This window comes from Streptomyces mirabilis, assembly GCF_018310535.1.
Taxonomy (GTDB): Bacteria; Actinomycetota; Actinomycetes; order Streptomycetales; family Streptomycetaceae; genus Streptomyces.
This window is the reverse complement of the sequence record NZ_CP074102.1, coordinates 3,671,525-3,728,920: the sequence shown is the minus strand read 5'-3', so window position 1 is coordinate 3,728,920 and position 57,396 is coordinate 3,671,525. Positions and strand designations below refer to the sequence as shown.

Genomic DNA, 57,396 nt, shown 5'->3' with positions numbered 1-57,396 from the left:
GTCGAAGGCGCGGACGACCCGAACGCCGAGCTCGACGACCGTGAGCGTCGTCTCCCGCAGGTCAACGAGGGCGACCCGCTGTCCGCCGAGGAGATCACGGTCGACGGGCACGCCACCAAGCCCCCGGCCCGCTACACCGAGGCGTCGCTGGTCAAGGAGCTCGAAGAGCGCGAGATCGGCCGCCCGTCGACGTACGCGTCGATCATCGGCACGATCCTCGACCGCGGATACGTGTTCAAGAAGGGCACGGCACTCGTGCCGTCCTTCCTGTCCTTCGCCGTGGTCAACCTCCTGGAGAAGCACTTCGGGCGGCTCGTCGACTACGACTTCACGGCCAAGATGGAGGACGACCTCGACCGCATCGCGCGGGGCGAGGCGCAGGCCGTGCCGTGGCTCAAGCGGTTCTACTTCGGCGAGGGCGATGCCGCGGGCGCAGCCGAGGCCGGCAACGGCGACGGGGACCACCTGGGCGGCCTCAAGGAGCTCGTCACCGACCTGGGCGCCATCGACGCCCGCGAGGTGTCGTCCTTCCCGGTCGGCGAGGGCATCGTGCTGCGTGTGGGCCGCTACGGCCCGTACATCGAGCGCGGCGAGAAGGACTCCGAGAACCACCAGCGCGCGGACGTGCCCGAGGACCTGGCCCCGGACGAGCTGAGCATCGAGCTCGCGGAGGAGCTGCTCGCCAAGCCGAGCGGAGACTTCGAGCTCGGTACGGATCCGGAGTCGGGCCACCAGATCATCGCCAGGGACGGCCGCTACGGCCCGTACGTCACCGAGGTGCTCCCCGAGGGCACCCCGAAGACGGGCAAGAACGCCGTCAAGCCGCGTACCGCCTCACTCTTCAAGTCGATGTCGCTGGACACGGTGACGCTCGGCGACGCCCTCAAACTGATGTCCCTGCCGCGCGTCGTCGGCAAGGATGCCGAGGGCGTGGAGATCACCGCGCAGAACGGGCGCTACGGGCCGTACCTGAAGAAGGGCACGGACTCGCGCTCCCTGCAGTCCGAGGACCAGCTCTTCACCATCACCCTCGAAGAGGCGCTGGAGATCTACTCCCAGCCCAAGCAGCGCGGGCGCGCGGCCGCCAAGCCGCCGCTCAAGGAGCTGGGCGAGGACCCGGTCAGCGGGAAGCCCGTCGTGGTCAAGGACGGCCGTTTCGGGCCGTACGTGACCGACGGCGAGACCAACGCGACCCTGCGCTCCGCCGACAGCGTCGAGGAGATCACTCCGGAGCGCGGCTACGAGCTGCTGGCGGAGAAGCGCGCCAAGGCTCCCGCCAAGAAGACCGCGAAGAAGGCCGCCGCCAAGAAGACGGCGACCAAGAAGGCCCCCGCCAAGAAGACCGCCGCGAAGAAGACGACGACTTCGAAGACGGCTGCCAAGAAGGCTCCGGCCAAGAAGACCGTCGCCAAGAAGACGGCGGCTTCGGAGAACTGAGGTCCGGGCTCACGGCCGCTGTCAGGTCTCGTGGCCTCTGCCAGATTCAGATGTGGACGCCCCTACACCTTTCGGTGTGGGGGCGTCCACATGTTCGGGCACCCCTACGGGCAGTCAGTGGGGCCGGATAGGCTTGCAGGATGACGCGAGCCGAGCACCCAACGGCCCCCACTCCGGCCCCCGACGACGCCCTGGTCGCAGATTCCCGCGAGCGCGCCGTCCGCGCGTTGCTGCGCCGACCTCAGCTGAAACGGTTGTGGAGCGCCCACCTGGTGGGCGGTGTCGGCGACACCCTGGCCCTGCTCGTGCTGGTCATCCTCGTCCTTCAGGCGGCGATCGCGGAGGGTTCCTTCGGCGGTGGCTACCGCGGGGTCGCCCTGGCCGTGGCGGCCGTCTTCGGGGCACGCATTCTGGCCACGCTGCTCTTCGGAGCCGTACTCCTTGGGCCGCTCACCTCGCTGACGTCCCAGGAGGGGCCGCTCGACCGGCGCTGGACCATGGTCGGAGCCGACGGACTGCGCGCCGTGCTCATGCTCCTCGCGCCCCTGTGGATCGACTGGACCCCGGACAACGCACTCGCCGCCCTCCTCGTCCTCGCCTTCGTGACCGGCGTCGCCGAGCGCTTCTGGACGGTGTGCCGGGAGAGCGCGGCGCCCGCGCTGCTGCCCGCGCCGCCGCTGGAGGGCGCCACCGTACGCCCGCTGCCGGACCACCTGGACGCGCTGCGGCGCCTGTCACTGCGTACGGCCTTCGTGGCGGTGCCGATCGCGGCCGCCACGCTCGTCGTGGTGTCGCTCGTCAGCAACCTGCTGGGTGCCGGGATCGCCTGGTTCGACCAGCACCAGGGTGCGCTCGCCTCGTACGTCGCCGCCGGACTGTTCGCCGCCTCGCTCTCGGTGCTCACATTCCTCGAACTGCCCGACACCCGCACCCCGCGTGCGCGCTCGCCCCTGGAGGGCCTGCGCCGCCCCAAGACGGGCACGGGCGTCGACAAGGGCCGTACCGGCGCGATCCCGCTCCTGGTGCTCGCCTGCGCGGCCGTCGCCGCGGCGGTCGCGGCCGCCGTCGCCGTCTCCGTGCTGCAGGCCAAGGACCTGGGCGGCGGACCGGTCACGTACGGCCTGCTGGTGCTGGCGCTGACCGGGGCTGTCGTCATCGGCATCCGGACGGCCCCCTCCGTGCTGCCGTCGTTGTCGCGGCGCAGGCTGCTCTCGCTGGCGATCGCCTTCACCGGGATCGCGCTGCTGGCCGCCGGTCTGGTCCCGGACGTCACCACGGTGTTGCTGATCGCCGCCCTCGCGGGCGTCGGCGCGGGCGTCGCCGCGAACACCGGGCACGCGCTGCTCGACCAGGAGACCGAGGAGTACCGGCGGGCGCGTACGACGGAACACCTGCACGCGGTCGTACGGGTCTCCGTGGCGCTCGGCGCCCTGCTGGCGCCGGTGGTGGCCGCGGCGATCGGCCCACACCGCCTCGAGAACGGCAAGTTCGTGTTCGCGCACGGAGGCGCCGCCTTCACGCTGATGCTGGTGGGTGCCCTGCTGCTGCCGGTCGCCGCCCTGGTGCTCGCCAAGGTCGACGACCGCTCCGGAGTGCCGCTGCGGCACGACCTGCTGGACGCGCTGCGCGGCGGCGACGACCCGGTGCAGAATCCCACCGCGAACGGGTTCTTCATCGCCCTGGAGGGCGGCGACGGGGCCGGGAAGTCGACGCAGGCGGAAGCGCTCGCGGAGTGGATCCGCGCGAAGGGCCACGAGGTCGTGGTGACCCGCGAGCCGGGCGCCACGCCGGTCGGCAAGCGGCTGCGGTCGATCCTGCTGGACGTGTCGTCGGCGGGCCTGTCGCACCGCGCGGAGGCACTGCTGTACGCCGCCGACCGCGCCGAGCACGTGGACACGGTGGTGCGGCCCGCGCTGGAGCGGGGCGCCGTCGTCATCTCCGACCGCTACATCGACTCGTCGGTGGCCTACCAGGGAGCCGGCCGGGACCTGTCCCCGACCGAGATCGCCCGCATCAACCGATGGGCGACCAACGGACTGGTGCCGCATCTGACGGTGCTCCTCGACGTCTCCCCGGAGGCGGCGCGTGAGCGCTTCACGGAGGCGCCCGACCGGCTGGAGTCGGAGCCGGTCGAGTTCCACACGCGCGTGCGGTCCGGTTTCCTGACGCTGGCCGCCGCCGACCCGGGCCGGTACCTGGTCGTCGACGCCGCCCAGGAGCCCGAGGCGGTCACCACCGTCGTCCGGCACCGGCTCGACGTGATGCTGCCCCTCTCCGAGGCCGAGGTGAAGGCCCAGGAGGAGGCACGCAAGGCGGCCGAGGAGGAGGCCCGGCGCAAGGCCGAGGAAGAGGCCGCCCGCAAGGCCGAGGAAGAGCGACTGGAGCGCGAGCGCCAGGAACAGCTCGCCCGGCTGCGTGCGGAGGAAGAGGAGCGCAAGCAGCGCGAGCTGGAGGAGGCTCAGCGGCGCGAGGCCGAGCGCCAGGCGGAGGAGGCCCGACAGCGCGCCGAGGAGGCCCGCCGCCGGGCCGAGGAGGAGCGGGCGCGGCTGCTGGCCGAGGAGCAGGCCCAGGCCGCCGAGCAGGACCGGCTGCGCAGGCTGGCCGAGGAGCAGGCACGGCTGCGGGCCGAGGCCGAGGAGCGCCGTCTGGAGAAGCAGCGCAAGGCCGAGGAGGCGCTGCTGCGGGCCGAGGAGGCGCGACGGGCCGCGACGGAGACGGCGGCAGCGGCAGCGGCGGCGGCCGCGGCCACGGCGGCTTCGACGTCCGCTTCTGCTTCTGCTTCGGCTGCGGCTTCTGCTTCAGCTCCTGCGTCGGCTTCTCCTTCCGCTTCGGCACCTGTGGGTTCTGGCGAGTCGACGGCCGCGGGTCCCGTGGCCGACAACGAGACGACGGTTCCCACGCCGGTCGTGACGCCACCGAGCACCTCGGGCGGCTCGGTGGACGAGACGACGGTGCTGCGGCCCGTGCGCTCCGGAGAGAGCCGCGAGGGTTCCCGTTCCGACTCGGAGGAGACGGCCAAGCTGCCGAAGCCGCCCGTGCCCGAGGAAGCGGCCGAGAAGACGGCCGTGCTCCCGCCGGTGGTTCCGGGGGCCGCGGACGAGACGACCGTGCTGCCGCCGGTGGTTCCGGGCGCGGCCGACGAGACGGCGGTGCTTCCTCCGGTACGCGACGGGGGCGCGGGTGCCGCCCCGGACGCCGGTGCGGATGCCGGTGCGGGTGATCCCGCGGACCGAGTGCCTCCGGGGTTCTTCCGGGACGAGCGGCCCGAGCCCCGGCCCGAGAGGGCCGGTGACCGTACGCGCGAGCTGCCCCAGGTCAATGCCGAGGGCGCACCGCGCCGCCGCCCCCGTTCCGACTGGGCGGAGGAAACCCCGCTCGACGATCTCCCGACCCTGGCGGACGAACTGCTGGGCCCGCGTGACGACGACGAGCAGGGCGACGGGAGCGAGGGACGGGGCGGTCGCCGCCGTCGCTGAGCCGCTGTCGGGAGCCGCTCTTGAGAGCGGCCGCTGAGAGCGGCGGCACCGCTGTCTGGCCGTGGTTCGAGGTTCGTGGTTCGTGGTTCGTGGAGCGGTGCCGGGGACCTGTTGTCAGTGGTGCCCCGCACAATGGACGCGGCAAGGCAAAGTGCGACGAAAGGGCGGTGCCCCGTGCCTGTATGGGACGACCTGGTGGGCCAGGACAAGGTGAGCGAGCAGCTCGCCGCCGCCGCTCGTGACGCCGACGCCCTCGTTTCGGCGGTCGCCGCGGACACCCCGCTCCCCGAGGCGTCCAAGATGACGCACGCCTGGCTGTTCACCGGCCCGCCCGGCTCCGGGCGTTCCACCGCGGCGCGGGCCTTCGCGGCGGCGCTCCAGTGCGTGAGCCCCGACCGCGCGCTGGGCGGAGTCCCCGGCTGCGGCTTCTGCGACGGCTGCCACACCAGCCTGATCGGGACGCACGCCGATGTGCAGATCGTCCGCACCGACCTCCTCTCCATCGGTGTGAAGGAGACCCGCGACCTGGTCCGCCGCGCCCAGATGTCCCCGGCGACCGGCCGCTGGCAGGTCATCGTCCTGGAGGACGCGGACCGCCTCACGGAGGGCGCGGGCAACGTCCTTCTGAAGGCCGTCGAGGAACCGGCCCCCCGTACGGTCTGGCTGCTCTGCGCGCCCTCCATCGAGGACGTCCTGCCCACCATCCGCTCCCGCTGCCGCCTGCTCACCCTGCGCACCCCGCCGGTGGACGCGGTAGCCGACATCCTCGTCCGCCGTGATGGCATCGAGCTCGCTGTCGCGGCGGCCGCCGCCCGCGCGACACAGGGGCACATCGGGCGCGCCCGCCGTCTCGCCACGGACCAGCGTGCCCGTGAGCGCCGGGCCGCCGTCCTCAAGCTCCCGCTTCGGGTCGACGACATCGGCGGCTGTCTCAAGGCGGCCCAGGAGCTGATCGACACGGCCTCGGAGGACGCCAAGCAGCTCGCCGAGGAAGTTGACGTCAAGGAGACCGAAGACCTGAAGACGGCCCTCGGCGCGTCGCAGGGCGGCCGTATGCCGCGTGGCACCGCGGGCGTCATGAAGGAGCTGGAGGACCGGCAGAAGCGCCGGAGAACGCGTACGCAGCGCGACAGCCTGGACCTGGCCCTCATCGACCTCACCGGCTTCTACCGCGACGTCCTCGCCCTCCAGCTCGGCTCCCGGGTGGCCCTCGCCAACACGGAGGCCGAGGATGTACTCGAGCGCCTCGCCCGTGGCAGCTCGCCGGAGGCGACCCTTCGCCGGATCGACGCGATCGCCGCGTGCCGCGAGGCACTGGACCGCAATGTGGCCCCGCTGCTGGCGGTGGAGGCGATGACGATGGCGCTGCGGGCGGGCTGAGCCGAGAGTCTCGGCGGCACGCTCGAGCCGAGGAACTGGAGCCGACAGCGACCAGCCGAGAGCTAACAGCCGACAGCCGGGCCGGGCCGTGGCGAGGGGCCGGAGTGAGGAGCTGAGGCGAGGTGTGGGGACCAGGAGTTGAGTCGCCGTGTTGACGGAATCACTCGTACGAGGCACATCCGCGACTGTTGGTGATCATTGCATCGCTCAGGGTTACGCTCGCGAGATGTACTCCAGGTACTTCAGGCGCACCCCCCGGCCGCCCCGGTCCCGTCGGCCGAACCGACCCCGCGGTGCGATCCGCGCGATGCGTACCGTCCGTGCGGGCGGCGTGCTGCTCGCCGCCACCGCGCTGCTCGTCTCTGCCTGCTCCACGGGGAGTTCGACCAGGACGGCCACGACGTCGGCGGACGCGGTGCTGGCCGCACTGCCCCGCGCCACACCCTCCACGCTGTCGTCGTACTACAACCAGAAGCTGGCCTGGCGCAGCTGCGGCGCCTCCGGCTTCGAGTGCGCCACGATGAAGGCGCCTCTCGACTACGCGAAACCGGCCTCGGGCGACGTCAAGCTGGCCGTGGCCCGCAAGAAGGCGACAGGTCCCGGCAAGCGCATCGGCTCGCTGCTGGTCAACCCGGGCGGCCCGGGCGGCTCGGCGGTGGGCTACCTCCAGTCGTACGCGGGGATCGGCTACCCGGCTGAGGTCCGTGCCCGCTACGACATGGTCGCGGTCGACCCGCGCGGGGTGGCTCGCAGCGAGCCCGTCGAGTGCCTCACCGGCCATCAGATGGACACGTACACGGAGACGGACGTCACCCCCGACGACAAGAAGGAGACGGGTGAACTGGTCGACGCGTACAAGAAGTTCGCCGAGGGCTGCGGCCGGCGCTCGCCGAACCTGCTGCGGCACGTGTCCACGGTCGAAGCGGCCCGGGACATGGACATCCTGCGCGCGGTCCTGGGCGACCAGAAGCTGAACTACGTGGGGGCGTCGTACGGGACGTTCCTCGGGGCGACGTACGCGGGCCTGTTCCCGGACCGGGTGGGCCGCATGGTCCTGGACGGCGCGATGGACCCGTCCCTGTCCGCACGCAAACTCAACCAGGACCAGACGGCGGGCTTCGAGACGGCGTTCCAGTCCTTCGCGAAGGACTGCGTGCGCCACAGCGACTGCCCGCTGGGTGGTCCGGGCACGAGCCCGGACCAGGTCGGCAAGAACCTCAGCGCCTTCTTCAAGAAGCTCGACGCGAAGCCGATCCCGACCGGCGACGCGGGCGGCCGAAAGCTCGGCGAGGCGCTCGCGACGACGGGCGTGATCGCGGCGATGTACGACCAGGCGGCGTGGCCGCAGCTGCGCGAGGCGCTCACCGCGGCGATGAAGGACAAGGACGGCGCGGGCCTGCTCGCCCTCTCCGACAGCTATTACGAGCGCGACGCCGACGGCAAGTACGCGAACCTGATGTTCGCCAACGCGGCCGTGAACTGCCTCGACCTCCCGGCCGCCTTCTCCACACCCGACCAGGTGGAGAAGGGTCTTCCCGTCTTCGAGAAGGCGTCCCCCGTCTTCGGTGACGGCCTGGCCTGGGCCTCCCTCAACTGCGCGTACTGGCCCGTGAAGCCCACCGGCGAGCCGCACCGCATCGAGGCGAAGGGCGCGGGCCCGATCCTCGTGGTCGGCACCACCCGGGACCCGGCCACCCCCTACGCCTGGGCCAAGTCCCTCGCCTCCCAGCTCTCCTCCGGAGTCCTCCTCACCTACGTCGGCGACGGCCACACCGCGTACGGCCGCGGCAGCGTCTGCATCGACTCCACGATCGACCGCTACCTCCTCCAGGGCACCCCTCCCGCGAAGGGAAAGCGCTGCTCATAGCCCTCCCACACGCCCCGGAGCCGGCCCTCCCGGGGCGTGTACGGAGCACCCCCGGAAACTGTGTAGACTTACCGACGTTGCTGATCGCACCATAGTGCGGACAGCGCGCCGCCTTAGCTCAGATGGCCAGAGCAACGCACTCGTAATGCGTAGGTCTCGGGTTCGAATCCCGAAGGCGGCTCTGTGGAAGCCCCAGGATTCTCACTCGCCGTGACCTGGGGCTTTTGCTTTTTCGGACGCGATGACGGCGCCGTGCACGTGCCGCCTTGCCGCCCGTGGTCTCGATTGTGGTCTCCATCGCGGGTTCACGCTGCGGCACGAAGACGTTTCCCACGCGGCCGGCGCACCGCGTCCTTCGATAGGCGAGATCTTCCCTTCACGTACCGGCGGGTCCGACTGATCTGGGTGTGCCGAAGGATCTCCATGATCGTCGGCATGTCCACGCCCGGCTCATTCAGGATGGTGCCCGCGGGCATGACCGGAGTGCAGCGGCAAGCAGTTTGCTGTCCATGGACTCGGTTTGTCCGAGGTCGTGGAGCTACGGCATCGGTTCATGGAGTGGCAACGTGAGCTGCGGCGGATCGAAGGGAAACGGGGCGGGGAGTTCCGCACGCCGAGGAGCGTGGCAAGGAACCTGGTCGAGATCCTGGAGCCGCGCGAAGGACGGGTGTACGACCCGCGCTGTGGTGCGGGTGGACTGCTGGTCCAGGCCCGTTGGTTCGTAGAGGCACACGGGGGGCGGGAACACGCCCAAGGGCCCCAGGTATACGGACAGGAGGTCAATCAGCGCACCTGGCAGCTGGCGAAGATGAATCTGGATCTCCACGGGACGGCCTCGATCGGTATCGGCCGTCGGTGGGCCGACACTTTCGCCGAGGACCGATTGCCCGGGCTCAAGGCGGACTTCGTGGTGGCGGTCCCGCCCTTCAACATCGGCGATTGGGCGCGCGACAAGTTCGATCCGTGTGGGCGGTACGGGGTCCCACCGGCGAAGAACGCCAACTTCGCCTGGCTGCAGCACGCCGCTTCCAAGCTGAACGACCATGGCAGTGCCAGTGTGGTACTGGCGAACAGCTCCCTGTCGTCAAGGCAGTTGGGGGAGGACCGGATTCGTGCCTCCATGGTGGAGGACGATCTGGTCGTCTGCATGATCGCGCTGCCCGACCGCCTCTTTCGGAGTACTTCGATTCCCACATGTGTCTGGTTCCTGGCGACGGACACGTCGTCACAGGGCGTACGAGGTCCGGCCGACCGTCGTGGAGAAGTGCTGTTCATCGATGCTCGCGCCATGGGGGAAATGGTCGGCCGCGCGGAACGCGTGGGGACGTCCCAAGGCCCTGACCTGGGGAAACGAAAAACCGCAGGTCAGGAATCTGACGCGTAAATAGATCCTGGTCACGATGGGTGTGGGCAGGGCTGAGTGCCCGGTGGTCGCGGTGGGCCGCCGGGTGTCTGGGGCTGCCGGTCAGGCGGGGTTCTCCCTCGGGTTGAGGGTGACGGTGTAGCCGAGCTGGTTGAGCTGGTTGACCGCGCGGCGGGTGGCGCGTTCGGGGTCGCGTTGGGTGAAGTAGGTGCCGCCGAGTTCCTGGTAGGGCACGTTGTCGGTGAGCATGTGCCAGAGCGCGGTGATGATCGAGTGCTCGACGGCGACCAGCGCCCTGAGGGGGCCGCGCCGGGCGGTCAGGCGCTTGTAACGGGCCTGCAGATAGGTGTCTTTGGTTCTGACCGCGCCGAACGCGGCGAGGCCGAGGGCGCCCTTCAGGTAGGGGTTGCCGGGCCGGACTTTGGTGCTTTTGGTGCGGCCGGCGGACTCGTGGTGGCCGGGGCAGACCCCGGCCCAGGACGCGAGGTGTTTGGCGGTGGCGAAGCGGTTCATGTCGCCGCCGGTCTCCGCGATGATCACTTCGGCGACGGCCCGGTTGATCCCGGGGATGGTGTCGAGCAGGTCGAGGGCGCCACGAAAGGGTGCCATCGCCTCCTCGATGCGTCCGGTGAGCTGGTCGATCATCGTGGTGAGCTGGTCGTAGTGGTCCAGATGCAGGCGGGCCAGGAACGCGTGGTGTTCGCGGAAGCGTCCGGTCAGGGCCTCGGTGAGTTCGGGGATTTTGTTGCGGAGCTTGCGTTTTGCCAGGTCCGCGAGGACCTGCGGGTCGCCTTCGCCGCGGATGAGGGCTTCGAGCATGGCCCGGCCGGAGACGCCCATGATGTCGGAGGCGACCGCGGAGAGTTTGATGCCGGTGTCCTCCAGCAGCTTTTCCAGCCGCTGGACCACGCGGCTGCGTTCACGGGTGGCGGTGGTCCGGGCGCGGGTGAGGTCCCGTAGTTCGCGGACCGGCTCGGGCGGCACGAAGGAGGGCCTCACCAGGCCGTGGGCGCCGAGCTGGGCGAGCCACGCCGCGTCCGAGACGTCCGTCTTGCGGCCGGGCAGGTTCTTGACCTGCCGCGCGTTGACGAGGATCACGTTCAACTCGCAGGCCAGCACGTAGTAGAACGGCTTCCAGTAGTCCGAGGTCGCCTCGATCACCACCAGCGTCACCCGTGCGGCGAGCAGATGATCCCGCAGGGCGAGGACCGCGTTCGTCGTCGATCCCCACGTCGTGGTCTCGGTCGTGAAGGACCCCCGCCGCTTCGTACTCGGGGTGCGGACGCACGCCTTGACGTCTTTCTTGCTGATGTCGAGGCCCACGCAGCGTTCGTGCAGCACGTCCATGGCCTTGCTCCCTCCCTGGCGGACGGACCTGTCGTATGCCGTTCCGGGAGGGCCAGGGTGAATCAGGAATTCTGACGCACGTGCTTTGCAGCAACACTCCACGGTTCCCGTGGACGGCCCCCAGCACCACGCTGACCTGCGAGCTCACCGGCATCACAGAAGTATCGGTTTCGGCCGGAACGAACCCCTCCAGCGTCTCGGACCGGCATCAGCCCACGTCAGGGCAGACAGAAGCACCTCCAGCGCGCGCCACGGCATTTACCACGCCCCCGGCGCGCACCGAAGGTGCGCTGGATCGCTGACCTGCGGTTTCTCTGGTTCCGTGAGGGTGACTGCCGCCCGGGGGCGCGGGTGTGCGGGTGCCCAGGTACGTGGGTGCGTGGGCGCGGTGCGTGGGGTCCGGTCGGGTCAGGCCTTTGCCTCGACCGTCTCGGGGGCCGTGTCCTGGGTGGGTTCGGCCTGCGGGCGGGCGGCCGCGGGGCGGACCGGGATGAGGAAGGCGACGATCGCGGCGGCGATGCCGACGCAGGAGCCGATCAGCATGGCGACACGGAAGCCGCTCTCGGACGGCAGGGAGACCGGGCCGAACTTCGTGGTCATCTGGGCCAGGACCACGGCCATCACGGCGGCCGAGACGGAGCTGCCGATCGAACGCATCAGCGTGTTGAAGCTGTTGGCCGAGGCGGTCTCCGACTGGGGCACCGCGCCCATGATGAGCGCGGGCATCGCACCGTAGGCGAAACCGACGCCCGTGTTGCAGACGATGGTCACCGCGAGCAGGCCCCAGGGGGAGCCGTTGCCGATGAGCGGCAGCGACAGGCCGTAGCCGAGGGCGATGATCAGGGCGCCGACGGACAGGGTGATGCGTGGGCCCTTCGCGGCGGAGAGCTTGGCACCGATCGGGGACATGATCATCATCATGAGGCCGGCCGGGGCCATCCACAGACCCATGGCCAGCATCGACTCGCCGAGGCCGTAGCCGGTCTCCTCGGGCAGCTGCAACAGCTGGGGGATCACGAGGGACTGGGAGTACATCGCGAAGCCGACCAGGATCGAGGCGGCGTTCGTCATCAGCACCTGCGGACGGGCGGTCACCCGCAGGTCGACCAGCGGCTCGGCGCTGCGCAGCTCCCACCAGCCCCAGGCCAGCAGCAGGACGATCGCGGCGGCGAGCAGGCCGAGCGTGGTGCCGCTGCCCCAACCCCAGTCCGCACCCTTGGAGACGCCGAGAAGCAGGCAGACCAGCGCGATGCCCAGGCCGATCGCGCCGAGCAGGTCGAAGCTGCCCGAGGCGGTGCTCTCGCGGCCCGCGGGCACGAAGAACCAGATCAGCGTGGCGACCGCGAGGGTCAGCGCGGCGACGACCCAGAACAGCACGCGCCAGCTGGCGTTCTCGGCGATCGCCGCGGAGAACGGCAGGCCGAGCGCCCCGCCCACACCCATGGACGCGCTCATCATCGCGATGGACGAGCCGAGCTTCTCCGCCGGTACGACGTCACGCAGCAGGCTGATGCCGAGGGGCACCACGCCCATGCCGAGGCCCTGCAGACCGCGTCCGGCGATCATCGGGACGACCGAGGAGGACAGGGCGCAGACCACGGAGCCCAGGATGAGCGGGACCAGGGAGGCCAGAAGCATGCGCTTCTTGCCGTACATGTCACCGAGGCGGCCGGCGACGGGGGTGATCACGGCCGCCGCGAGCAGCGTGGCGGTGACGACCCAGGAGGCGTTCGAGGCGGTGGTGTCGAAGAGGGTCGGGAGTTCCCCGATCAGTGGCACCACCAGTGTCTGGGTGATCGCGGCCACGATGCCGCCGAAGGCGAGGATGCCGACAACACCGCCGGAGCGGGCTGCGGGCTGGGAACTGTCCACGGGTACTCCCTGTTGCTCTTCCGGGCTTGTTGCTGTGCTGCGCATTCGGGCCTGCTGCATCGCCGGGCCTGCTGCGTCTCCAGGCCTGCTGTGTCTCCGGATCACGGTGAGTCGCGGGCACGGCGCACGCGAGTTGCATGCTGCATGCGATGTGTATCATACATGTCTAGTGCATCATGCACATCGCAGTGGTATACCTGGCGGGAGGTAGCTTTCCTGTAGGGGAAGCGAGCCGGGAGCCGAAGGATGCCTCGCGTGGACAAGCCACTTGACCTGCTGGAATTCGAGACCATGCTGCTCGGGCGCCACATGCACATGATCAACCCGCGGGGGCGCGGGGTGAGTGAGGAGCGGCTGGACCGCAGCGCGTACGTCCTGCTCAGCCGGATTCAGGTGCAAGGCCCGATGTCCATCGGTGAGCTCAGAGAGGCCTTCGGCCTGGACGCGTCCACCCTCAACCGGCAGACCGCCGCGATGCTGCGGGCCGGGGTCGTCGAGCGCATGCCCGACCCCGAGGGGGGCATCGCCCGCAAGTTCGCCATCACCGCGGAGGGCAGACGCCGACTGGACGCCCACCGCGCCGAGAACCTGGACGGTCTGGAGAAGATCATGACCGACTGGGATCCCGAGGAGGTGGCCGAGTTCGCCGCCTATCTCAGCCGCTTCAACCGTGACATCGAGCGTCTCGACGGGCGTCCCTGGCCGCGCGGTTGAGCAGGTGAAGGAGAGGGCGGGGGAGTCGGGCGGGCCGGTTCTCCGGCCCACTCCGGTGTGGTTCAGAACAGCGCGATGACGGCCGCGGCGCCGCCGGGGGGATCACCCCTGGTCCGCGACGCCTGGCGGGGCACCTCGCCGCGTTGTCGCATCACCCGAGTACGGCCAGTACGCGGGTAATGCTCCGCCTTGCGGCGCGCGCCGCACCATGCGCCGCACCATGCGTCGCGGCCTGATCCGAGGCGATCCGAACGACTCCCCCTAGACGTCGGTTGAGGCGTCGACTCAGGCGGTGTGCGCGTTGCTGGTAGCGCGTCAGTCGCTTTGCCAGTCGTGTTGTCAGTCGCGTTGTCAGTCGCTTCGCCGGTTCTCGCGTTCCCTTGCGGAAGGAGACCCCGCCTTCCGCTCGGCGTCAACTCCCCCATCTCCTTTGTTGGTTGATCTTTCACCCCCGGGACACCCGGCACCGCTTGAGCGCTCAACGAGTCACGTGAGGGTGATCGGGGCATGCCGATGAAACCGCTTGCCCCACCCCCCTCGCGGTCCCTCAGGAGGACGCAGTGCAGAAGAGCTCGCGCGTACGCAGGGCCTCTCTCATCCTCGGCAGCGCCGTCGCGCTGGTCGTCGCCTTCCCCAGCAGCGCGCTCGCCGCCCCGCCCAAGGCCCTGCCCGCCAACGCGGACGACTTGGAGAAGACCTGGCAACCGGCGTACGACTACGACACGGACGGCTGCTACCCCACGCCCGCCATCGGCCCCGACGGGACGATCAACGGCGGCCTCAAGCCGTCGGGTTCACCCAGCGGCGAGTGCCACGACATCTCGGATCTCGACAACACCAACGGCTACTCACGCGAGAAGTGCAACAACGGCTGGTGCGTGATCCTCTACGGCCTCTACTTCGAGAAGGACCAGGCCACGATCGGCGGGCACCGCAACGACTGGGAGCACGTGGCGGTCTGGGTGCAGAACAACCAGGCCAAGTACGTCTCCACGTCCGCGCACGGCGACTTCAACGTCTACAGCGCCGACCAGGTCCTGTGGGACGGCACCCACCCCAAGATCGTCTATCACAAGGACGGTCTGAGCACCCATGACTTCCGGCTCGCGAACTCGGGCGACGAGCCGCCGGAGAACGGCTACCACACCTGGCAGTACCCGGCCCTGGTCGGCTGGAACGGCTATCCGGCGGGTCTGCGCGACAAGCTGAGCGCCTACGACTTCGGCAGCGCCAACTTCGGCCTCAAGGACGCCAACTTCGCCGCCCACCTCACGAAGGCCATGCCGGCGGGCATCTCGTTCGACCCCAACGCCTGACCGGTCGGGGATTCCTTCTTCGTCCCCGTCACACCTCCGCCCCCGGGCGCGTCAGGGAGATGGCGCCACCCACGTGGCCCGGTAGCGGTGTGACAGATGTGGCAGGTGTGACAGGGACGAGAAGGAGATGACGACATGGCTGTTCTGATGGTGCGTGCCACGGTGAGGCCCGAGTGTGTCGACGAGCTCGAAGCGGCGCTGCGGAAGATGTTCACCGCGATCGAGGCCGCGCGGCCCAGGGCGTGCGCCACGCCTCGTAACGGCTCCCCGACGGAGTCACCTACCTCGCGGAACTGGAGATCGCGGACGGGATCGAGAATCCGCTTTCCGCGATCCAGGAGTTCCGTGAGTTCCAGGCGGGCCTGAAGGACTGGCTGGCCGCCCCGCCGTCCGCCGAGCGTTTCGAGGTGCGGGGCGCGTACGCCGCCTGAGGCCGCGCGGGTGTGCGGGTGTGCGTCCGGTAAGAGCCGACATGAGTCGGTAAGAGTCGGTGAGAGTTGACGAGACTCCGGGCGCGCACCCCGTGCCGTGGCCCCCGCGCCGAGTAGGTTCCCGAGCAGGTTCGCCCCTGACCGCGCGGAAGGCAGGGGTGGGAAGGGGGCCGGGTGTGAGTACGTCCCGTACGGCCGGCGGCGGGTACTCCGGTACGCCGCTCGCCAAGAAGATCGGCGTCAAGGCCGGGCAGCGGGTACGGCTGGTGCACCGGCCCGAGGGGTGGGAGATCCCCGGACTGCCGGATGGGTGTGTCGTGTCCGGGGGCGATGGGGGCGATGGGGGCGACGGAGCCGCGGGTGCCGATGTCGCCGTCGTCTTCCATCGGTCGTTGGGGGAACTGGTCGCCGAGGCTCCGGCGCTGGTGGACGGCCTCGCCGATCACGCGATGCTCTGGATCGCCTGGCCCCGCAAGGCGGCCGGGCACCGCAGCGACATCACCGAGAACGCCCTGCGTGAGCTCTTCCTGCCGCTCGGGGTGGTCGACGTGAAGGTGGCCGCGCTGGGGGAGGACTGGTCGGGACTGAAGTTCGTACGGCGCAAAGAGCTTCGTACGGCGCAAAAGGCCTCGTACGACGTGAGTAAATGCGGAGAGCGCGAGGAAACGCAGCGTACCTGAGGGAGCCCCAGGGTTAACAGCTAGCATCGCGGGCAGAGTTGTCGGCCTGGGATGGAGTGGTGTCGTGTCGGAAGGGCCTCGGATCGCCGTTGCCGTCGTGACCATGGGGAACCGGCCCGACGAGGTCGACGCGCTGCTCACCTCGGTGGCCAAGCAGGACGTCGCGCCCGCGCGGATCGTGATCGTGGGGAACGGGTGTCCCCTGCCCGAGTTCGCCGAGCGGCTGGGACTGCCCGGTGAGGTGACCGGCATCGAGGTCGACGAGAACCTCGGCTGCCCGGGCGGGCGCAACGTGGGCCTCGCCCGGCTCAGGGAGTTCGCGGACGTGGACGTCGTCGTCGAACTGGACGACGACGGACTCCTGGTCGACGCGGATGTGCTGCGCAAGGTGCGGGACCTGTACGCCGCCGATCCGCACCTGGGCATCGTCGGCTTCCGCATCGCCGACGAGAACGGGGAGACCCAACGCCGGCATGTGCCCCGGGTCGGGGCCAAGGACCCGATGCGGGGCGGTCCGGTCACCGGGTTCCTCGGCGGCGGACACGCGCTGTCCATGCCGATGCTCGCCCGGATCGGGGACTGGCCCGCCGAGTTCTTCTTCGCTCACGAGGAGACGGACATGGCCTGGCGGGCCATCGACGACGGGTGGACCGTGCTCTACGAACCCGAACTGCTGCTCCAGCACCCCAAGACCTCGCCCGCCCGGCACGCCATCTACTACCGTGTCACCGCCCGCAACCGGGTCTGGCTCACCCGTCGCAGGCTGCCTCTCCCGCTCATCCCCGTGCACCTGGGAATCTGGATGCTGCTGACGCTCGCACGGACGCGGTCGCTCGGCGGGCTGCGGGCCTGGTTCGGCGGCTTCGCGGAAGGGCTGCGGCAGTCGGGAGGCGAGCGGCGGCCGATGCGGTGGCGGACGGTGTGGCGGCTCACGCGGCTGGGACGCCCGCCCGTCATCTGATGAACGCGGGCCGGTCGCACGCCTCTGCCCGTGTACGGGTCGCACGCCTCCGCCCGTGTGCGGGGAAGGCAAAAGCGGACGAGGGCCCCGGTCGCTCACCTCCGACGACCGGGGCCCTCTCTGTCCCCGGATCCGGCCACGGCGGCGACACTCCCCCGAGTTACGCGTTGTACGCGCGCACCGTCGGGCCAGATCCGATGCACTGATCCCATCAGCCCGCGCCAACGGATCGCTAACATGTCGCCAACGGGTTTCCATCCGGAAACCCGGAAACCGGAAGTCGGTCGGCGTGAAGTCGTCGCAAGAAGGCGCGAAGTCGCCATGGGTGTGGTCGGTACCGGTCTGAACCGGTCGGGTCGGTCGCACGGGAAGGCAGTGGGGCGGGCTATGCGGTACGGGCTGCGGTTCGGGCTGCTGGGGCCGCCGGTGTTGTACGACGCCGACGGCGAGGTCCGTTCGATCGGCGGCGGCAAGATGCGCGCCCTGCTGGTCGCGCTGCTCCTGGAGCCGGGCCGGGTCGTCTCGGTGGACGCGCTCAAGGACGCGCTGTGGGGCGGGGCGCCGCCCGCGTCGGCGCAGGCCTCGTTGCAGAACCACGTCACCCGGCTGCGGCGGCTCCTCGACGATCCGGAGCGGCTGCGGGCCATGCCGCCCGGATATCTGCTGCGGGTCGGCGAGGGCGAGTTGGACGTGCGCGTCTTCGAGTCCCACGTCACGGCCGCTCGCGCCGCGTACGCCGGGCGCGACTGGGAGCGGGCGCTGCGCGAGGCCCTGGCGGCGCTCGCGCTGTGGCGCGGCACACCGCTCGGCGGGGTCCCGCCCGAACTCGGCGGACACGCGCTCGTCCAGCGTCTGGAGGAGGCGCGACTGCTCGTCCTGGAGTGGCGGTACGAGGCCGAGCTGCGGCTTGCGGGGCCGGGTACCGGGGGTGCCGGTACCGGCGGTGCGGGCGAGGGTACCGGTGGTGTCGGGCGAGCCGAGGGTGCCGGGGTCGGCTGGGTCTTCGGGGACATCGGGGACGCCGGGGTCTCCGTCGACGCAAAGGCAACGGAAGCCACCGGTGCCCCCAACACCTCCAACACCTCCAGCGCCCCCGGCACCACCCGACTCGCCGCCCTCGCACCTGAGTTGTCCGCACTTGTCGCCGAGTACCCCCTGCGCGAGGCCTTCCACCGGCTGCTGATGCTCGTACTGCACCGCACCGGACGTCAGGCCGAGGCCCTGGCCGTCCACCGCGATCTACGGACCCGCCTCGTCGAGGAACTCGGTGTCGAGCCCGGGCCCGCGGTGCGCGCGGCGCATCTGGAGATCCTGCGTGAGCGGGCGGGGGAGAGCGACGAGTCCGCGCGCGACCGGAACGGGAACGCGGGCGAGGACGGAGACCGTACGGAGCGGGCCGCCCCGGCCCCGCCCCGGCCCGCCCAACTCCCGCCCCCGCCCGGACACTTCACCGGCCGCACCGATGTACGCCGGGAACTGAACGTGGCCCTCGACACGGCCCGGCATCCCAGGCCTCCCGCTCCGGCCGTCGCCGTCATCAGCGGGATGGCCGGAGTCGGTAAGAGCGCCCTGGCGCTGCATGTGGCACACGGCCTGCGGGAACGTTTCCCCGACGGCCAGCTGTACGTCAACCTGCACGGGGCCACGCCCGGAATGACCCCCCTCACCCCCGGCCAGGCGCTCGCCGCGCTGCTGCGCGACCTCGGTGCCGAGCCGCGCCGTATCCCCGAACACCCGGACGCCGCCGCCGCGTTGCTCCGCTCGATGCTGGCTCCGACGCGCACCCTGATGGTGCTCGACGACGCCGCGCACGCCGCGCAGGTACGTCCGCTGCTGCCCGCGGGCGCGGGGTGCGCGGTGATCGTGACGAGCCGTTCGCCGCTCACCGCGCTGGACGGCGTGCGGCGCTTCCCGCTCGCGCCGCTCTCGGTCGAGGACAGCGCGGCGCTGCTGCGCGCGGTGTCCGGACGGGTGGACGGCCTCGACGGCGCGCACCCCCTCGTCGAACTCACCGGCCGGCTCCCGCTCGCCCTGCGCGTGGTCGCGGCCCGTCTCGCCGCGCGCCGCGCGCTCACCCCGGACGTCCTCGCCGGTCAACTGACCGCCACCGAAGGACGGTTGCATCATCTGGAGTACGACGACCTGAGCGTCCGCAGATCCCTGGCCGTCGCGCTCGACGCGCTGCGTGCCTCGGAGCGGGAGGCCGACCAGGACGCGGCGCTCGTGCTGAGCGGCATCGGCGCACTCGACCTCCCCGTGTACGGGGCGCCCCTGCTCGCCCGGCTCTCCGGCATCGCCGAGTTCCGTGCCGAGGCCGCCCTCGACCGCCTCGTCGACGTCGCGCTCCTGGAGGAGACGGCGTACGGCCGCTATGCACCCCACGACCTCGTCCGCGACTTCGCCCGGGAGATCGCGGGCGCGACGGAAGGGGAACCCGGAGACGGGGGCGCGGGCATCTGCGTGTCCGAGCGGGCGTTGCGCTGGTACGCCGGTGTCGCCGCCCGCTCCCTCGAAGCGATCGTCGAGCCGGGCCTCGACCGCGAGGACCGCAGCCGGCCGACCGTCGCGCAGCCGGCCGCGCACACGGTGGACGCCGCGGCCACGCCGCCGTTCTGCACCGCCAGGGACGCCTTCGCCTGGGGCGACCTGGAACTGGAGAACGTGGTGGCGCTGGTGGAGCGGTACGCGGACACATCCGCGTACGTTCCCGTGCTGGTGCGGCTGCTCAACCCCTACCTCCAGCGCAGCGGCCGGGTCCCGGAGTCGGAGGTGCTCCTGCGGGCCGCGCTGGGCGCGGCCCGGCGGCTCGGGGACGAGGCCGCGCAGGCGTACGCGCTCGGCGACCTCGCGGGGCTGCACTTCATGACCGGCCGCGCGGGCGAGGCGCTCACGTTGAACGACGAGGCGCTGGCGATCTGGCGGCGGCTCGGGGTGCTGTCGTGGATCCGGCGCGGTCTGAACAACCGCGGCATGCTCCTCGAGGGGCTGGGCCGCCACGCCGAGTCCAGCGAGGCGCTGCTGCAGAGCCTCGAACTCTCCCGGGAGCTGGGCGACCCGCACACCGAGGCCATCACCTACAGCCATCTCGGCAATCTGTACGAGCACACGGACGCCCGTGCCGCCATCGAGCACCACAAGCGCAGCCTGGCGATCGGCGACGCGATGGACGACGTGATCATCCGGCACTCCGCGCACTGCAACATCGGCTATGCCCACCTGACGCTCGGCGAACCGGCCGCCGCCGTACCGCACTTCGAGGAGAGCCTGCGCATCCTCGGCGGTCACGGCGACTGGCACGGGGAGTCGCAGACGCGGCTCGGGCTGGTGCGCGCGCTGCGCGGGGTGGGGCATGTCGAGCGGGCCGCGCGCGAGTGCGATCTGCTGCTGTGCCGCGCCGACCAGCGCGCCGACCGGTACACCGGCGGGCTCGCCCGGCATCAGCTGGGGCTGCTGCTGCACGCGCAGGGGGATGCCGGAGGGGCGTACGAGCTGTGGAAGTCGGCGCTCGCGGCGCTGGACGGGACGGACAGCTCGGTGGTGGGAGCGCTGAAGGAACTCCTGGAGGAGGAGTAGGGCGGCCGGAGGAGCCGGTCGCCCGGCCGAGGAGGTCACCTGTCGCAGGAGTTGGGTCGCCTGGCCGAGGAGGTCACCTGTCGCAGGAGTTGGGTCGCCTGGCCGAGGAGGTCACCTGGCGCAGGAGTTGGGTCGCCTGGCCGAGGAGCGGGCCACCGTCCTGGTCACTTCGCGTCCGCGTAGCACTCCACCACCGCCGTCGTGAACGGGAAGCGGACCGGGGTCTCGCCGAACGTCAGCCGTCCCGCCAGCTCCGCGGCCTCCCGGATCGCGGCCACGACCGCGTCCGCCTCCTCGGCCGGACAGTGCACGATCACCTCGTCGTGCTGGAAGAAGACCAGTTCGGCGGCGAGGTCCGCGCAGGTGCGCCGCAGGGCGGCGAGCAGCAGCAGTGCCCAGTCGGCGGCGCTGCCCTGGACGACGAAGTTGCGTGCGAAGCGGCCGCGGGCGCGGGAGTTGGAGGAGGCGTAGCCCGGAACCCAGCCCTGGTCTCCGAGGGCCTCGGCGGGTTCGTCCTGGGGGAGGCCCGCCTCCTCCGACGCGGCGTCGGACGCGCCGGCCGCCGGGGGACTTGTCCGCCCCAGCCACGTCCGTACGAGTCGGCCCTCCTCGCCGGCCTGCGCCGCGTCGTCCACGTAGGCGACGGCCCGGGGGAAGCGTCTTCTCAGCGCGGCCAGGTTCTTCAGGCCGTCGCCGGACGTCTGCCCGTACACCGCGCCGAGCACGGCGAGTTTGGCCTGTGCCCGGTCGCCGGCGAACGCCCGGTCCGACACCGACTGGTACAGGTCGCTCTCCCGGCCCGCGACTTCCATCAGGCCGGGGTCGCGCGAGATCGCGGCCAGCACCCGCGGCTCCATCTGGTCGGCGTCGGCCACCACGAGCCGCCAGCCCGGGTCGGCGACGACGGCACGCCGGATCACCTTGGGGATCTGCAGGGCGCCTCCGCCGTTGGTCACCCAGCGGCCGGTGACGGTCCCGCCGGGCAGGTACTCGGGCCGGAAGCGTCCGTCGCGCACCCAGTCCTGGAGCCAGGACCAGCCGTGCGCCACCCAGATCCGGTACAGCTTCTTGTACTCGAGCAGCGGCTTCACGGCAGGATGCCCGATGGTCTCGATCTCCCACCGCCGGGTGGACTTGATCTTGATCCCGGCCTGGGCGAAGGCCTTGATGACGTCGGCGGGCAGGTCGGGGCGGACGCGTCTGCCGAAGGCGGCCGACACCTCGTCCGTGAGCTCGGCGAGGCGTCTGGGCTCGCCGCCGCCCACGTACCGCTCGCCGAGCAGTTCGTGCAGCACCTCGCGGTGGACGTCCGCGCGCCACGGCAGCCCGGTGCGGTTCATCTCGGCCGCCACCAGCATGCCCGCGGACTCGGCCGTCGTCAGCAGGTGCATGCGCTCCGGGTGCGCGGTCGTGTCGTGCCGGCGGCGCTGATCGGCGTACACCGCCAGGAGGTCTTCCAGCGGTGCATGGACCGGGCGCGGCTCGAAGAGGGACGACTGCGAGCCGGGCTCGGCGGAGCGCTGCGGGGGATCCGGCGGCACGGGGCCGCCGCGCAGCCTTGCCAGCGCGGCGGCCGCCGACCGGGGTTCGCCGAGCCGGCCCTCGTGGCCGAGCAGCAGCGTCTCGGCGGCCTCGATGTCGTAACACCGCTCCACTCGCACCCCCGCGGCGAGCAGACGCGGATAGACCTCGGTCGTGGACCGCCAGACCCACCGGACCACGTCGGGTCGCCCCCGCACGGCCTCGACCAGGTCCGCCTCCCTGTGCACCGGTCCCGCGGGCAGCCCGTCGGGGCCGAGGGGGGCGACCTCCGCACCACCGTCCTCGGCCGGCCCGAGAGCCCACCGGTCGCTCATGGTTCCGAGTCTCGCAGGGGGGTCTGACAACGGCCGCGGACGCGGCGTCCTACTGGTCCTTCTGGTCCTTCTGATCCGGCTCGTCCTTCTGATCCGGCTGGTCCTTCTGCTGTCCCGCCACCGTGATGAGCTCCAGCACGCGCGCGAGGTAGTCCTCCGCCGCTGTCTTGTCGATGCCGAGGCCACTGAGGACGCCGTTGCCGTTCTCGTACTCCAGGAGGGCCAGGAGGATGTGTTCGGTGCCGATGTAGTTGTGGCCGAGGCGGAGGGCCTCGCGGAAGGTGAGTTCCAGGGCCTTCTTCGCGGCGGGGCCGTACGGGATGAGCTCCGGGACCTCGTCGGCCGCAGGCGGAAGCGCCGCGGTCGCGGCCTCGCGGACGGCGTCCAGGGTCACGCCCTGCGCGGTGATCGCCTTCGCGGCGAGCCCCTCGGGCTCGGAGAGGAGGCCGAGGACGAGGTGCTCGGTGAGTCCCTCCGCGTTGCCCGCGGCCTTCGCCTCGTTGTGCGCGGCCATGACCGCGTTCCGGGCGCGGGGTGTGTAGCGGCCGAAGCCCTGGCTGGGGTCGAGGTCCGACTCGGCCTTGGGGACGAAGCGCTTCTGCGCCGCCTGCCGGGTGACCCCCATGCTCTTGCCGATGTCCGTCCAGGACGCGCCCGAACGCCGGGCCTGGTCCACGAAGTGGCCGATCAGGTGGTCGGCCACGTCGCCGAGGTGGTCCGCCGCGATCACCGCGTCCTGGAGCTGTTCGAGCGCGTCGGTGTGGGCCTTCTTGATGGCCTCGATGAGGTCGTCGAGACGTACGGATGCCTTGACAGGTGGGTTCGTCGTCATGTGTCAACCTTAGGTTGACAGGTGGAGGGTGTCAACCCGGAGTTGACACCCTCCGCCTTCCCGTCCACGTTTCCCTGTCCACAGGGTGTGGACGGTCCGGTTCGGCGGTCGTGACACGATCGACGCATGAGCAGTACGCCCAGCACCGTGGAGCGCGCCTTCGAGGCCGCGCTCTACGCCGACAGCGACGCGGCCCTCGACGCGGGCGCCTCGCTGCTCGCCGCCGACCCCGCCTCCGACGCCGAACTCGCCCGCCGGGGCGAGGAGTTCGTCGCCGCAGCCTGGCGTCGCGGCTGGCAGCCCGCCGACGTCGTACGGATCGTGCGGCGCGAACTGGACGACGTACACCTGCAGCTGGTGTCGGAGCTGGTGCGCGCGGAGGCCGGCCGGGACCGGCGGCCCCGGGGCCCGCGCTGGGCGGCGCAACTCGAAGAGCTCGACGCCCGCGCCCCGCGCACCGACCGCTTCTCGCTCGCGACCGCCGCGCTGGAGCTGTACCGGCTGCTGCTCCGCCTCCCCACCCTCGAGCCCCTCGACGCGCAGGGGTCGCACGGCACGACACGGCACCCGGCCGCACCGCAGGACTCCCGCATGCTCACCCGTATCCGCGCGCTGCTCGCCAAGGCCGAGGCGACCGGATTCCCGGAGGAGGCTGAGGCGCTGAGCGCCAAGGCACAGGAGCTGATGGCCCGGCACAGCATCGACGAGGCGCTGCTCGCGGCCCGTACGCACGCCAAGGACGCGCCCGGCGCCTGCCGCATCGGTGTCGAGCCGCCGTACGAGACGGCCAAGGCGGTACTGCTGGACGCGGTGGCGGACACGAACCGCTGTCGCGCCGTGTGGAACGAGTCGCTCGGATTCTCGACCGTCGTCGGCTTCGAACCCGACCTGGAGGCCGTCGAACTCCTCTACACCTCGCTGCTCGTGCAGGCCACGGCCGCGATGACGAAGGCGGAGGCGGCCCAGCGGGCCGGGGGAAGGAAGCGTACGAAGAGCTTCCGGCAGTCGTTCCTGGCCGCGTACGCGCACCGGATCGGCGACCGGCTGGCGACCGCCGCCGACGGGGCCGAGGGAGAGGTCGCGTCGGCGGCCCCGGCGGGGGAGCTGCTGCCCGTGCTGGCGGCTCGTGACGTGGCGGTCAACGACCACATGGAGCGGATGTTCCCGGACACCGTCACCACCCGCCTGCGCGGGGTCAACGACGCGGCCGGGTGGCAGGAAGGGGCCGCGGCGGCGGACCGCGCCCAGGTCAGGGCACGCCCGCCGCTTCGCTGACGCCCGGCTTCGGCCGGTCGGCTGTGCGCCTTCCGGCTTCCGCTGCACGGCCGGGCGTCTCCCGGCTTGCGCCGGGAGGTGCTCAGTCGCCCGCGGGCTGGAACGAGCTCACGGAGGCGTTCGGGTCGGTCGGGCCGGTCTTGCCCGCGAGGGGGCCGTACGACCACTTGAAGCTCTGGGTGGTGGCGGCACCGGGCAGACCGATCTTCAGCGTGGTCGCGGCGAGGCTCTTCCCGTCGCCCGCCGTGCCCCGTACGTAGGTGATCGTGAAGGAGGCGGTGCCGCTCGCCGCCAGCGTCTGCTTCGGCGGAGTCGCGGACTTCTCCTCGGGCACGTCCGTACTCGTGCCCCCGTCCTGCACCTTGACGGTGGGGAAGCCCTGGAGGGTGCACTCGGCGCCCTTGTTGGTGAGGGTGACGGGCACGTTGCCGGTGTCACCGGCGGCCGGGGCGGCGTTGGCGGGGCCGACCTGGATGCCGATCTGGTCGATCTTGCAGGCAGTGGAGGCGGCGGCGGAGGAGGCGGGCGAGGCCTTCTTGCCGCCGGCACTGTCGCTGCTGCTGCCGCCGCTGTCGCAGGCGGTCAAGGTGAGTGCCGCCGCGGCGGCGACGACGGCGATCGGAAGGGCGCGCATGGGTTTCCCCCTGGGTTCGTGAAGGTGCTCATGGATCATCACGCAGACCGGTGGGCACGCGTTGCGCGGCCCCCCTGTCGCGCACCTCTCCCGTGCCGCATATGTTCCGAATGCGGCCCGAAAGGCCGCCCTACGTCGACGGAATGAGCGACGGACACGCGAACGGGCCGCGGAGTCCCAGGGATTCCGCGGTCCGCTGCCAGGAGCAGGTCGGGTCGGGTCGGAGCAGGTCAGGCAGGGGTCGGGCCGGTCAGGAGCCCAGGCTCGCCGTCGGCAGTCCCGACGGGAGCTGACCACCCTCGGCCTTCGTGTACGACTCCTTGCCGAGCTTCCCCGACCAGGTGACCTTCAGTGTCGTGCTGTTCACGGAGTCGACCATGCCCGTCGCGCGGTCCTTGTTCCCGTCCGTGCACTTGAGGTGGATCATCTGCATGCCCGCCTCGTCACCGGCGGTCCCGGTGCACACGGTGCCGCCCGTCGTGAAGAGCCCGGCCTGCTTGCCGGTGATCACCAGCGCCACGGCCTTGCCGCCGGTCGTGGCCACCCAGCTGCCCTCCAGCTTGCTGGTGGCGGTCGACGGAGTGCCCGAGCCGCTGCCCGTGCCGGCCGTCCCCGAGGGGGACGCGCTGGGACTGGCGGACCCGTTCCCGGAGCCGGACCCCGAGTCGCTGCTGCACCCGGTCAGCGCGAGCGTGCCCGCCAGACCCGCGGCCAAGGCCATGGCCACGCCCCGGGTCCGCCGACGCGGAAGGGTCGCCGAAGTCGCCGATGTCACTGAAGCCCCCAAGGGTGATGGTGTCGCTGGGGTCGCCGGAACGACCGCAGCAAGCTATCAGCCGCACTCGCGAACACCCTGAGCGTGACATCGGGAGAACTTACGAATCTTCTGAGGGAGTCGTCGGGTCATGGTTCCGAGGGGGCGTCGGGTCATGGTTCCGAGCGGGCGTCGAGTCACTGTTCCGAGGGAGTTGGCGAGGCATCGGGAGTGCCTCGCCGGCGCCGTCGGGCGCGACGCGCTACCAGGATGACTTGCGAACACCCGGCAGGAATCCCGCATGCGCCTGCTCCCGCAGATTCACCCGGGACAGCCCGAAGGTGCGCAGGTAGCCGCGGGGGCGGCCGTCCACGCTGTCGCGGTTGCGGACGCGGGTGGCGCTCGCGTCGCGCGGCTGGCGGCGCAGTTCCTCCCGCGCGGCGGCCCGTTCGGCCTCGGTCGAGGACGGCCGGCGGAGGATCTCCTTCAGCTCGGCCCGCCGCGCCGCGTACCGGGCGACGACCTCCCGGCGTCGCTCGTTCTTCGCGATCTTGCTCTTCTTCGCCATCAGACCCTCACCCCACGGGCCGGATCCTGGCCACGGCCGCCTCGACGCCGATCGCGTCGACGGTCTTGATGCCCTTCGCGCTCAGCCGCAGCCGTATGTGACGGCCCTCGCTCGGCAGCCAGTAGCGCTTGCGCTGGACGTTCGGGTCGAAGCGGCGGGACGTGCGCCGGTGGGAGTGGGAGATGGAGTTGCCGAAGCCCGGCGTGGCGCCGGTCAGCATGCAATGCGCGGACAAGGGTGACGTACCTCTCTCTGAGACATCTTGGAAATGGGAGTCATTTTCATTAACATATCAGCCATGGCACGCAACGAACTCCGTCCCGTCATCAAGTTCCGGTCCACGGCCGGGACCGGCTTCACGTACGTCACCCGCAAGAACCGGCGCAACGACCCGGACCGGATGACCCTGCGCAAGTTCGACCCGGTCGCCGGCCGGCACGTCGACTTCCGAGAGGAGCGCTGACCGTCATGCGCGAGGGAACCCACCCGGAGTACGGCCCCGTCGTCTTCCGCGACCGCGCCGCGAACCACGCCTTTCGCACCCGCTCGACGCTCGCCGCCGCGGCGGGGGAGAAGACGATCGAATGGGAGGACGGCCACACCTACCCGGTGGTGGACGTCGAGATCTCGAACGTGAGCCACCCCTTCTACACGGGCAACGCGCGGGTGCTCGACACCGCGGGCCGGGTGGAGCGTTTCGAGCGCCGGTACGGAGCGGTCGGTAACGCGCTCGGCAAGGCGGGCGTCCAGACGCTCGGCAAGGCGGGCGGCAAGCGCGGCGGTGCCGGCTGATGCCGTCCTCGCACCTCTCCGTCGTGATCGTCGGCGGCCTGCACGCGGATGCGCGGCGGGCCGCCGTCGCACGGCTGCTCGCCGACGTTCCCGGCAGCGTCGCCCTCCACCACGACCTGGCGACGGCCGCGGCGGGCACGGTCGTCCGTACGATCCGGGACGCCACCGGCATCGTGTCGGCGGGCGAGACCCCGCTCGTCAACGACTGCGCGTGCTGCGCCCTGAGCGAGGATCTGGTGCCGGAGCTGTGGCGCCTCGCGGATGGGGGCCTGACGAACCTCGCCGTCGTCGAACTGTGGGACTCGGTCGAGCCCAAGGCCATGGCCGAGGTCGTCGTGGCGGGCGGGCCCCTGGCTCGCTTCGCTCCCGGACGTCGCGTGGGACATGGTCCCGTCCGTCCGTCGCGCCGCCGCCGCGCTCGACTGGCACCCGGAGCACGGCGACTGCTGCCAGCACCTCGTCTTCACCTCGCCGGGGCTCGACCGCGAGGGGCTCGAACTGCTCCTGGAGTCCTGCCTGTTGACCGACGCCGAGTACGCCGCGGGCCCCGCCGCCTGGAAGCGACTCCCGCCCGCCTTCGACTCCCTCCTGGAGGTCTGACCCATGGCCCGCAAGCCGGAACGCAAGCCCGCCACCAAGTCCCGCCCCAACCCGCTGGACCGCGACGGGATCACGTACATCGACTACAAGGACACCGACCTGCTGCGGAAGTTCATCTCCGACCGCGGCAAGATCCGCAGCCGCCGGGTCACCCGGGTGACCGCGCAGCAGCAGCGGATGCTCGCCCGCGCGATCAAGAACGCGCGTGAGCTGGCGCTGTTGCCGTACTCCGGCACCGGCCGCTGATCCCACCCGGCCGACACGCTTCATGCGTAGGAGGGGACCTCGGCCCGTCTTGGCCCTGGCCGGACCACATGGACACCGAAGCCGAGGCCGAGACTGAACCCGGCGGCGGCAAGTCATGAACCCTGTCCCGGACCGAGACCTGCCCTCCGTTCCGCAGGGCGATCCGCCTCGCCGGCACCGGTGACGTGCGGATTCTCGCGTACGAGCCGGAACGGATGCCGTGCGTCCGGTGGGCCGACGCCGATCCGGTGACCCCTCCGGATTGGGCCATTACGTGAACGTTGAAACTCGAAGGGCCCGGTACGCGTCTCTTCTTAATGCATGAGGGATTCGACCCGGACGACCCTGCACGGATGATGGCGCGGAAGATCATGCACGGGGGCTGGGGATCGCATGGCATGCGTTCTCCGGGGCAGACGCTGGATCAGACGCAGCCCGGCGATTACCAGACAGTAGTCGGGCGGTCAACACGCCGTAGTCAAATGGCGGTAAAAGCTGTAACCGTGGGACCACCCCCCGTGCACGTGCATCTGCCCATGCATCTGCACATGAACAGAGCTATGATCCGGGGCAGTTGGCCACTGCATCAATGGCCACATCGGCCACTGCACGACCGGGGAGCGACCTGTGGACCACGACGTGTACGACGTGGATGACCTGGATGACGTGTACAACGGCATGGCTGCGACCGAGCTGACCGGGGTGGCCTGGCAGAAGAGCAGGCACAGCAACTCGCAGGGCTCCTGCGTGGAGTTCGCGAGGCTGCCCGGTGGCGACGTGGCGGTGCGGAACTCGCGGTTCCCGGAAGGGCCCGCGCTCGTCTACACCCGCGCCGAGATCGAAGCCATGCTCCTGGGTATCAAGGACGGCGAGTTCGACCACCTGATCGCCGGCTGACGTGAGTCGGCGCCACACGCCTGGACGCGCATTCGAGTGGGGCGACCGGAATAACTGACCGCTACTGCCTTCTCGCGGCGAGTAACGCGCGTAGAACCGCGGCGCCAAAAAGCGCCGCGGTTCTCTATTCGGTCGAAACCCCGCCGGCGGCCGGCTGCGGAAGCCGGAACAGCGCCCATACGACCTTGCCGCTGAGCGTGCCCGCGAGTGGGTGCCAGCCCCAGCTGTCGGCGAACGAGTCGACCAGGAACAGGCCTCGGCCCGACTCCGCCGAGAAGTCCTCCGAGTCGCCCGCGACCGGGCTGTCGTGACTGGGGTCGCGCACCGCGCACACCAGACGTGAGGTCCACCGCATCAAGTGCAGCCGGACGGGAGGGCCTTGGTCGTCCGAACGGGGTGTGTCCGAGGGCAGGGCGTGCCGCAGCGCGTTGGTCACGAGCTCGGAGACCACCAGGCAGACGTCGTCGAAGCGCTCGCCGATGTCCCACTGGTCCAGCGTTCTGCGGGTGAACTGCCGAGCTTCGCGCACCGCTTCGTAGCGCGCCGGCAGGGCGCAGGAAGCGGCGTTGGACACGGCCGCGGGGTCGAGCGGCGGAAGTCCCTGCCGTAAGGGCTCGAGCATGGTCGATCCATTCGTCCCCATGCGAGGCACTCCCGGGTGTTCGCGGTCGTTGCGATGCAGCGGTGGCGCGAGGACCATGGTTCCGAATGCGTACAGCAGATGCAAGGGCAGATGCACGTGCACGCGCCCGAATTAGACCTTCCTTCACCCTTTCTTGGTCATTTCTTCTGCCACCTTCTTCCCTCTTGTTGACCCTCTACTGATCTTTTCCTGCGTGGCCCCTTTGGAGTCTTTCCGTTTCTGTAACTGAACGAGTACTGCTTGAAGTGTTTTAGTGGCAGACTTCGGCCCTTGAAGACGGTTGGGGAGGCTGACGAACGTGAGCGCTGGTGAGTCGAGCGGCTCGGTGGTGCGGCGCATGCTGCTGGGGTCACATCTGCGGCGCCTGCGGGAGTCGCGCGCAATCACCAGAGAAGCGGCCGGTTACTCGATCCGTGCCTCCGAATCGAAGATCAGCCGCATGGAGTTGGGACGGGTGAGCTTCAAGACGCGCGACGTCGAGGACCTGCTGACGCTGTACGGCATCACCGACGAGGCCGAGCGCACGTCGCTCGTCTCCCTCGCCAAGGAGGCCAACGTCGCGGGCTGGTGGCACAGTTACTCGGACGTGCTGCCCAGCTGGTTCCCGACCTACGTCGGCCTGGAGGGTGCGGCCCATCTGATCCGGTCGTACGAAGTCCAGTTCGTGCACGGCCTGTTGCAGACAGAGGCCTACGCCCACGCGGTCGTCGCGCGCGGCATGCGGGGCGCCTCGCCCGCCGACATCGAGCGGCGCGTCGCGCTGCGCCTGGAGCGGCAGAAGTACCTCGTCTCCGAGAAGGCCCCGGAGTTCCACATCGTCCTCGACGAGGCCGCGCTGCGCCGCCCGTACGGCGACCGCGAGGTGATGCGGGGGCAACTCCAGCATCTGATCGAGGTGTCGGAGCGTCCCAACGTACGACTTCAGGTCATGCCGTTCAGCTTCGGCGGCCACTCGGGCGAGAGCGGTTCCTTCACCATCCTGAGCTTCCCCGAGTCCGACCTGTCGGACGTCGTCTATCTGGAGCAGCTCACCAGCGCGCTCTACCTGGACAAACGCGAGGATGTCACCCAGTACGAGGGCGCGCTCAAGCAGTTGCAGCAGGACAGCCCCGGGCCCTCCGAGAGCCGCGATCTGCTGCGGGGACTGCTCCAGCTCTCCTGATCTTCTCCCCACCGCCTCCGGCGAGTCTTCACGGTCTGTTCGCCTGTGAGTCTTCGTGGACTCTTCGGAGGTGCTCTCCAACTCCCTTTGGACGCAAGTACGATGACGTCTGATCAGACGTTGATCGGATGTGTCTGCTGACTCAGACTCGGATGTCTGCCTCGGCAGCAAGGGGATTGAGGGAGCACATGTCGTCCTACTTCACCGACTTGGCCCAGCAGTACATCGACGGCGAGTGGCGCCAGGGCACCGGCTCCTGGGACATCATCGATTTCAACCCGTACAACGGCGAGAAGCTGGCGTCGATCACCATAGCCACGGTCGACGAGGTCGACGAGGCCTACCTCGCCGCTCGGCGCACCCAGAAGGAATGGGCCGCGACCAACCCGTACACCCGTCGCGCCGTCTTCGAGAAGGCCCTGCGCATCATCGAGGAGCGCGAGGCCGAGATCACCGAGGTGATCATCGCCGAGCTCGGCGGCACCCACCTCAAGGCGGGCTTCGAGCTCCACCTCGCCAAGGAGTTCCTGCGCGAGTCGATCCAGCTGGCGCTGCGTCCCGAGGGCAAGATCCTCCCGTCGCCGATCGACGGCAAGGAGAACCGCCTCTACCGCGTCCCCGTCGGCGTCGTGGGCGTGATCAGCCCCTTCAACTTCCCCTTCCTGCTCTCCCTGAAGTCCGTCGCGCCGGCCCTGGCGCTCGGCAACGGCGTGGTCCTCAAGCCGCACCAGAACACCCCGATCGTCGGTGGCTCCCTGGTGGCGAAGATCTTCGAGGACGCGGGCCTGCCCGGCGGTCTGCTCAACGTCGTCATCACCGACATCGCCGAGATCGGCGACGCCTTCATCGAGCACCCCGTCCCGAAGGTCATCTCCTTCACCGGCTCCGACAAGGTCGGCCGCCACGTCGCCACCGTCTGCGCCTCGCACTTCAAGAGCGCGGTGCTGGAGCTCGGCGGCAACAGCGCCCTGGTGGTCCTCGACGACGCGGACATCGACTACGCCGTCGACGCGGCGGTCTTCAGCCGGTACGTCCACCAGGGCCAGGTCTGCATGGCCGCCAACCGCGTTCTCGTGGACCGCTCGATCGCGGACGAGTTCACCGAGAAGTTCGTCGCCAAGGTGAAGACGCTGAAGGTCGGCGACCCGAGCGACCCCCAGACGATCATCGGCCCGGTCATCAACTCCTCCCAGGCGGACTCGCTCACGGGCGCGGTCGACCAGGCGATCGCCGAGGGCGCCACGGCCCTGGTGCGCGGCGCCACCACCGACAACCTCGTCGAGCCGACCGTCCTGACGGACCTGCCCGCCGACTCCGCCATCCTCCGGCAGGAGATCTTCGGCCCGGTCGCACTCCTCGTCACCTTCGACGGTGAGGAGGAGGCCGTACGCATCGTCAACGACACCCCGTACGGGCTCAGCGGCGCCGTGCACACCGCCGACGTCGAGCGTGGTGTCGCCTTCGCCAAGCAGATCGACACCGGCATGTTCCACGTCAACGACGGCACCGTCCACGACGAGCCGCTGGTCCCCTTCGGCGGCGAGAAGCACTCCGGCATCGGCCGCCTCAACGGCGAGACGACCGTCGACGCCTTCACCACCCAGAAGTGGATCTCGGTCCAGCACGGACGCAGCTTCTTCCCGTTCTAGGGCTCATTCCGTTCGGAGACTCTTCGTCGCGATCGAGCCCTTGCGGACAGAAGCTGACCGCAAGGGCCCGTACGTTCGTCGGTGTCGGGCAGGGGATGCCAGGCAGGTGGACCGATGAAAGGCGGCGATCATGGTTACTCACGTTTCGGCAGGTGCTCCGGGCGACGAGCGCGGAGCACTGCTCTCCTTCCTGGAGGCCGAGCGCGGCGGGATCCGCCGGGCGCTGATCGGGCTGACGCCGGAACAGGCCACGAGCCGGCCGAGCGCGAGCGAACTGTCCCTGGCCGGACTGCTCAAGCACGTCGCCGAGACCGAGCAGGCCTGGATCGCCCGCGCCAAGGGCGAGCCGCCGGCCGTCGAGCGGGACGAGTCGACCTGGCACGAGTGCTTCGCGCTCGTCGGCGACGAGACCGTCGAGTCGCAGCTCGCGTACTGGGAGAAGGTGGCCGCCGAGACGGAGGCGTTCATCCGCTCGGTGCCCAGCCTCGACGAGACCTTCGCACTGCCCGAAGCCCCCTGGTTCCCCCGGGAACGGGTCTCGATGCGCTGGGTGGCGCTCCACCTGATCCGTGAGACGGCCCGGCACGCCGGCCACGCCGACATCATCCGCGAGTCCCTGGACGGCGCCACCGCCTTCGAGCTGGTCGCCCGCGCGCAGGAGGGTTGACCTCCGCGCCCTCATCTGCCCCCCATAACCTGGACCGCATGTCAGCGATCCGTCTCCTGGTGCTGGGTGCCGTCCGCCAGCACGGGCGGGCCCACGGCTACCAGGTGCGCAACGACCTCGAGTACTGGGGCGCGCACGAGTGGTCCAACGCCAAGCCCGGCTCGATCTACCACGCGCTCAAGCAGATGGCGAAACAGGGACTGCTGCTCGCCCACGAGATCGCCCCGTCCACGGCGGGCGGCCCGCCGCGCACCGAGTACGAGATCACGGACCAGGGCACCGAGGAGTACTTCACGCTGCTGCGCCGGTCGCTTACCGCGTACGACCAGAAACCGGACATCCTCTCGGCCGCGCTCGGCTTCATGGTCGACCTCGGCCGTGCGGAGACCCTCGAACTCCTCCAGGAGCGGGTGCGCGCCATCGAGGAGTGGCGCAGGTCCGTCACCGGGTACTACACCCCCGAGGACGGCCCCGGACAGCTCGGCCACATCGGCGAGATCATGAACTTCTGGGTCCACTCCGCCGACTCCGGCGCACAGTGGACCCGGGGCCTGATCGAGCGCATCCGGGGCGGCGCGTACACCTTCGCCGGGGAGGGCCGGCCCTTCGTCGGCGTCCTGGTGGACGGCGAGGAGAACCCGTACGCGACGGAAACCCCGCACCCCGGCGACCAGGAGTAGCCACGCCCTCCGCCGGACAGGTCCTAGTGCTGCTCCGCGTTAGTTCGTGGAGGGTGGTGTGGTCCAGGCGGTGGGGTCGTTGAGGTAGAGACCGCATGCACAGTCGAGCGCTTCTTCGGGTGAGCCGAATGGCAGGCCGGTAGGAAGGAAGTTGTCTTGGTATTTGCTGCTGCTGGCGAGGTAGATGGCAAAGCCCCAGGTGTGCAGGACGCCGGTGAAGCGCAGACGGCACAGTGGCAGCGGTTCCTCTATGCCCGGCATTTCGCCTGCCACGTAGGCGAATCCGGTCCGAAAACGGACCTGGATGCCCGAGAGTTGGGGCCAGCGTTCCCGCGCGCGGTCGCGCAGGCGGACGCGGAGGTGGTGCTGCATGGACTCGGGCGGGTTCTTCGGCACGGTCCCCATCCTGCCCGGCAACGATCGCGCTGCGCCATGATCACCAGTCATGGGCGGGAACAGGCAGGCAGTGTCGGTGGTGCTGGACGAGGCGTTACGAGCGCGGCTGACAAGCCTTGCCGGCTCCACGCGCGGGCAAGTGCGGGCGGTGCTGCGGGCGAAGATTGTGCTCGCTGCCGCTGCGGGAGCGTCCAACGCGGCGATCGCCCGCACGCTGGGAGTCAGCGTGAACACGGTCCGCAAGTGGCGAGGGAGGTTCACCGCCGCCGGGATGGAGGGACTCAAAGACGCTCCACGCCCAGGGCGGCCCCGCCTTTACGACAGCCGGGTGCGGCTGGCCGTGGTGGCTTCCGCGACCAGTGCACCGACCCACCCGGAGTCGACATGGACGCACCGGACCATCGCCACCCTGGTCGCGGACACTACGTCCGCCGCTATCTCCCCGTCCCAGGTCGGCCGGATCCTGGCCGGCCTGGACCTCAAGCCGCACAAAGTCCGCGGCTGGCTCACCCGCCGCGACAATCCCCAGTTCTGGGAACGGGCCGCCGACATCTGCAATCTCTACCTCAACCCGCCAAACGACGCGGTGGTGCTGTCCATCGACGAGAAGACCGCCATCGCCGCCCGCTCCCGCAAGCACCCCGGCCGTCCCGCCGGACCCGGCCGGCCGTCCCGCCAGGAATTTGAGTACATCCGCCACGGCACCGTCTCGATCAGCGCCGCGCTCAATGTGCGCACCGGCGAGGTCCTCACGCAGCCCATCGCCCGCAACAACGCAGCGACCTTCATCGACTTCCTGCGGATGCTCGAGCGGACCATCAACCCGTGCCACGCCATCCACGTCGTGCTGGACAACGGCGCCTCCCACATCGCACGGACAACCAAGGCATGGCTGGCCGACCACCCCCGCTGGCACGTGCACTGGACCCCGCCGCACGCCTCCTGGCTCAACCAGGTCGAACTCTTCTTCTCAGCCCTGACCCGCCGGGTTCTACGACACGGCGACTTCCCCAGCCGCGACGACCTCATCGACAAAATGGACGCCTACGTGATCGCGCACAACACCACCGCCAAGCCCTACCGCTGGACCTACGACGCCAGGCCACTCAAAGCCGCATGACACCTCCACGAACTAACGCGGAGCAGCACTAGTGGTGGAAGCCGGTCGCCGCCTCCTTGTCCTGGGTCAGCGGATGCGGCAGATTGCGCAGTTGGGGCACCAACCGGCTCAGGTCCTCGATGAACAGGTCGGCGAGATCCACCGAGAAGCCGTTGCGGCACACCACACGCAGGACGGACAGGTCCTCCCGGTTGGCCGGGAAGGTGTACGCGGGCACCAGCCAGCCGCTCTCCCGCATGCGCCGGGACACGTCGAAGACGTCGTACGCGGTCACATGGGGTGCCGTGGTGAAGGCGAAGACGGGCAACTCGTCACCCCGGGTGAGGAGTCGGAAGTCCTCCAGCGCCTCGATCCGCTCGGCGAGCCCGCGAGCCAGGTCTCTGGTCGTCTGCTGAACGGCGCGGAAGCCCTCCCGGCCCAGCCGTAGGAACGTGTAGTACTGCGCCACGACCTGCGCGCCCGGGCGGGAGAAGTTGAGGGCGAAGGTCGGCATGTTGCCGCCCAAGTAGTTGACCCGGAAGACGAGTTCCTCGGGCAGCTCGGCCTCGGTCCGCCACAGCGCCCAGCCGACGCCCGGGTAGACCAGCCCGTACTTGTGGCCCGAGGTGTTGATCGAGGACACGCGCGGCAACCTGAAGTCCCAGACCAGGTCCGGGTCGAGGAAGGGGGCGATCATCGCGCCGGACGCGCCGTCGACATGGACGGGGATGTCCAGGCCCGTACGCTCCTGGAGCTGGTCGAGGGCCGCGCACAGCTCGGCGATCGGCTCGTACGACCCGTCGAAGGTGGAGCCGAGGATGCCGACGACCCCGATGGTGTTCTCGTCGCACAGCTCGGCCGCCGCCTGGGGGTCGAGGTGGAACCGGTCGCCCTCCATGGGCACCTGACGTGCCTCGACCTCCCAGAAGTTGCAGAACTTCTCCCAGCACACCTGGACGTTCACCCCCATCACGAGATTGGGGCGTGCTCCGGGGTAGCGGTCCGCGTTCCGCCGCATCCAGCGGCGCTTCAGCGCCATGCCGGCGAGCATGCACGCCTCGCTCGATCCGGTCGTCGAACAGCCGACGGTGGACGCCGGATCCGGCGCGTTCCACAGATCCGCGAGGATCGCCACGCAGCGCCGCTCCAGCTCGGCGGTGCGCGGGTACTCGTCCTTGTCGATCATGTTCTTGTCCTGGCACTCGGTCATCAGCACCCCGGCCTGCGGTTCCATCCAGGTGGTGACGAAGGTGGCGAGATTCAGCCGCGCGTTCCCGTCCAGCATCAGGTCGTCGTGGACGACCTGATACGCCGTGTTGGGCGGCAGCGGGCCGTCGGGAAGCCGGTGCTTGGGCGGGGCCTCCGTCATGCCCCCGACCGGATTCGCCTCCCCGAAGAAGGGGTTGACGGACACCGGTCGCTCGTCGGGCTTCTCGGGACCTTGGTGGAGCGGCATGGGATCTCCTATCGAGTCGGCGGTCGGAGGGCCCTACTGGTTGAGCGGAGGGTCCTACTGGTTGAGCGGATCGGGGGTCCTACTGGTTCATCGGATCGGGGGGCGTGTCGGTTCACCGGATGGGGGTCCCGTCGCCACGCAGCTGCATCTGCGGGCGTCCGGTGACGATCAGCCAGGCCGGTACCGAGGCCAGCACCAGCAGGGGCAGCACGGCCGGCTGGGCCGCCAGGACGGCCGCCGTGAACAGACTGATCCAGCCCTGCCGGGTGACGGCCAGGAGCACACCCAGGACCGCGCACACCACGGCGAGCGTGGGATCCACCTGCGGTACCAACGCGTGCGCGCACAGCCCGAGAGCTACCCCGGCGAAGACGGAGGGAAAGATCCGGCCGCCCCGGAAGCCGCACGAGGTGGCTACCAGCAGCGCGGCCAGCTTCACCACGAACATCAACGCGAACCGTCCCGCCGACCAGCCCTCCGGGTTCGCGGCGAGGGTCTTCACCTCGTCCAGGCCCTTGAAGAGCGTCAGAGGCCCGCCCAGCGCCCCCAGCAGCCCCAGGACGAGACCGCCCACGGGAATCGCCACCATGGGGTGTCCGAGCCGGGAGAAGGCGCCGTGGACGTACGGGAGGGCGCACACCGCGGTCATCCCGATCGCCGCGGCCGCCGAGGCGATCACCAGGGCGCTCAGCAGGTCGCCCCAGTGGGGGCCCGCGTAGGCGGGCAGCGCGAGGTCGAAGCTCGGGTGCTCCAGCAGCACCATGGTCAGCGCGCCCGTGCCGCCCGCGAGCAGCGGTGGCAGCAGCCGGTCCCAGAGGGCGCCGGCCCCCGGCTGCCCGGCCAGCACCTCGGAGAAGATCAGGGCGGCGGCCACCGGCGTGCCGAACAGGGCGCCGATCGTGCCCGCGACCGCCAGGCCCACCCACAGCCCCACGGCGGAGCCCGGGACCACCCGGGTGCCGAGCCAGTAGGCGAGGGCCACGTTGACGGCCGTGATCGGGTTCTCGGGGCCCAGGCTCACCCCGCCCGCCAGCGTCAGGACGGTGGCGACGAGCAGCCCGGGCAGAACGCGGGGCGGCAGGGGAGCGTCGACCAGGCCCGTGGTCGCCGGATCCGGGCCCGCGTGCCCCGGCACCTTCCACACCACGAGACCCACGGCGACGCCGGTCGCCGTGAGCATCACGACCATCCACAGCACGGAGTAGCGGCCCACGCCCAGTGCGTCCGGAAGGGTCTCCCACAGGACGTCCTCGAACCGGTCGGCGAGCAGGCTGACGCCCAGCAGGACGAGCGCCGCGGCAACACCGACCACCACGGAGGGCACGATCAACGGCAGCAGACGCCGTAAGGGGGTCGCCGTGGACGCATCGGTGCTCACGGCCACACCCTAAGCGGGCAAAAGATGCACAACATCCCGAAGGGAGCGCTTCGGTACCCCGGGAATTCCGGCTTGCACCTCACGTGGCGTGAGGGCTGATGGTGGGACGCGTACGGAGGAAGGAGCGGAAGTGGGCTACTCAGTGGGCCAGGTCGCCGGTTTCGCCGGGGTCACGGTGCGCACCCTGCACCACTACGACGAGATCGGCCTGCTCGTGCCGAGCGAGCGCAGCCATGCGGGGCACCGGCGTTACAGCGATGCCGACCTCGACCGGCTGCAACAGATCCTGTTCTACCGGGAGCTGGGCTTCCCGCTCGACGAGGTCGCGGTCCTGCTCGACGACCCGGAGGCGGACCCGCGCGCGCACCTGCGCCGCCAGCACGAGCTGCTGACCGCCCGGATCGAGAAGCTGCAGAAGATGGCCGCGGCCGTGGAGCACGCCATGGAGGCACGCGCGATGGGCATCAACCTCACGCCCGAGGAGAAGTTCGAGGTCTTCGGGGACAAGGATCCCGAGGAGCACGCGGAAGAGGCCGAACGGCGGTGGGGCGGCACGGCGGAGTACGCCGAGTCACAGCGCCGCGCCGCCCGCTACACCAAGGACGACTGGCGGCGCGTCCAGGCCGAGGTCGCCTCCTGGAGCGAGCGCTACGACGCCCTCATGGAAGCGGGCGAACCCGCGACCGGCGAGCGGGCCATGGACATGGCCGAGGAACACCGGCAGCACATCGTCAAGTGGTTCTACGACTGCTCGTACGAGCTCCATGGCTGCCTCGGCGCGATGTACGTGTCCGACGAACGCTTCAAGGCGTACTACGACTCCATGCGCCCGGGTCTCGCCGAGCACCTCAGGGACGCGATCAAGGCGAACGCGGCCCGGCACTCCCAGGGAGCCTGACGGCAAGACGGTAAGGGGCACTCTCCACTGCGGGTGCCCCTTACCGGATTCTGCTCCTGCCGCCGTGTCCTAGTCCCTGGCCAGGACCACCGCGGTGCCGTAGGCGCACACCTCCGTGCCCACGTCCGCGGCCTCCGTCACGTCGAAGCGGAACATCAGGACACCGTTGGCGCCCCGCGCGCGTGCCTGCTCGACGAGTCGTTCCATGGCCTGGTTGCGGGTCTCCACGAGGGTCTTGGTGAGCCCCTTGAGCTCGCCGCCGATCATCGACTTCAGACCCGCGCCGATCTGGCTCCCCAGGTGACGGGAGCGCACGGTGAGGCCGAAGACCTCTCCAATGACCTGTTGGACGCGGTAACCGGGTACGTCGTTCGTCGTCACGACCAGGATGTCCGACTGGGGTCGCTGGCCGCCTCCGTAATCATCGATGCCCATGGTCCACAGCTTTGTCCCAGTGGGCACACAGTGCATCCTGGGGGCACTGGTGGAACCTGGCACGGACACTGTGCGTTGATAGCTTTGGCCGACAGTACTGATGTGCTGCCGTACTGCCGTCCCAGGACCGCCGTACTCTTCCTCCCCCCTTCAGGAGCCCGGAACCGTGAACACGCTTGCCCTTGGTCCAAGCTGGCTGGATCCGAATACGCTCCTGGACAACTTCGGCATCTGGGGCCTGCTGCTCGTCGTCTTCGCCGAGTCCGGCCTGCTCATCGGCTTCTTCCTGCCGGGTGACTCGCTGCTGTTCACCTGCGGTCTGCTGATCACGTCGAACCAGCTCGACTTCCCGTTGTGGGCGGCCGTCGCCCTGATCTGCGTCGCCGCGGTCCTCGGCGACCAGGCGGGTTACCTGTTCGGCAAGAAGGTCGGTCCCTCGCTCTTCACCCGCCCGAACTCCCGCCTCTTCAAGCAGGAGAACGTGGTCAAGGCCCACGAGTTCTTCGAGAAGTACGGGCCCAAGTCCCTGGTCCTCGCCCGCTTCGTGCCCATCGTGCGCACCTTCACGCCGATCATCGCGGGCGTCAGCGGCATGAAGTACCGCTCCTTCATCACCTTCAACATCATCGGTGGTGTCCTGTGGGGCGCCGGCGTCACGCTGCTCGGCTCCTGGCTCGGCAAGATCGACTTCGTCAAGAACAACATCGAGGCGATCCTGATCCTGATCGTCCTCGTCTCGGTGATCCCGATCGCCATCGAGTTCCTGCGGGCGCGCTCCAAGGCCAAGAAGAACCCGCCGGAGCCGGAGGCCCCGCAGGGCCCGGCCGCCTACCAGCAGCAGCCCACGGCCCCCGTCATGGACGACGCGACGCGCCCGCTGCGCATGCACCAGCCGCAGCAGAGCCAGGACCCCTACCAGCAGGACCCGTACCAGCAGGACCGGCACCAGCAGGACCAGTACGCCCAGGGCTACCCGCAGCAGCAGCCGTACGGCAATCAGGACCAGGGTTACTACCAGGGCCAGGGCTACGACCAGAATTACGGTCAGAACTACGACCCGAACTACGACCAGGGTCAGGGTTACCCGCCCCAGCAGCACCCGCAGGGCTACCCGCAGCAGCCGTACGGCGCGCAGCCGAACCCGTACAACCAGGGTTACCCCCAGAACTGAGCCACAGCCCCGCGCCCCGAAGGGGGCGCGGGGCTGTGACATGTGCGGCTCCGCCGCGTGGGCGCGACGAGCCACCGACGACCCGCAGTCGCCACCCGGCACGACACACCGAGTTCGTGGGCACCCGGCGCTCAGAACCCCCGCGTCCGCTTGGCAGCCCTTCGTCCCCCGGTGGAGCCCCCGGGCACTCGCAGGAACAGCCGCGAGATCTCCGACCCCAGGTTCACACCGATGGCGATGGCCATGGCGAGCGCCGCGGCCTTGGAGAGCGAAACCAGCCCCTTGTCGACGTTGCTCTGGGCGATCGACAGCAGGCCGAAGTAAGTGGCCGACCCTGGGAGCAGGGGCCCTATCGCGGCGGTCGTGTAGGGCAGCGCGGACGCGAACCGGTAGCGGGACAGCAGCTGCCCGAAGAGGCCCACCAGGCCCGCCGCGACGGCCGTGGAGGCGACCGGCGAGATACCGCCCGGGTAGTGCATCGCCCCGTACACCGACCAGGCGACGCCTCCGTTGAGGGTCACCGCGAGCACGGTGGATCGTTCCTGCTGGAGCAGGACCGCGAAGGTCAGCGACAGCAGCATGGCGGCGGCGATCTGCACCAGGGGCCGCTCGGAGATGCTGAGTGCCTGGTCCGGATTGAGCGCGGCGCCGAACTTCACGCCGAAATAGAGCACGATGAGGACGCCGACGATGATGCCCACGAAGAGGTACATGACCTCCAGGAGGCGCGCGGACGCGGTGATGTAGAAGCCGGTCAGTCCGTCCTGGACGCCCGCGACGAGCGCTCGCCCGGGCAGCAGCGCGAACAGTCCACCGGTGATCACCGCGGACGAGTTCGCGTCGACGTGCGCGAGCTGGAGTGCGACGCCTATCGCGGCCGGCGGCATCGCGGCCACCGTGAACTGGTAGAACTCCGGGAGCCCGCGCCCCGCGCAGAGCCAGGCCAGCCGGTCGCCCAGCATCGCGCCGAGCGCCGCGGCGACGAACACGATCGCGTCACCGCCCACGAGCACCGAGGCCGCACCCGCCAGCAGCCCGCTGCAGCCGGTCAGCACCCAGCCGGGATACGGGTGCCGGTTGCGCCGCATCTCCGCGAGGCGCCGGTAGGCCTCCTCCAGGGAGAACGTGGTCTCCGGGTCGCTCAGGTCGTCGACGAGCCGGTAGACGGCCGCGAGCCGCGTGTAGTCGGTGCCCCGGCGGCGTACGGTCCGGGAGGCCGTCACGGGATCGTCCACCAGGGACGGCTGGTGCGAGATCGACAGCAGCGTGAAGGTGACGTTCGGCTCGCAGCGGTCCAGGCCGAACGAGCGGCAGACGGCGAACATCGCCGTCTCCACGTCCTCGGCGCCCTCACCGCCCGCGAGCAGCAACTCGCCGATGCGCAGCGTCAGGTCGAGCACGCGGGGGACGGCCGGGCCGGCCTCGTCCTCCTTGTGCAGCAGTTCGGGTGCCGGACGCTCGGCCACCGGCATGCGCAGCATCGTGCGCATCCGGTCCTGCCAGGGCACGTCCTTGGTCAGACTGACCACGGGAACGCCGGTCGCCGGTGTGAACGCGGGCGGGGCGTGCTTCGCGCTGTAGGTGCGCGGGGTGCTGAACGCCGACCCCTCGGACTCGGTGCCGGCCGTCTCGGGCGGCACGAGCCCCTTGGGGACCGCGAACTCCGACGTGGTCCCCGATTCGTCCTCGACCGCCGGTGCCACGCCGTCCGGCTGTGCGAAAGCACTCCTCGCCTCGTCCGACTGCGGTTTGCGGTCCTCCGCCTCCGTCACCCACCACTCCCGCTGTTGCCGACCGTGCACCTCCCGTACGCCCCAGTATGCGCACGGATACGCGAACGGGCCGCGCCACCCCAGGAGGGGTCACGCGGCCCGCGGGGCTCAGGAGGGATCAGTGACCGCCCTGCTCCTTCAAGCGCTTGTAGGAACGCTCGATCTCGGCCTCCGCCTCCGCGCGGCCGACCCAGTTGGCGCCCTCGACGGACTTGCCGGGCTCGAGGTCCTTGTAGACCTCGAAGAAGTGCTGGATCTCCAGGCGGTCGAACTCCGACACGTGGTGGATGTCCCGCAGGTGCTCCACGCGCGGGTCGTGCGCCGGGACGCACAGCAGCTTGTCGTCGCCGCCGGCCTCGTCCGTCATACGGAACATGCCGATCGCGCGGCACTGGATGAGGCAGCCCGGGAAGGTCGGCTCGTCCAGGATGACCAGCGCGTCCAGCGGGTCGCCGTCCTCGCCGAGGGTGTTCTCGACGAAGCCGTAGTCGGCCGGGTAGCTGGTCGAGGTGAAGAGTCGACGGTCCAAGCGGATCCGACCGGTCTCGTGGTCCACCTCGTACTTGTTCCGCGAACCCTTCGGAATCTCGATCGTGACGTCGAACTCCACCGGTGGCTCCTCCATGATCAACACATAGTTCTGGTGATTAAGTGTCCCTCACGCAGGTGTGTGATCGCGAAAGGGGCTGGTGGTCGTGCCAGAGCTGAGGGCTTGGCGGGCCGCGAGACCGCATGTGGTGCGGATCAAGCGGACCGTGCAGCCGCACGTGACGCGGGTCGCGCAGGCCGTGCAGCCGCGTGTGACGAGGGCTGCGCAGTCCGTGCGACCGCATGTGGTGCGGGCTGCTCAAGCCGTGCGGCCGCGTTCCGTGAAGTTCACGACCCCGCAGCTCACAGCCGTCGCCGCCACCGCGGGCCTGGCACTCGCGGCCGGGGCGGTGGCCTTGGTCGGCCCCTGGGACTCCTCCGGTCAGCGTACGGCCGAGCGTGACTGGGCCGCATCGCGAGAAGGGGAGGGTGGCGCAGATCACGGACGCAGTTCCAAAACGTCCCCCGCGGCGCCGAAGCCCGCGCCCAGCGCCGCCTCCGTACTGATCGGTCTCGGCGGCTCCACCGTCTCGGTGCCCGCACCCGCCCAGAAGGCCCTCACGAACACCCTCGACCGGCTTCTGGGCGACCCCGCGCTCGGCGGGCGACGCACCGCCGTGGTCGTCGACGTGGCGACCGGCAAGCGGCTGTACGGCAAGGGCGCCGACGACGCGCAGACCCCGGCCTCCACCACGAAGATCGCCACCGCGGTCGCCGCGCTCTCCGCGGCGGGCGCCGACCACCGCATCGAGACCCGCGCGGTCCTGGAGCCCGGCACCAAGGAGGTCGTGCTCGTCGGCGGTGGCGACCCCACGCTGACCGCCCGCAAGGAGGCGGCGGGCTGGGCGAGCCTGCGCACCCTGGCCGACGAGACGGCGACCGCCCTGAAGGTCCGTCATCTGACCGAGGTGACGCTCTCGTACGACACCTCGCTCTACACCGGTCCCGCCCTGCACCCCATCGGCACCAACCCCAACCTCGCGCCGGTCAGCGCCCTGATGGTCGACGAGGCCCGCACCGACGACTCGGCCAGCGGCCCGGTCACCCGCGCCGCGGACCCGGCGGCGGACGCGGCCGGAAAGTTCGCGCAGCTGCTGGAGGCCAAGGGCATCAAGACGGCAACCCCCGGCCCCTCCAGGGCGACGAACCGCTCACAGTCCCTCGCCTCGGTCTCCTCGCCGCCCCTGTCCGCCCTCATCGAGCGGATGCTGACGAACAGCGACAACGACATCGCGGAGGCCATGGCCCGCCAAGTCGCCCTCGCCACCGGCCGACCGGCCGATTTCGAAGGCGGCGCGGCGGCGATCGACGCCGAGCTGAAGGAGCTCGGACTCCCGCTGGCCGGCGCGCACTTCACGGACGGCAGCGGTCTGAACCGGGACGACAGGCTGACGGCGGACCTGCTCACGGCCCTCCTGGTCAAGGCCGGTGACCCCGCCCACCCCGAACTCCGGCCCATCCTGACCGGTCTGCCGGTCGCGGGCTTCACGGGCACCCTCAGCGACCGCTACGCCGACGATTCGTCCGGCACCGGCCTCGTACGCGCCAAGACCGGCACGCTGACCGGGGTGAACACCCTGGCGGGCACGGTCGTCGACGCCGACGGCCGCCTGCTGGCCTTCGCCTTCCTGGCCTCCGACACGACCGACCCGTCGGCGGCGCAGTCGGCCCTGGACCGCACGGCCTCGGCACTGGCGGGCTGCGGCTGCCGTTAGGACCGGCCCGGCCGGGTCCTGGGCAACGCCCGTACCACGAGCCCCGTGCGCCCCGGAGCACGGGCGCATCCGGCGCCGTACCCCTCACCGCACTTGGGCCCGCTCACGTACGGTTGACGCATGACGAGCATCGGTGGTGCCGAGATGGTCGACTGGAATCTCGCGGTGGCGACCGCGACACGGCTTGTGCGGCCTGGCCCCGAGGTGAGCCGCGACGAGGCCCGAGAGGTCGTCGCGGAGCTGCGCCGGCATGCGAAAGCCTCGGAGGAGCACGTCCGGGGCTTCACTCGTATGGGCACGGAGGGCATCCACGACACCCCCATCCTCGTGGTGGACCGCCCGGGCTGGGTCCGGGCGAACGTCGCGGGGTTCCGGGAGCTCCTGAAACCCCTGCTGGACAAGATGCAGGAGCGGCGGGGGACCACCCCGGGCGGAGCAGTCCTCGGCGCCGTCGGCGGCAAGGTCACCGGCGTGGAGCTGGGCATGCTGCTGTCGTTCCTGTCGTCGCGCGTCCTCGGGCAGTACGAGACCTTCGCCCCGGCGACCAGGGAACTCCCGGCGGGTGAGAACGGCGGCGGCAGGCTCCTCCTCGTCGCGCCGAACATCGTCCACGTGGAGCGCGAACTCGACGTGGAGCCCCACGACTTCCGCCTGTGGGTGTGTCTGCACGAGGAGACGCACCGTACACAGTTCACGGCCGTGCCCTGGCTGCGCGACCACCTGGAGGGCGAAATCCAGTCTTTCTTGGGCGAGACCGAGGTCGACCCCATGACGGTCCTGGAGCGCATCAGGGAGGCCGCCCAGTCGCTCGCGGGAGGCCGTCCCGAGGGTGAGGAGGAGGACGGGGGCCGGTCCCTGGTCGAGATCGTGCAGACGCCTGCCCAGCGGGAGATCCTCGGCCGCCTCACCGCCGTGATGTCCCTCCTGGAGGGCCACGCGGACTTCGTGATGGACGGTGTGGGCCCGGACGTGGTCCCGTCCGTGGGCGAGATCCGCGAGAAGTTCCAGCAGCGCCGGGCCAAGGGGGCCTCGCGGCTGGACCTCGCCCTGCGCAAGCTGCTCGGTTTGGACGCCAAACTGAGGCAGTACAGGGACGGTGAGCGGTTCGTGCGCACGGTCGTCGACCAGGTGGGCATGGACGGCTTCAACCGTGTCTGGACTTCCCCGAACACCCTCCCGACCAAGACGGAGATCGCCAAACCGGCGGACTGGGTCGCGCGGGTGCACCGCAAGGCGGAGTCGTGAACCCTACGGCAAGGTCGTGAAACGAATTCGGCCGACGGCAGGTGAACGCCCCTCCAATCACCCGTCCGAGGGACCGTGAGCCAACGGTAGGCGTGCAATGCTCGGGGAACGGCCCGTTTCTGTCACCATCTACACACTCTGTGTGACCAGACTCGGGCTCACCCCCCGAAAACTTCATGAAGGGAACCGGACATGGGTCCCCATCCTGCGGTCGCGGCGATACGCCTGGCGGTCCGCCGCGTACTCCACGACATCCTCACCGACCACACCCGTCCCCCAGGCGAGTCCTCCCCGCTCGTCCTCGTCGCCTGCTCCGGCGGCGCCGACTCCATGGCGCTCGCCTCCGCTCTCGCCTTCGAAGCCCCCAAACTCGGCATCCGCGCCGGTGGCATCACCGTGGACCACGGTCTGCAGCCCGGCTCCGATCTGCGCGCCGACGACGTCGTCTCCCGCCTCGTCGAGCTCGGCATGACCCCCGTCGAGTCCCTCGCCGTCACCGTGGGCCGCGAAGGCGGCCCCGAGGCCGCCGCCCGCGACGCCCGGTACGCCGCCCTGGACGCCGCCGCCGCGCGCCACGGCGCCTCCGCCGTCCTGCTCGGCCACACCCGTGACGACCAGGCCGAGACGGTGCTGCTGGGCCTCGCCCGCGGCTCCGGCATCCGCTCCCTGTCCGGCATGGCCGCGGTCTCGGGGGCCGACGGCCGTTACCGCCGACCGTTCCTGCACCTGGACCGGCAGACCGCCCGCAAGGCCTGCATGGTCCAGTCGCTGCCCGTCTGGGACGACCCGCACAACGCCGACCCGGCCTACACCCGCTCCCGGCTGCGCCACGAGGGCCTGCCCGCCCTGGAGAAGGCGCTCGGCAAGGGAGTCGTCGAGGCCCTCGCCAGGACGGCACAGCTGTCCCGCGACGACGCCGACGCCCTCGACGCCTGGGCCCGCCAGGCCGAGGCCTCCGTACGCGACACGGCGGGCCTCCTGGAGTGCGCGAAGCTCTACGCCCTGCCGCCCGCCGTACGCCGCCGCATCCTGCGCCGCGCCGCCATCGAGGCGGGCGCCCCGGCCGGTTCGCTGTTCGCCCGCCACATCGAAGAAGTCGACCGGCTGATCACCGGCTGGCGCGGTCAGGGAGCCATCAATCTCCCGGGCAAAGTCGTCGCTCAGCGGCAGGGTGGCAGACTGGTGATTCGGCAAGGCTGAAACCGGACCCTCCATCGGGACCGCTCACGCGGCTCTCCGGGACCCCTCACTCGGGTCACGGGCGGTCCGGGTGGCCGCCCAGGAAAAGTGGGACCGGACGACCGAAAGTGATGCGGGTGGACGCGAAAGACATGGGCACCGACCTCAAGTCGGTGCTCATCACCAAGGAAGAGATCGACGCCAAGCTGGCTGAGCTGGCCGCGAAGATCGACGCGGAGTACGCGGGCAAGGACCTGCTGATCGTCGGTGTCCTCAAGGGCGCCGTCATGGTCATGGCGGACCTCGCGCGTGCGCTGTCCACCCCCGTCACCATGGACTGGATGGCGGTGTCGTCGTACGGCGCGGGCACCCAGTCCTCGGGTGTGGTGCGGATCCTCAAGGACCTCGACACCGACATCAAGGGCAAGCACGTCGTGATCGTCGAGGACATCATCGACTCCGGGCTGACCCTGTCCTGGCTCATCTCCAACCTCGGTTCCCGCGAGCCGGCCTCCCTCAAGGTGTGCACGTTGCTGCGCAAGCCGGAGGCGGCCAAGGTCGCGATCGACGTGGAGTGGGTCGGCTTCGACATCCCGAACGAGTTCGTGATCGGCTACGGCCTCGACTACGCGGAGAAGTACCGCAACCTCCCGTTCGTCGGTACGCTCGCGCCTCACGTCTACGGCGGCTGAACCCCCGGGTCCCAGTCCTCGTAAGACGATCGGGAACCCCAGCGGGTTTCGCGCCGTTGGAGCATGCGTGGGCGGGATTGCCAGTCGTCCCCTGCAGCTTCGGGTGACAATGCTGGGGTACCGTCCGAAGAACAGTCTTTATAAGTCTTTATCAAACTCACTATGGCAGGAGGGACGGGGCGGCACCGCTCCGTATGGATGGACGTGAAGCGATACTTCCGTGGGCCGGTCATGTGGATCGTGCTGGCCGTCCTTGCCGTGGTCGTGTTGATGCAGGTCGTCGGCTCGTCCGGCGGCTACAAGACAGTGGACACCGGCCAGGTCGTCCAGGCGATCAATGACAACAAGGTCCAAGAGGCCAAGCTGACCACCGGTGACGAGCAGGTCATCAAGGTGCAGCTCAAGGATGGCCAGAAGGTCTCCGGCAGCTCCAAGATCCAGGCGAGCTACATCGGTGACCAGGGCGTCAACCTCGCCAACACACTCCAGGACAAGTTCCAGAACAAGCAGATTCCGGACGGCTACACGGTCTCGCCGTCCAAGCAGAACCCGTTCCTCGGCATCCTGCTGTCTCTGCTTCCCTTCGTCCTCATCGTCGTCGTCTTCCTGTTCCTGATGAACCAGATGCAGGGCGGCGGCTCCCGGGTCATGAACTTCGGGAAGTCCAAGGCGAAGCTCATCACCAAGGACACCCCGAAGACGACGTTCTCGGACGTCGCGGGCTCGGACGAGGCGGTCGAGGAGCTCCAGGAGATCAAGGAGTTCCTCCAGGAACCGGCGAAGTTCCAGGCCGTCGGGGCGAAGATCCCCAAGGGCGTGCTCCTGTACGGGCCTCCTGGAACCGGTAAGACGCTGCTCGCACGCGCTGTCGCGGGCGAGGCAGGCGTCCCCTTCTACTCGATCTCGGGTTCCGACTTCGTCGAGATGTTCGTCGGTGTCGGTGCCTCCCGAGTCCGTGACCTGTTCGAGCAGGCCAAGGCGAACGCTCCGGCGATCGTCTTCGTCGACGAGATCGACGCGGTCGGCCGCCATCGCGGCGCCGGCCTCGGCGGTGGTCACGACGAGCGCGAGCAGACGCTGAACCAGCTGCTCGTCGAGATGGACGGCTTCGACGTGAAGGGCGGTGTGATCCTCATCGCCGCCACGAACCGGCCCGACATCCTCGACCCGGCGCTGCTGCGTCCCGGCCGCTTCGACCGCCAGATCGCGGTCGACCGCCCGGACATGCAGGGCCGTCTGGAGATCCTCAAGGTTCACCAGAAGGGCAAGCCGGTCGCGCAGGACGTCGACCTCTCGGCCGTCGCCCGCCGCACCCCCGGCTTCACGGGTGCCGATCTCGCCAACGTGTTGAACGAGGCCGCGCTTCTGACGGCCCGCAGCGACATGAAGCTGATCGACAACTCCATGCTGGACGAGGCGATCGACCGCGTGGTCGCGGGCCCGCAGAAGCGGACCCGGATCATGTCGGACAAGGAGAAGAAGATCACCGCGTACCACGAGGGCGGCCACGCCCTGGTCGCGGCGGCGTCTCCGAACTCCGACCCGGTCCACAAGATCACGATCCTGTCGCGTGGCCGTGCCCTCGGCTACACGATGGTCCTGCCGGACGAGGACAAGTACTCCACGACGCGCAACGAGATGCTGGACCAGCTGGCTTACATGCTGGGCGGCCGCGCGGCCGAGGAGCTCGTCTTCCACGACCCCACCACGGGCGCTGCGAACGACATCGAGAAGGCCACCGCAACGGCCCGCGCGATGGTCACGCAGTACGGCATGACCGAGCGTCTGGGCGCGATCAAGTTCGGCGGCGACAACACCGAGCCCTTCCTGGGCCGGGAGATGTCGCACCCGCGCGACTACTCGGAAGAGGTCGCCGCGCTCGTCGACGAAGAGGTCAAGAAGCTCATCGAGAACGCGCACAACGAGGCCTGGGAAATCCTGGTCGAGAACCGTGACGTCCTCGACCAGCTGGTGCTCCAGCTGCTGGAGAAGGAGACGCTGAGCAAGGAGCAGATCGCCGAGATCTTCGCTCCGATCCACAAGCGCCCGGCCCGCCCCGCGTGGACCGGCTCCTCCCGGCGCACCCCGTCCACCCGCCCGCCGGTGCTCTCCCCCAAGGAGCTGTCACTGACGAACGGGGCGAACGGATCGACGTCGGCCATCGCCAATGTGACGGAGTCCGTCCCGGCGAAGGAAGTGACTCCGGAGGACCGCTCCGAGAGCTGAACCGGCTCCCGGCGGCCCCACCAGGCCCGGAATGGATGCCGCGCCCCCCAGGTTCTAGCCTGGGGGGCGCGGCATTTTCGCACGACCGCACGTTTTGGACGCGTCGACCGGCACGCGCAAGATCCACAGGAACGAGGACCACATGACCGACCCCGTGACGCTGGACGGCGAAGGTGTGATCGGCGAGTTCGACGAGAAGCGCGCCGAGAACGCCGTACGGGAGCTTCTCATCGCGGTCGGCGAGGACCCGGACCGCGAGGGACTGCGCGAGACGCCCGGGCGGGTCGCCAGGGCGTACAGGGAGATATTCGCGGGGCTGTGGCAGAAGCCCGAGGACGTGCTGACGACCACCTTCGACCTCGGACACGACGAGATGGTGCTCGTGAAGGACATCGAGGTCCTCAGCAGCTGTGAGCACCACCTGGTGCCGTTCGTGGGCGTGGCCCATGTCGGCTACATCCCGTCCATGGACGGCAAGATCACGGGTCTGTCGAAGCTGGCCCGGCTCGTGGACGTCTACGCCCGGCGGCCACAGGTGCAGGAACGGCTCACCACGCAGATCGCCGACTCCCTGATGGAGATCCTGGAGCCGCGCGGTGTGATCGTCGTCGTGGAGTGCGAGCACATGTGCATGTCGATGCGCGGGGTGCGCAAGCCCGGCGCGAAGACCATCACCTCGGCCGTGCGCGGCCAGCTGCGCGATCCCGCCACCCGCAACGAGGCGATGAGCCTGATCATGGCGCGTTAGCGCCCCGGCCCGTACGTCCGCTGCGCGCCCCGTCCGTCAGGCGACGGGGGCCGCGCCCCCGTGTTCGTTGTCGTCGTCCTCCGGGAGCTTGCAGACGCGCTCCAGGAAGAAGGCGGCCGCTATCACGGCGACGCCGGCGAGGACCGAGAAACCGGCGTAGATGGCCTGGTCGCGACGGGCGGGGATGTCCAGGGACTCGAGCAGGAACGCGCCCGTACCGCCGTACATGCCCGACACCAGGGCCGCGACCAGGGCGCTCGCCTGGCCGAAGACGACCGCGCGGGCCGCCATCAGAGGGTCGACGCCCTTGGCGCCGGGGCGGCGTTCACGCTGGGCCTTGAGGCGGGCGCGCAGCGAGAGCGCCGTGGACAGCAGGACGACGGCGATCAGGGCCAGGACGATGGGGGCGGCCAGCGGGACCCGCGGGAGGGTCCCCACCGCGCTCCACAGGCGTGCGCCAGCCCAGGACAGCACACCGGCCACGACGAACACGGCTGCCAGCGTCCTGATGCGCAGCTGTTTCACGTTGTTGTCCCTTTGCCCCTCTTGTAAGCCCGTCTTGGTCGTCCTGACCTTAACGACTACTCGGGCAGCCGGAGTTCCAGGTCGGGCCGGGGCAGGACACCTTCCCGGGTGACGGCGGTGAGCAGGTGGGCCACGGGGCCGCGGTCGGGCAGCTGGGCCTCGGGCTCCACGTCGTGCCAGGGGGCCAGCACGAAGGCCCGTTCGTGGGCGTGCGGGTGAGGGAGGGTCAGGACCGGGTCGCCGGAGACGACATCGGCGTACGCCACGATGTCCACGTCGATCGTGCGCGGGCCCCAGCGCTCGTCCCGTACGCGGTGGAAGGCCTCCTCGATCGCGTGTGCCCGCTCCAGGAGCGAGGACGGCGGGAGGGTGGTCTTGAGGACCACTACCGCGTTGAAGTACGTCGGCTGGCTGCCCGGTTCGACGCCCCAGGGCTCCGTCTCGTAGACGGGGGAGACCGCCTTGACGCGGAGGCCGGGGGTGTCCTCCAGGGCGTCGATGGCGCCCTGGAGGGTCTCCAGGCGGTTGCCCAGGTTCGAGCCGAGGGAGAGCACCGCCCGTTTCGGGTTCTGCAGGGTCGTGTCGGCGGCGTCCACCCGCTCGACCACGGAGGCGGGCACCGGCTGTACGGTCGGGTCGCTCTGACCCTCGGTGAAGTAGGCGGTCATACTCGGCTCCGGGTGATCGTGACGGTCACGTCGTCGAAGGGGACCGTGATCGGCGCGTCCGGTTTGTGGACGCAGACCTCGACCTCCTGGACCCCGTCGTGCTTCAGGCAGGTCTGGGCGATGCGCTCGGCGAGGGTCTCGATGAGGTCGACGGGCTCGCCCTCGACGACGGCCACGACCTCCTCCGCCACGATGCCGTAGTGCACGGTCTTCGACAGGTCGTCCTCGGCCGCGGCCGGTCGGGTGTCCAGGCCCAGCCTCAGGTCCACGATGAAGGTCTGGCCTTCCTCGCGTTCCTTCTGGAAGACACCGTGGTGCCCGCGGGCCTTGAGGCCGCGCAGCGCGACACGATCCACGCGAATCACTCCTGCAATCGTCGGTAGCGGCCGATGTCCACCGAGTGCGGTCGGCGCACCGGCCTCAAACGAATCTACCTGCGGGCACTGACAGAGCTCGCCCGCGGGGACGCGCGCCCACATCATGGTCATGAGGCTTCATCGGGCGTTTCCCCTGGGGAACACGGCGGCTCACGGGTTGGTAGCCGCCCCTACCCAGCGGTTCGTGATTCCAACCACTCCTTGGTGCCCGTGGGCCGCCCGCCCACCCGACCGGGGGTGTCCGGGGGCTCAGCGGGGGTGTTCTCGCCCTCAGCCAGGGGTGTCCTCGTCCTCGTCCTCGCCCGATTCGGCGAGTACGGGTGAGGCGTGGTGCGACCAGAGCTTCCAGCCGTCGGCCGTGCGGCGGAACACGTTCGTGGCGACGACCAGCTGGCCGACGAGCGGGCCGAGCTCGTCGCTGTCCTCGGGGGCGGGGCCGCCGCTGAGGATGTTCTCCGTGCAGGTCACCAGCGCGGTGTCGCCCGTGACGGAGACGTGCACGTCCGTGAGGAAGAACTGGATGTACTCCGTGTTCGCCATGATCAACGCGTACGAGCGCAGGACCTCGCCACGGCCGTTGAGGAGCGGCCAGCCGGGGTGGACGCAGGAGATCACCACGCCGTCGCCCTCGATGTCGTCGTCGGCGGTGTCGAGGGGGGCCAGCCACAGCGACGACAGTCCTTCGAAGTCACCCCGCTCGAGTGCCTCGTAGAAGGCGGTGTTGGCGAGTTCGACCTGCTCGATGTCGGTGCGGGGTGCGCTCACTGGGCTCCCTCTACGGCCCGGGCGACTCGTACGGCGTCGGCGGTGGCCCGTACCTCGTGGACGCGGACCGCCCAGGCACCCTGGTGGGCGGCGAGCGCGGAGACGGCGGCGGTGGCGGCGTCCCGTTCGCGGGCCGGCGGCGGGGCGCCCTCAGGGCCGGCCAGTACGCGGCCCAGGAACCGCTTGCGGGAGGCGGCGACGAGCAGGGGGTGGCCGAGTTCGCTCAGCCGGTCGAGGTGGGCGAGCAGCGAGAGGTCGTGCTCGGAGTCCTTGGAGAAGCCGAGGCCCGGGTCGACGACGATGCGGTCGGGGGCGATGCCGCCCGCCAGAACGGCCTCCACACGTGCGTGCAGCTCGTCGGCGACTTCGGAGACGACGTCCGCGTATGTCCCCCTCACGTTGCCGCCCTCGAGGAAGCCGCGCCAGTGCATGACCACGAAGGGTGCGCCGGCCGCGGCGACGGCGGGGATCATCGCGGGGTCGGCGAGACCGCCGCTCACGTCGTTGACGAGGGCGGCGCCCGCGGCGAGCGACTGCTCGGCGACGGATGCGCGCATGGTGTCGACGGAGACGGTGACGCCCTCGGAGGCGAGGCCGCGAACGACCGGGATGACGCGCTTGAGCTCTTCCGCCTCGTCGACGCGGGTCGCGCCGGGGCGGGTGGACTCGCCGCCGACGTCCACCAGGTCGGCGCCCTCGGTGACCAGGTCGAGGCCGTGTTTGACGGCGGCCGTCGTGTCGAACCAGCGGCCGCCGTCGGAGAAGGAATCGGGGGTCACGTTGACGACCCCCATGACCGCGCAGCGGTCCCAGGTCGGCAGTCCCGCGACGTGGCCGCGGCGGCGCTCGGAGTTCATACGTCCAGCCTAGGCCTCCGGCGGGGGGCCGAATCGTCTGCGGGTTCGCTCCGGCGGGGGTCTTTTGGCCGCTTCGCGGCCTGTTTCCCGCACACCCACCCGACTCGGTCGGCGCCAGGCAGTCCCGTCGGGGTGTGGTCTCGGGAGGGTGAGAAGCGCCCTCGGGGTGCGGTCCCGGTCGGGTGAGCAGTCGCCTTGAAAGGTGAGCAGTCGCCTTGAAAAGGGTGGACGTGTTGATATCGGGCCCCGGGGGAGGCCGCGGCCCGAGCGAGGGTCCCCAGGGCTGGGGTAGGGGCCCTCGCTCGGGCCTGTTCAAGGGGGCTACGCCGCCCTGACCTCGCGTTCCGACACGCCGTGGGCGCAGGGGCGCGGAGCCCGCGCGCGGCGGCGCAGCAGGCTCGGGAGGGCCAGGTTCACGAAGCCCTCGGCCTGCATGGCGGCGAAGCCGATGCGCGGGAGGTCGCGGGAGGAGCCGTAGACGACGAAGCGGGGCTCCCAGCGGGGGCGGAACTTCGCGTTGAACTTGTACAGGGACTCGATCTGGAACCAGCGCGAGAGGAAGACGAGCAGGCCCCGCCAGGCCCGCAGCACTGGCCCCGCGCCGATCTTCTCGCCGCGTGCCAGCGCCGAGCGGAACATCGCGAAGTTGAGCGAGATCCGCTTGATGTCCAGACGCGGGGACGCCTCGAGCGCCGCCACGATGAGCAGCTCGTTCATGCCGGGGTCGGCCGAGCGGTCGCGGCGCATGAGGTCGAGGGAGACCCCGTCCGCGCCCCAGGGGACGAAGTGCAGGACGGCCTTCAGGTCGCCGTACGGGCCGAGCGCGTCGTCCGCCTTGTGGGCGGTGGCGACCAGGCAGTCGCCGTCGGACGGGTCGCCGATGCGGCCGAGCGCCATGGAGAAGCCGCGCTCGGTGTCCGTGCCGCGCCAGGCCTCGGCCGCACGTCGTATCCGCTCCAGCTCGCCCTCGCTGAGGTCACGGATGCGCCGCACCCGGGTTTCGTAGCCAGCCCGTTCGATGCGCTTCACCATTTGACGCACGTTGCGCATCGCGCGTCCGGACAGGGAGAAATCCGCGACGTCCACCACCGCCTCGTCGCCCAGTTCGAGGGCGTCGAGGCCGGTCTCGCGGGTCCACACCTCGCCGCCCGTCTCCGAGCAGCCCACGACGGCGGGGGTCCAGGAGTGGGCCTTGGCCTCGTCCATGAAGCGTTCGATGGCGCCGGGCCAGGCCTCGACGTCGCCGATGGGGTCACCGCTGGCGAGCATCACGCCGGAGATGACGCGGTAGGCGACGGCCGCCTTGCCGCTGGGGGAGAAGACGACGGCCTTGTCGCGGCGGAGCGCGAAGTGGCCGAGCGAGTCGCGGCTGCCGTGCTTGTCCAGCAGGGCCCGCAGTCGGGTCTCGTCGTCCTCCGTGAGGCGGGCGGCGGGGTGCTCGGGCCGGAAGGCCAGGTAGATCGTCGTGACGGCGGTCAGCCAGCCGAGCGCGCCGAGCGAGAAGGCGACCGTCCAGGACGTGGACCCGGCGTAGTCGACGGGGCCTTCGAAGCCGACCAGGCCGTACAGGACGTGCGTGATGCGGTCGGCCAGGCTCGGGTCGCCGACCATCCGGTTCTGGTGGGCGCTGACGATGACCAGTCCGAGGACGAGGGAACCGGCGCCCATGAGGACGAAGTTGGCGAGCGCGCGCCAGCGGCTGCGCGGATCGGGCAGGGCGGCGAACTCGCTCCGGTGGCGCAGCAGCGGCGCGAGCAGCGCGACGGAGATGACGACGCCGATGATCGAATGGCGGTACGCGAACTGGGCGACTGCACCCGCCGGCAGCAGGACCACGGCGGCCCGCCACGCCCGGCGCTTGCGGCGCCGCAGCCCGTGTGCGAGCAGCAGCAGGAGTACGCCCGCGCTGAGCGACAGCGCCGCGGCGAAGGGGCCGAACGAGCCCGGCAGCACCTCGGCCATGGCGTGCATACGGCTGCGCCGGAAGCGCGGGAAGACCCCCGCGGCGATGTCCAGCACCCCTACGAGTGTGCAGGCCCTGGCGACGAGGGCGGGAACGGCCTCTGGGCGCGGACCGCGGAGTATGCGTCGCGTCCTGCCCGTGCGGTCTGGAACCTCGCTCGACATTTCCCCATCTATCCTGACAGACATCGCATCCCGTAGTTCTGCGAGAGACCTTGAATCCGGCGCCATTCCGGCATCCGGCGACATTGCGCCCTCTAGGACGGTGTCTTGGGGAGTCAGGTTCACTCCCCAGCGGAAAGCCGGTTCAAAAGGCAAGGAAAGTCCTGGGCAAGGCCCCGCGAAGGAGCGGGGCGGCCCGGGGCGGAAAGCGCAGGCAGGACAGCTCATGGGTCTCACGAGCAACAAGGTGCTGGTGCTGGCGGTTCTGTTCGCCGTGCTGCTGTTCGTCGGCACGGTGTGGTGGTGGCCGCGGCTGGCGCGACGCAACTGGCGGGCCGTCAGCGGACGGGTCGGACTGCTTCTGGTCACCCAGGTGGCGGTCTTCGCTTCGATCGGTCTGTACGCCAACCAGGCGTTCGGGTTCTACGCGAGCTGGGCGGACCTCTTCGGTCAGGAGAGCGGCCAGGGCGTGGTCGTCTACCACGGCGGCCGGGGCGGTTCCGAAGGCGGGCCTCTCCAAGTGGTCGACACCCAGCCGGTGAGCGTGGCGGGCGGGACCCGGCCGCAGATCGGCGGCCAGATCCAGAAGGTCGACATCGTCGGCCGTATGACGCACATCGCCACGCCCGCGTTCGTCTACCTTCCCCCCGAGTACTTCCAGTCGCGTTACCGCACCCGCACTTTCCCGGCGGTCACGATCCTCACCGGCTACCCGGGCACCGCCGCGGCACTCATCAAGGGTCTGCACTATCCGCAGACGGCCCACGAGTTGTCCAAGAACGGGCAGATGCAGCCGATGATCCTCGTCATGATGAGGCCGACGGTCGCGCCCCCGCGGGACACGGAGTGCGTGGACATCCCGGGCGGTCCGCAGACCGAGAAGTTCTTCGCCAAGGACCTCCCCGATGCCGTGTCGGCTCACTACAGGGTGGGCAAAAAGCCCGGAAGCTGGGGCATCGTCGGCGACTCCACGGGCGGCTACTGCGCGCTGAAGCTGGCGCTGCACCACCCCGAGGCGTACGCCGCCGCGGCGGGTCTGTCGCCGTACTACAAGGCACCGATCGACCCCACGACGGGCGACCTCTTCCACGGGAACAAGGAGCTGCGCAACAGCGCGGACCTGCGCTGGTTCATGCAGCACAAGCCCGCCCCCGGCACATCGCTGCTGGTCACCAGCAGCAAGGTGGGCGAGCACAACTACAAGGAGACCCTCAAGTTCATCAGCCTCGTGCAGTCCAAGCACCGCACCCAGATCGCGTCGATAATCCTCGACAGCGGCGGTCACAACTTCAACACGTGGCGGCGGGAGATCCCGGCGACGCTTCAGTGGCTCAGCGGGCGGCTGAGCGACCGCTGACCGGCGTCCCCGAATACGTGGGGGCCCTCGTGATACGCGCCGAGCCTCCTGGA

Annotated in this window: 49 protein-coding genes, 1 tRNA gene and 3 pseudogenes (1 of these 53 running past the window's edge); 31 read left to right on the top strand and 22 right to left on the bottom strand. The window is 70.2% G+C overall.

Annotated features, from left to right (window positions below):
• The 5 genes from topA to SMIR_RS16365 all read left to right on the top strand — a co-directional run.
• On the top strand, nt 1-1,437 hold the 3' portion of the coding sequence (gene topA / locus SMIR_RS16385; protein WP_212727159.1) for a type I DNA topoisomerase. Its footprint begins 1,377 nt before the window's first position; 1,437 of the gene's 2,814 nt are visible here — the last part of the coding sequence; its start codon lies off the left edge, out of view; the stop codon is at nt 1,435-1,437.
• 140 nt (nt 1,438-1,577) lie between these two features.
• On the top strand, nt 1,578-4,913 hold the full coding sequence (gene tmk, locus SMIR_RS16380) for a dTMP kinase (RefSeq protein WP_212727158.1): 3,336 nt from the start codon (nt 1,578-1,580) through the stop codon (nt 4,911-4,913).
• A 174-nt stretch (nt 4,914-5,087) separates the two neighbouring features.
• Complete coding sequence (locus SMIR_RS16375; protein ID WP_168494173.1) at nt 5,088-6,293, top strand: DNA polymerase III subunit delta'; 1,206 nt, start codon at nt 5,088-5,090, stop codon at nt 6,291-6,293.
• Between the two features lie 307 nt (nt 6,294-6,600).
• Nucleotides 6,601-8,160 (top strand): alpha/beta hydrolase, encoded by a 1,560-nt coding sequence (locus SMIR_RS16370; protein ID WP_212727157.1) that lies wholly within the window; start codon nt 6,601-6,603, stop codon nt 8,158-8,160.
• Nucleotides 8,161-8,267: 107 nt separating this feature from the next.
• Nucleotides 8,268-8,341, top strand: a tRNA-Thr gene (locus tag SMIR_RS16365).
• 51 nt (nt 8,342-8,392) lie between these two features.
• Here the strand turns inward: SMIR_RS16365 and SMIR_RS43495 are convergent.
• Nucleotides 8,393-8,630 (bottom strand): annotated as a pseudogene (locus SMIR_RS43495) (tyrosine-type recombinase/integrase); the annotation flags it as partial.
• 50 nt (nt 8,631-8,680) lie between these two features.
• Here SMIR_RS43495 and SMIR_RS16360 point away from each other — a divergent pair.
• Nucleotides 8,681-9,544, top strand: coding sequence for an HsdM family class I SAM-dependent methyltransferase (locus tag SMIR_RS16360; RefSeq protein WP_249938434.1), 864 nt, complete (start codon nt 8,681-8,683; stop codon nt 9,542-9,544).
• 81 nt (nt 9,545-9,625) lie between these two features.
• On the opposite strand, the gene SMIR_RS16355 is transcribed toward SMIR_RS16360, so the two are convergent.
• Nucleotides 9,626-10,870, bottom strand: coding sequence for an IS110 family RNA-guided transposase (locus SMIR_RS16355; RefSeq protein WP_168489727.1), 1,245 nt, complete (start codon nt 10,868-10,870; stop codon nt 9,626-9,628).
• A 408-nt stretch (nt 10,871-11,278) separates the two neighbouring features.
• The gene (locus SMIR_RS16350) at nt 11,279-12,742 is read right to left on the bottom strand and encodes an MFS transporter (RefSeq protein WP_168494177.1); all 1,464 of its coding nucleotides are present in this window, start codon (nt 12,740-12,742) and stop codon (nt 11,279-11,281) included.
• Between the two features lie 255 nt (nt 12,743-12,997).
• Between SMIR_RS16350 and SMIR_RS16345 the strand changes: the two genes are divergently transcribed.
• The 5 genes from SMIR_RS16345 (at nt 12,998) to SMIR_RS16325 (ending at nt 20,417) form a co-directional block, all read left to right on the top strand.
• On the top strand, nt 12,998-13,456 hold the full coding sequence (locus SMIR_RS16345) for a MarR family winged helix-turn-helix transcriptional regulator (protein ID WP_211118773.1): 459 nt from the start codon (nt 12,998-13,000) through the stop codon (nt 13,454-13,456).
• Between the two features lie 560 nt (nt 13,457-14,016).
• Nucleotides 14,017-14,772, top strand: coding sequence for an NPP1 family protein (locus tag SMIR_RS16340; RefSeq protein WP_168494181.1), 756 nt, complete (start codon nt 14,017-14,019; stop codon nt 14,770-14,772).
• A gap of 607 nt (nt 14,773-15,379) precedes the next feature.
• A complete protein-coding gene (locus SMIR_RS16335; RefSeq protein ID WP_249938433.1) occupies nt 15,380-15,883 on the top strand; it encodes a DUF3052 domain-containing protein in 504 nt (167 codons plus the stop codon).
• Nucleotides 15,884-15,986: 103 nt separating this feature from the next.
• The gene (locus SMIR_RS16330; RefSeq protein WP_248003686.1) at nt 15,987-16,844 is read left to right on the top strand and encodes a glycosyltransferase; all 858 of its coding nucleotides are present in this window, start codon (nt 15,987-15,989) and stop codon (nt 16,842-16,844) included.
• 387 nt (nt 16,845-17,231) lie between these two features.
• Nucleotides 17,232-20,417, top strand: coding sequence for an AfsR/SARP family transcriptional regulator (locus tag SMIR_RS16325; protein ID WP_249938432.1), 3,186 nt, complete (start codon nt 17,232-17,234; stop codon nt 20,415-20,417).
• Between the two features lie 164 nt (nt 20,418-20,581).
• On the opposite strand, the gene SMIR_RS16320 is transcribed toward SMIR_RS16325, so the two are convergent.
• Both SMIR_RS16320 and SMIR_RS16315 read right to left on the bottom strand, forming a co-directional pair.
• Nucleotides 20,582-22,273 (bottom strand): bifunctional 3'-5' exonuclease/DNA polymerase, encoded by a 1,692-nt coding sequence (locus SMIR_RS16320; RefSeq protein ID WP_168494183.1) that lies wholly within the window; start codon nt 22,271-22,273, stop codon nt 20,582-20,584.
• Nucleotides 22,274-22,322: 49 nt separating this feature from the next.
• On the bottom strand, nt 22,323-23,105 hold the full coding sequence (locus tag SMIR_RS16315; RefSeq protein WP_212727156.1) for a Clp protease N-terminal domain-containing protein: 783 nt from the start codon (nt 23,103-23,105) through the stop codon (nt 22,323-22,325).
• Nucleotides 23,106-23,231: 126 nt separating this feature from the next.
• Between SMIR_RS16315 and SMIR_RS16310 the strand changes: the two genes are divergently transcribed.
• Nucleotides 23,232-24,380, top strand: a complete 1,149-nt coding sequence (locus SMIR_RS16310; protein ID WP_212727155.1) for a DUF2786 domain-containing protein — start codon at nt 23,232-23,234, stop codon at nt 24,378-24,380.
• Between the two features lie 82 nt (nt 24,381-24,462).
• Here the strand turns inward: SMIR_RS16310 and SMIR_RS16305 are convergent, their stop codons facing one another.
• The 4 genes from SMIR_RS16305 to rpmB all read right to left on the bottom strand — a co-directional run bounded on the left by SMIR_RS16305 (nt 24,463) and on the right by rpmB (nt 26,571).
• A complete protein-coding gene (locus tag SMIR_RS16305) occupies nt 24,463-25,014 on the bottom strand; it encodes a DUF4232 domain-containing protein (RefSeq protein ID WP_168494189.1) in 552 nt (183 codons plus the stop codon).
• A gap of 250 nt (nt 25,015-25,264) precedes the next feature.
• A complete protein-coding gene (locus tag SMIR_RS16300) occupies nt 25,265-25,735 on the bottom strand; it encodes a hypothetical protein (RefSeq protein ID WP_168501205.1) in 471 nt (156 codons plus the stop codon).
• A gap of 295 nt (nt 25,736-26,030) precedes the next feature.
• Entirely contained in the window at nt 26,031-26,336 is a 306-nt protein-coding gene (gene rpsN, locus SMIR_RS16295; RefSeq protein ID WP_060899625.1) for a 30S ribosomal protein S14, read from the bottom strand.
• A gap of 7 nt (nt 26,337-26,343) precedes the next feature.
• Nucleotides 26,344-26,571 carry a 50S ribosomal protein L28 gene (gene rpmB, locus SMIR_RS16290; RefSeq protein ID WP_212727154.1) on the bottom strand — a complete coding sequence of 76 codons (228 nt, stop codon included), beginning with the start codon at nt 26,569-26,571 and terminating at the stop codon, nt 26,344-26,346.
• 63 nt (nt 26,572-26,634) lie between these two features.
• On the opposite strand from rpmB, the gene rpmG reads away from it, so the two are divergent.
• The 5 genes and pseudogenes from rpmG to SMIR_RS16265 all read left to right on the top strand — a co-directional run bounded on the left by rpmG (nt 26,635) and on the right by SMIR_RS16265 (nt 28,871).
• Nucleotides 26,635-26,799, top strand: coding sequence for a 50S ribosomal protein L33 (gene rpmG, locus SMIR_RS16285; RefSeq protein ID WP_168494194.1), 165 nt, complete (start codon nt 26,635-26,637; stop codon nt 26,797-26,799).
• A gap of 5 nt (nt 26,800-26,804) precedes the next feature.
• Nucleotides 26,805-27,059: pseudogene (locus SMIR_RS16280) on the top strand (type B 50S ribosomal protein L31); the annotation flags it as partial.
• A gap of 68 nt (nt 27,060-27,127) precedes the next feature.
• Nucleotides 27,128-27,728: pseudogene (locus SMIR_RS16275) on the top strand (hypothetical protein).
• Nucleotides 27,729-27,731: 3 nt separating this feature from the next.
• Nucleotides 27,732-27,974, top strand: coding sequence for a 30S ribosomal protein S18 (gene rpsR, locus SMIR_RS16270; RefSeq protein ID WP_168494198.1), 243 nt, complete (start codon nt 27,732-27,734; stop codon nt 27,972-27,974).
• A gap of 627 nt (nt 27,975-28,601) precedes the next feature.
• Complete coding sequence (locus SMIR_RS16265) at nt 28,602-28,871, top strand: DUF397 domain-containing protein (protein WP_060896084.1); 270 nt, start codon at nt 28,602-28,604, stop codon at nt 28,869-28,871.
• A 124-nt stretch (nt 28,872-28,995) separates the two neighbouring features.
• Here the strand turns inward: SMIR_RS16265 and SMIR_RS16260 are convergent, their stop codons facing one another.
• Nucleotides 28,996-29,493, bottom strand: a complete 498-nt coding sequence (locus SMIR_RS16260) for an ATP-binding protein (protein WP_422664435.1) — start codon at nt 29,491-29,493, stop codon at nt 28,996-28,998.
• 346 nt (nt 29,494-29,839) lie between these two features.
• Here SMIR_RS16260 and SMIR_RS16255 point away from each other — a divergent pair, with 346 nt between their 5' ends.
• The 4 genes from SMIR_RS16255 to SMIR_RS16240 all read left to right on the top strand — a co-directional run bounded on the left by SMIR_RS16255 (nt 29,840) and on the right by SMIR_RS16240 (nt 33,672).
• Nucleotides 29,840-30,676 carry a Sco1979 family transcriptional regulator gene (locus SMIR_RS16255; RefSeq protein ID WP_527252133.1) on the top strand — a complete coding sequence of 279 codons (837 nt, stop codon included), beginning with the start codon at nt 29,840-29,842 and terminating at the stop codon, nt 30,674-30,676.
• 188 nt (nt 30,677-30,864) lie between these two features.
• Nucleotides 30,865-32,325: an aldehyde dehydrogenase family protein gene (locus tag SMIR_RS16250; RefSeq protein WP_168494202.1), complete on the top strand. Its 1,461-nt coding sequence runs from the start codon at nt 30,865-30,867 to the stop codon at nt 32,323-32,325.
• Between the two features lie 130 nt (nt 32,326-32,455).
• Complete coding sequence (locus SMIR_RS16245) at nt 32,456-32,992, top strand: DinB family protein (RefSeq protein WP_168494204.1); 537 nt, start codon at nt 32,456-32,458, stop codon at nt 32,990-32,992.
• A 38-nt stretch (nt 32,993-33,030) separates the two neighbouring features.
• Nucleotides 33,031-33,672 (top strand): PadR family transcriptional regulator, encoded by a 642-nt coding sequence (locus SMIR_RS16240; protein WP_168494206.1) that lies wholly within the window; start codon nt 33,031-33,033, stop codon nt 33,670-33,672.
• Nucleotides 33,673-33,711: 39 nt separating this feature from the next.
• On the opposite strand, the gene SMIR_RS16235 is transcribed toward SMIR_RS16240, so the two are convergent.
• The gene (locus SMIR_RS16235) at nt 33,712-34,068 is read right to left on the bottom strand and encodes a hypothetical protein (RefSeq protein WP_211118857.1); all 357 of its coding nucleotides are present in this window, start codon (nt 34,066-34,068) and stop codon (nt 33,712-33,714) included.
• A 49-nt stretch (nt 34,069-34,117) separates the two neighbouring features.
• Here SMIR_RS16235 and SMIR_RS16230 point away from each other — a divergent pair, with 49 nt between their 5' ends.
• The gene (locus SMIR_RS16230; RefSeq protein ID WP_168497310.1) at nt 34,118-35,188 is read left to right on the top strand and encodes an IS630 family transposase; all 1,071 of its coding nucleotides are present in this window, start codon (nt 34,118-34,120) and stop codon (nt 35,186-35,188) included.
• Between the two features lie 28 nt (nt 35,189-35,216).
• Here SMIR_RS16230 and gad read toward each other — a convergent pair whose 3' ends face one another.
• Both gad and SMIR_RS16220 read right to left on the bottom strand, forming a co-directional pair.
• Nucleotides 35,217-36,623 carry a glutamate decarboxylase gene (gene gad / locus SMIR_RS16225; protein WP_212727153.1) on the bottom strand — a complete coding sequence of 469 codons (1,407 nt, stop codon included), beginning with the start codon at nt 36,621-36,623 and terminating at the stop codon, nt 35,217-35,219.
• A 112-nt stretch (nt 36,624-36,735) separates the two neighbouring features.
• A complete protein-coding gene (locus tag SMIR_RS16220) occupies nt 36,736-38,001 on the bottom strand; it encodes an ion channel protein (protein WP_168494211.1) in 1,266 nt (421 codons plus the stop codon).
• Between the two features lie 130 nt (nt 38,002-38,131).
• On the opposite strand from SMIR_RS16220, the gene SMIR_RS16215 reads away from it, so the two are divergent.
• Entirely contained in the window at nt 38,132-38,899 is a 768-nt protein-coding gene (locus SMIR_RS16215; protein WP_168494213.1) for a MerR family transcriptional regulator, read from the top strand.
• A gap of 69 nt (nt 38,900-38,968) precedes the next feature.
• Here the strand turns inward: SMIR_RS16215 and SMIR_RS16210 are convergent, their stop codons facing one another.
• Complete coding sequence (locus SMIR_RS16210; protein WP_168501206.1) at nt 38,969-39,334, bottom strand: YbjQ family protein; 366 nt, start codon at nt 39,332-39,334, stop codon at nt 38,969-38,971.
• Between the two features lie 166 nt (nt 39,335-39,500).
• Here SMIR_RS16210 and SMIR_RS16205 point away from each other — a divergent pair, with 166 nt between their 5' ends.
• A complete protein-coding gene (locus SMIR_RS16205; RefSeq protein WP_212727152.1) occupies nt 39,501-40,505 on the top strand; it encodes a DedA family protein in 1,005 nt (334 codons plus the stop codon).
• 131 nt (nt 40,506-40,636) lie between these two features.
• Here SMIR_RS16205 and SMIR_RS16200 read toward each other — a convergent pair whose 3' ends face one another.
• Together SMIR_RS16200 and SMIR_RS16195 are read right to left on the bottom strand one after the other, a co-directional pair.
• Nucleotides 40,637-42,277, bottom strand: a complete 1,641-nt coding sequence (locus SMIR_RS16200) for a threonine/serine exporter family protein (RefSeq protein ID WP_168494217.1) — start codon at nt 42,275-42,277, stop codon at nt 40,637-40,639.
• Between the two features lie 118 nt (nt 42,278-42,395).
• Nucleotides 42,396-42,887: an inorganic diphosphatase gene (locus tag SMIR_RS16195; RefSeq protein WP_054237475.1), complete on the bottom strand. Its 492-nt coding sequence runs from the start codon at nt 42,885-42,887 to the stop codon at nt 42,396-42,398.
• A 79-nt stretch (nt 42,888-42,966) separates the two neighbouring features.
• On the opposite strand from SMIR_RS16195, the gene dacB reads away from it, so the two are divergent.
• From dacB to folE, 6 genes are all read left to right on the top strand, one after another.
• A complete protein-coding gene (dacB, locus tag SMIR_RS16190) occupies nt 42,967-44,580 on the top strand; it encodes a D-alanyl-D-alanine carboxypeptidase/D-alanyl-D-alanine endopeptidase (RefSeq protein WP_168494219.1) in 1,614 nt (537 codons plus the stop codon).
• 120 nt (nt 44,581-44,700) lie between these two features.
• A complete protein-coding gene (locus SMIR_RS16185) occupies nt 44,701-45,825 on the top strand; it encodes an Rv3626c family coenzyme F420 biosynthesis-associated protein (RefSeq protein WP_168494221.1) in 1,125 nt (374 codons plus the stop codon).
• 192 nt (nt 45,826-46,017) lie between these two features.
• Complete coding sequence (gene tilS / locus SMIR_RS16180) at nt 46,018-47,025, top strand: tRNA lysidine(34) synthetase TilS (RefSeq protein WP_168494223.1); 1,008 nt, start codon at nt 46,018-46,020, stop codon at nt 47,023-47,025.
• 110 nt (nt 47,026-47,135) lie between these two features.
• Nucleotides 47,136-47,696: a hypoxanthine phosphoribosyltransferase gene (gene hpt / locus SMIR_RS16175; RefSeq protein ID WP_101399889.1), complete on the top strand. Its 561-nt coding sequence runs from the start codon at nt 47,136-47,138 to the stop codon at nt 47,694-47,696.
• A 198-nt stretch (nt 47,697-47,894) separates the two neighbouring features.
• Nucleotides 47,895-49,922, top strand: a complete 2,028-nt coding sequence (gene ftsH, locus SMIR_RS16170; RefSeq protein WP_168501207.1) for an ATP-dependent zinc metalloprotease FtsH — start codon at nt 47,895-47,897, stop codon at nt 49,920-49,922.
• Nucleotides 49,923-50,064: 142 nt separating this feature from the next.
• Nucleotides 50,065-50,670 (top strand): GTP cyclohydrolase I FolE, encoded by a 606-nt coding sequence (gene folE, locus SMIR_RS16165; protein ID WP_168494225.1) that lies wholly within the window; start codon nt 50,065-50,067, stop codon nt 50,668-50,670.
• Nucleotides 50,671-50,706: 36 nt separating this feature from the next.
• Here the strand turns inward: folE and SMIR_RS16160 are convergent, their stop codons facing one another.
• The 6 genes from SMIR_RS16160 to SMIR_RS16135 form a co-directional block, all read right to left on the bottom strand.
• Complete coding sequence (locus SMIR_RS16160) at nt 50,707-51,195, bottom strand: DUF3180 domain-containing protein (protein ID WP_168494227.1); 489 nt, start codon at nt 51,193-51,195, stop codon at nt 50,707-50,709.
• Between the two features lie 56 nt (nt 51,196-51,251).
• A complete protein-coding gene (gene folK, locus SMIR_RS16155; protein ID WP_168494229.1) occupies nt 51,252-51,863 on the bottom strand; it encodes a 2-amino-4-hydroxy-6-hydroxymethyldihydropteridine diphosphokinase in 612 nt (203 codons plus the stop codon).
• Nucleotides 51,860-52,219, bottom strand: a complete 360-nt coding sequence (folB, locus tag SMIR_RS16150; RefSeq protein ID WP_168494231.1) for a dihydroneopterin aldolase — start codon at nt 52,217-52,219, stop codon at nt 51,860-51,862. The genes folK and folB overlap by 4 nt, the downstream gene beginning before the upstream one ends.
• Before the next feature lie 291 nt (nt 52,220-52,510).
• Nucleotides 52,511-53,005, bottom strand: a complete 495-nt coding sequence (locus SMIR_RS16145; protein ID WP_168494233.1) for a nuclear transport factor 2 family protein — start codon at nt 53,003-53,005, stop codon at nt 52,511-52,513.
• Complete coding sequence (folP, locus tag SMIR_RS16140; protein ID WP_101399895.1) at nt 53,002-53,862, bottom strand: dihydropteroate synthase; 861 nt, start codon at nt 53,860-53,862, stop codon at nt 53,002-53,004. Before folP ends, SMIR_RS16145 begins: the two co-directional genes overlap by 4 nt.
• 321 nt (nt 53,863-54,183) lie before the next feature.
• Nucleotides 54,184-55,989 (bottom strand): phosphatidylglycerol lysyltransferase domain-containing protein, encoded by a 1,806-nt coding sequence (locus SMIR_RS16135; RefSeq protein WP_168494235.1) that lies wholly within the window; start codon nt 55,987-55,989, stop codon nt 54,184-54,186.
• 223 nt (nt 55,990-56,212) lie between these two features.
• On the opposite strand from SMIR_RS16135, the gene SMIR_RS16130 reads away from it, so the two are divergent.
• The gene (locus tag SMIR_RS16130) at nt 56,213-57,343 is read left to right on the top strand and encodes an alpha/beta hydrolase (RefSeq protein ID WP_212727151.1); all 1,131 of its coding nucleotides are present in this window, start codon (nt 56,213-56,215) and stop codon (nt 57,341-57,343) included.
• Nucleotides 57,344-57,396 lie beyond the last annotated feature (53 nt).

Bases quoted from the DNA above. Each gene is read 5' to 3' on its own strand.
- folP (WP_101399895.1), bottom strand. From the start codon at position 53,862: ATGAACTCCGAGCGCCGCCGCGGCCACGTCGCGGGACTGCCGACCTGG.
- SMIR_RS16315 (WP_212727156.1), bottom strand. From the start codon at position 23,105: ATGACGACGAACCCACCTGTCAAGGCATCCGTACGTCTCGACGACCTC.
- SMIR_RS16245 (WP_168494204.1), top strand. From the start codon at position 32,456: ATGGTTACTCACGTTTCGGCAGGTGCTCCGGGCGACGAGCGCGGAGCA.
- hpt (WP_101399889.1), top strand. From the start codon at position 47,136: ATGCGGGTGGACGCGAAAGACATGGGCACCGACCTCAAGTCGGTGCTC.
- SMIR_RS16210 (WP_168501206.1), bottom strand. From the start codon at position 39,334: ATGGGCATCGATGATTACGGAGGCGGCCAGCGACCCCAGTCGGACATC.
- SMIR_RS16135 (WP_168494235.1), bottom strand. From the start codon at position 55,989: ATGTCGAGCGAGGTTCCAGACCGCACGGGCAGGACGCGACGCATACTC.
- folK (WP_168494229.1), bottom strand. From the start codon at position 51,863: ATGACCGCCTACTTCACCGAGGGTCAGAGCGACCCGACCGTACAGCCG.
- rpmG (WP_168494194.1), top strand. From the start codon at position 26,635: ATGGCACGCAACGAACTCCGTCCCGTCATCAAGTTCCGGTCCACGGCC.
- SMIR_RS16185 (WP_168494221.1), top strand. From the start codon at position 44,701: ATGACGAGCATCGGTGGTGCCGAGATGGTCGACTGGAATCTCGCGGTG.
- folE (WP_168494225.1), top strand. From the start codon at position 50,065: ATGACCGACCCCGTGACGCTGGACGGCGAAGGTGTGATCGGCGAGTTC.
- SMIR_RS16300 (WP_168501205.1), bottom strand. From the start codon at position 25,735: ATGGCCTTGGCCGCGGGTCTGGCGGGCACGCTCGCGCTGACCGGGTGC.
- ftsH (WP_168501207.1), top strand. From the start codon at position 47,895: ATGGACGTGAAGCGATACTTCCGTGGGCCGGTCATGTGGATCGTGCTG.
- SMIR_RS16250 (WP_168494202.1), top strand. From the start codon at position 30,865: ATGTCGTCCTACTTCACCGACTTGGCCCAGCAGTACATCGACGGCGAG.
- SMIR_RS16330 (WP_248003686.1), top strand. From the start codon at position 15,987: ATGGGGAACCGGCCCGACGAGGTCGACGCGCTGCTCACCTCGGTGGCC.
- tilS (WP_168494223.1), top strand. From the start codon at position 46,018: ATGGGTCCCCATCCTGCGGTCGCGGCGATACGCCTGGCGGTCCGCCGC.
- SMIR_RS16260 (WP_422664435.1), bottom strand. From the start codon at position 29,493: ATGCTCGAGCCCTTACGGCAGGGACTTCCGCCGCTCGACCCCGCGGCC.
- SMIR_RS16370 (WP_212727157.1), top strand. From the start codon at position 6,601: ATGCGTACCGTCCGTGCGGGCGGCGTGCTGCTCGCCGCCACCGCGCTG.
- SMIR_RS16355 (WP_168489727.1), bottom strand. From the start codon at position 10,870: ATGGACGTGCTGCACGAACGCTGCGTGGGCCTCGACATCAGCAAGAAA.
- rpsN (WP_060899625.1), bottom strand. From the start codon at position 26,336: ATGGCGAAGAAGAGCAAGATCGCGAAGAACGAGCGACGCCGGGAGGTC.
- tmk (WP_212727158.1), top strand. From the start codon at position 1,578: ATGACGCGAGCCGAGCACCCAACGGCCCCCACTCCGGCCCCCGACGAC.
- SMIR_RS16240 (WP_168494206.1), top strand. From the start codon at position 33,031: ATGTCAGCGATCCGTCTCCTGGTGCTGGGTGCCGTCCGCCAGCACGGG.
- SMIR_RS16305 (WP_168494189.1), bottom strand. From the start codon at position 25,014: ATGCGCGCCCTTCCGATCGCCGTCGTCGCCGCCGCGGCGGCACTCACC.
- SMIR_RS16230 (WP_168497310.1), top strand. From the start codon at position 34,118: ATGGGCGGGAACAGGCAGGCAGTGTCGGTGGTGCTGGACGAGGCGTTA.
- SMIR_RS16310 (WP_212727155.1), top strand. From the start codon at position 23,232: ATGAGCAGTACGCCCAGCACCGTGGAGCGCGCCTTCGAGGCCGCGCTC.
- SMIR_RS16130 (WP_212727151.1), top strand. From the start codon at position 56,213: ATGGGTCTCACGAGCAACAAGGTGCTGGTGCTGGCGGTTCTGTTCGCC.
- rpsR (WP_168494198.1), top strand. From the start codon at position 27,732: ATGGCCCGCAAGCCGGAACGCAAGCCCGCCACCAAGTCCCGCCCCAAC.
- gad (WP_212727153.1), bottom strand. From the start codon at position 36,623: ATGCCGCTCCACCAAGGTCCCGAGAAGCCCGACGAGCGACCGGTGTCC.
- SMIR_RS16320 (WP_168494183.1), bottom strand. From the start codon at position 22,273: ATGAGCGACCGGTGGGCTCTCGGGCCGGCCGAGGACGGTGGTGCGGAG.
- SMIR_RS16325 (WP_249938432.1), top strand. From the start codon at position 17,232: ATGCGGTACGGGCTGCGGTTCGGGCTGCTGGGGCCGCCGGTGTTGTAC.